General features: G+C 69.2%; 48 protein-coding genes and 1 pseudogene. 22 read left to right on the top strand and 27 right to left on the bottom strand.

The window, feature by feature from the left end:
* Window positions 1-7: 7 nt before the first annotated feature.
* The 4 genes from ABZ904_RS31030 to ABZ904_RS31015 form a co-directional block, all read right to left on the bottom strand.
* On the bottom strand, window positions 8-196 hold the full coding sequence (locus ABZ904_RS31030) for a hypothetical protein (RefSeq protein WP_361826965.1): 189 nt from the start codon (window positions 194-196) through the stop codon (window positions 8-10).
* Between the two features lie 259 nt (window positions 197-455).
* Window positions 456-839, bottom strand: coding sequence for a hypothetical protein (locus ABZ904_RS31025; RefSeq protein WP_359404149.1), 384 nt, complete (start codon window positions 837-839; stop codon window positions 456-458).
* A gap of 198 nt (window positions 840-1037) precedes the next feature.
* Window positions 1038-1562, bottom strand: coding sequence for a hypothetical protein (locus ABZ904_RS31020; RefSeq protein ID WP_361826962.1), 525 nt, complete (start codon window positions 1560-1562; stop codon window positions 1038-1040).
* 29 nt (window positions 1563-1591) lie between these two features.
* Window positions 1592-2428 (bottom strand): helix-turn-helix domain-containing protein, encoded by an 837-nt coding sequence (locus ABZ904_RS31015; protein WP_359404155.1) that lies wholly within the window; start codon window positions 2426-2428, stop codon window positions 1592-1594.
* A gap of 332 nt (window positions 2429-2760) precedes the next feature.
* Here ABZ904_RS31015 and ABZ904_RS31010 point away from each other — a divergent pair, with 332 nt between their 5' ends.
* The 3 genes from ABZ904_RS31010 (at window position 2761) to ABZ904_RS31000 (ending at window position 7817) form a co-directional block, all read left to right on the top strand.
* Entirely contained in the window at window positions 2761-4692 is a 1932-nt protein-coding gene (locus tag ABZ904_RS31010) for a putative Ig domain-containing protein (protein ID WP_361826959.1), read from the top strand.
* A gap of 108 nt (window positions 4693-4800) precedes the next feature.
* Entirely contained in the window at window positions 4801-5241 is a 441-nt protein-coding gene (locus ABZ904_RS31005) for a hypothetical protein (protein ID WP_361001774.1), read from the top strand.
* Between the two features lie 533 nt (window positions 5242-5774).
* A complete protein-coding gene (locus tag ABZ904_RS31000) occupies window positions 5775-7817 on the top strand; it encodes a SpoIIE family protein phosphatase (RefSeq protein WP_361001777.1) in 2043 nt (680 codons plus the stop codon).
* Between the two features lie 621 nt (window positions 7818-8438).
* Here the strand turns inward: ABZ904_RS31000 and ABZ904_RS30995 are convergent.
* The 4 genes from ABZ904_RS30995 to ABZ904_RS30980 form a co-directional block, all read right to left on the bottom strand.
* Window positions 8439-9605 (bottom strand): PP2C family protein-serine/threonine phosphatase, encoded by a 1167-nt coding sequence (locus ABZ904_RS30995; RefSeq protein WP_361001780.1) that lies wholly within the window; start codon window positions 9603-9605, stop codon window positions 8439-8441.
* Window positions 9606-9712: 107 nt separating this feature from the next.
* Window positions 9713-12115 (bottom strand): SpoIIE family protein phosphatase, encoded by a 2403-nt coding sequence (locus ABZ904_RS30990; protein WP_361001783.1) that lies wholly within the window; start codon window positions 12113-12115, stop codon window positions 9713-9715.
* Window positions 12112-14010 (bottom strand): SpoIIE family protein phosphatase, encoded by a 1899-nt coding sequence (locus ABZ904_RS30985; protein ID WP_361826955.1) that lies wholly within the window; start codon window positions 14008-14010, stop codon window positions 12112-12114. Before ABZ904_RS30985 ends, ABZ904_RS30990 begins: the two co-directional genes overlap by 4 nt.
* Complete coding sequence (locus tag ABZ904_RS30980; protein WP_361826952.1) at window positions 13944-14663, bottom strand: PAS domain-containing protein; 720 nt, start codon at window positions 14661-14663, stop codon at window positions 13944-13946. The genes ABZ904_RS30985 and ABZ904_RS30980 overlap by 67 nt, the downstream gene beginning before the upstream one ends.
* Window positions 14664-15035: 372 nt before the next feature.
* Between ABZ904_RS30980 and ABZ904_RS30975 the strand changes: the two genes are divergently transcribed.
* On the top strand, window positions 15036-15725 hold the full coding sequence (locus tag ABZ904_RS30975; RefSeq protein ID WP_359404184.1) for a TetR/AcrR family transcriptional regulator: 690 nt from the start codon (window positions 15036-15038) through the stop codon (window positions 15723-15725).
* Between the two features lie 52 nt (window positions 15726-15777).
* Here the strand turns inward: ABZ904_RS30975 and ABZ904_RS30970 are convergent, their stop codons facing one another.
* On the bottom strand, window positions 15778-16086 hold the full coding sequence (locus ABZ904_RS30970) for a hypothetical protein (protein WP_361001789.1): 309 nt from the start codon (window positions 16084-16086) through the stop codon (window positions 15778-15780).
* A 129-nt stretch (window positions 16087-16215) separates the two neighbouring features.
* Here ABZ904_RS30970 and ABZ904_RS30965 point away from each other — a divergent pair, with 129 nt between their 5' ends.
* Window positions 16216-16614, top strand: a complete 399-nt coding sequence (locus ABZ904_RS30965) for a hypothetical protein (RefSeq protein ID WP_359404190.1) — start codon at window positions 16216-16218, stop codon at window positions 16612-16614.
* Between the two features lie 376 nt (window positions 16615-16990).
* On the top strand, window positions 16991-17380 hold the full coding sequence (locus ABZ904_RS30960; protein WP_361001792.1) for an SsgA family sporulation/cell division regulator: 390 nt from the start codon (window positions 16991-16993) through the stop codon (window positions 17378-17380).
* Window positions 17381-17570: 190 nt separating this feature from the next.
* Here ABZ904_RS30960 and ABZ904_RS30955 read toward each other — a convergent pair whose 3' ends face one another.
* From ABZ904_RS30955 to ABZ904_RS30940, 4 genes are all read right to left on the bottom strand, one after another.
* Window positions 17571-17783, bottom strand: coding sequence for a hypothetical protein (locus ABZ904_RS30955; RefSeq protein ID WP_361826947.1), 213 nt, complete (start codon window positions 17781-17783; stop codon window positions 17571-17573).
* Between the two features lie 556 nt (window positions 17784-18339).
* Window positions 18340-18774, bottom strand: a complete 435-nt coding sequence (locus tag ABZ904_RS30950) for a DUF2267 domain-containing protein (protein WP_361001796.1) — start codon at window positions 18772-18774, stop codon at window positions 18340-18342.
* A gap of 68 nt (window positions 18775-18842) precedes the next feature.
* Window positions 18843-19238 (bottom strand): DUF2267 domain-containing protein, encoded by a 396-nt coding sequence (locus ABZ904_RS30945; RefSeq protein WP_359404205.1) that lies wholly within the window; start codon window positions 19236-19238, stop codon window positions 18843-18845.
* A gap of 105 nt (window positions 19239-19343) precedes the next feature.
* On the bottom strand, window positions 19344-19781 hold the full coding sequence (locus tag ABZ904_RS30940) for an Hsp20/alpha crystallin family protein (protein WP_359404208.1): 438 nt from the start codon (window positions 19779-19781) through the stop codon (window positions 19344-19346).
* A gap of 128 nt (window positions 19782-19909) precedes the next feature.
* Here ABZ904_RS30940 and ABZ904_RS30935 point away from each other — a divergent pair, with 128 nt between their 5' ends.
* Entirely contained in the window at window positions 19910-20569 is a 660-nt protein-coding gene (locus ABZ904_RS30935) for a type III effector protein (protein WP_361826943.1), read from the top strand.
* Window positions 20570-20699: 130 nt separating this feature from the next.
* Here ABZ904_RS30935 and ABZ904_RS30930 read toward each other — a convergent pair whose 3' ends face one another.
* Window positions 20700-20954 (bottom strand): ATP-binding protein, encoded by a 255-nt coding sequence (locus ABZ904_RS30930; protein ID WP_359404211.1) that lies wholly within the window; start codon window positions 20952-20954, stop codon window positions 20700-20702.
* 714 nt (window positions 20955-21668) lie between these two features.
* Here ABZ904_RS30930 and ABZ904_RS30925 point away from each other — a divergent pair.
* Window positions 21669-21998: a MerR family transcriptional regulator gene (locus tag ABZ904_RS30925; protein ID WP_359404214.1), complete on the top strand. Its 330-nt coding sequence runs from the start codon at window positions 21669-21671 to the stop codon at window positions 21996-21998.
* Between the two features lie 492 nt (window positions 21999-22490).
* Here the strand turns inward: ABZ904_RS30925 and ABZ904_RS30920 are convergent, their stop codons facing one another.
* From ABZ904_RS30920 to ABZ904_RS30910, 3 genes are all read right to left on the bottom strand, one after another.
* On the bottom strand, window positions 22491-22697 hold the full coding sequence (locus tag ABZ904_RS30920) for a hypothetical protein (protein WP_359404217.1): 207 nt from the start codon (window positions 22695-22697) through the stop codon (window positions 22491-22493).
* Window positions 22694-24340, bottom strand: a complete 1647-nt coding sequence (locus tag ABZ904_RS30915) for an FUSC family protein (RefSeq protein WP_361826938.1) — start codon at window positions 24338-24340, stop codon at window positions 22694-22696. Before ABZ904_RS30915 ends, ABZ904_RS30920 begins: the two co-directional genes overlap by 4 nt.
* Before the next feature lie 103 nt (window positions 24341-24443).
* Window positions 24444-25064, bottom strand: coding sequence for a TetR family transcriptional regulator (locus ABZ904_RS30910; protein WP_359404223.1), 621 nt, complete (start codon window positions 25062-25064; stop codon window positions 24444-24446).
* Between the two features lie 245 nt (window positions 25065-25309).
* Between ABZ904_RS30910 and ABZ904_RS30905 the strand changes: the two genes are divergently transcribed.
* Entirely contained in the window at window positions 25310-28531 is a 3222-nt protein-coding gene (locus ABZ904_RS30905; protein WP_361826935.1) for a cytochrome P450, read from the top strand.
* 135 nt (window positions 28532-28666) lie between these two features.
* Window positions 28667-29713 carry a zinc-binding dehydrogenase gene (locus ABZ904_RS30900; protein ID WP_361826932.1) on the top strand — a complete coding sequence of 349 codons (1047 nt, stop codon included), beginning with the start codon at window positions 28667-28669 and terminating at the stop codon, window positions 29711-29713.
* Between the two features lie 1127 nt (window positions 29714-30840).
* Here the strand turns inward: ABZ904_RS30900 and ABZ904_RS30895 are convergent.
* Window positions 30841-31476, bottom strand: coding sequence for a TetR/AcrR family transcriptional regulator (locus ABZ904_RS30895; protein WP_361826929.1), 636 nt, complete (start codon window positions 31474-31476; stop codon window positions 30841-30843).
* Window positions 31477-31613: 137 nt separating this feature from the next.
* Here ABZ904_RS30895 and ABZ904_RS30890 point away from each other — a divergent pair, with 137 nt between their 5' ends.
* The 8 genes from ABZ904_RS30890 (at window position 31614) to ABZ904_RS30855 (ending at window position 40353) form a co-directional block, all read left to right on the top strand.
* Entirely contained in the window at window positions 31614-32759 is a 1146-nt protein-coding gene (locus ABZ904_RS30890) for a VOC family protein (protein WP_361826926.1), read from the top strand.
* Window positions 32756-33694, top strand: a complete 939-nt coding sequence (locus ABZ904_RS30885; protein WP_361826923.1) for a fumarylacetoacetate hydrolase family protein — start codon at window positions 32756-32758, stop codon at window positions 33692-33694. Before ABZ904_RS30890 ends, ABZ904_RS30885 begins: the two co-directional genes overlap by 4 nt.
* A complete protein-coding gene (locus tag ABZ904_RS30880; RefSeq protein ID WP_361826920.1) occupies window positions 33691-35322 on the top strand; it encodes a bifunctional 3-(3-hydroxy-phenyl)propionate/3-hydroxycinnamic acid hydroxylase in 1632 nt (543 codons plus the stop codon). The genes ABZ904_RS30885 and ABZ904_RS30880 overlap by 4 nt, the downstream gene beginning before the upstream one ends.
* The gene (locus ABZ904_RS30875; RefSeq protein WP_361826917.1) at window positions 35319-37334 is read left to right on the top strand and encodes an acetoacetate--CoA ligase; all 2016 of its coding nucleotides are present in this window, start codon (window positions 35319-35321) and stop codon (window positions 37332-37334) included. The genes ABZ904_RS30880 and ABZ904_RS30875 overlap by 4 nt, the downstream gene beginning before the upstream one ends.
* A 147-nt stretch (window positions 37335-37481) precedes the next feature.
* Window positions 37482-38105, top strand: a complete 624-nt coding sequence (locus tag ABZ904_RS30870) for a malonic semialdehyde reductase (protein ID WP_361826914.1) — start codon at window positions 37482-37484, stop codon at window positions 38103-38105.
* Window positions 38106-38257: 152 nt separating this feature from the next.
* Complete coding sequence (locus ABZ904_RS30865) at window positions 38258-38779, top strand: hypothetical protein (protein WP_361826911.1); 522 nt, start codon at window positions 38258-38260, stop codon at window positions 38777-38779.
* Between the two features lie 292 nt (window positions 38780-39071).
* Window positions 39072-39671, top strand: a complete 600-nt coding sequence (locus tag ABZ904_RS30860) for a TetR/AcrR family transcriptional regulator (protein ID WP_361001844.1) — start codon at window positions 39072-39074, stop codon at window positions 39669-39671.
* Between the two features lie 178 nt (window positions 39672-39849).
* Window positions 39850-40353, top strand: a complete 504-nt coding sequence (locus ABZ904_RS30855; protein WP_361826908.1) for an ATP-binding protein — start codon at window positions 39850-39852, stop codon at window positions 40351-40353.
* Here ABZ904_RS30855 and ABZ904_RS30850 read toward each other — a convergent pair.
* From ABZ904_RS30850 to ABZ904_RS30825, 6 genes are all read right to left on the bottom strand, one after another.
* Window positions 40350-42011: a bifunctional 3-(3-hydroxy-phenyl)propionate/3-hydroxycinnamic acid hydroxylase gene (locus ABZ904_RS30850; RefSeq protein ID WP_361826905.1), complete on the bottom strand. Its 1662-nt coding sequence runs from the start codon at window positions 42009-42011 to the stop codon at window positions 40350-40352. The two genes, ABZ904_RS30855 and ABZ904_RS30850, sit on opposite strands and share 4 nt — an antisense overlap.
* Window positions 42008-43156 carry a VOC family protein gene (locus ABZ904_RS30845; protein WP_361826902.1) on the bottom strand — a complete coding sequence of 383 codons (1149 nt, stop codon included), beginning with the start codon at window positions 43154-43156 and terminating at the stop codon, window positions 42008-42010. Before ABZ904_RS30845 ends, ABZ904_RS30850 begins: the two co-directional genes overlap by 4 nt.
* Window positions 43157-43295: 139 nt before the next feature.
* Window positions 43296-45062: an FAD-dependent monooxygenase gene (locus tag ABZ904_RS30840; RefSeq protein WP_361004644.1), complete on the bottom strand. Its 1767-nt coding sequence runs from the start codon at window positions 45060-45062 to the stop codon at window positions 43296-43298.
* A 479-nt stretch (window positions 45063-45541) separates the two neighbouring features.
* On the bottom strand, window positions 45542-45892 hold the full coding sequence (locus ABZ904_RS30835; RefSeq protein ID WP_361004647.1) for a DoxX family protein: 351 nt from the start codon (window positions 45890-45892) through the stop codon (window positions 45542-45544).
* Between the two features lie 65 nt (window positions 45893-45957).
* On the bottom strand, window positions 45958-47880 hold the full coding sequence (locus ABZ904_RS30830; RefSeq protein WP_361004650.1) for an acyl-CoA synthetase: 1923 nt from the start codon (window positions 47878-47880) through the stop codon (window positions 45958-45960).
* A 93-nt stretch (window positions 47881-47973) separates the two neighbouring features.
* Window positions 47974-48927, bottom strand: a complete 954-nt coding sequence (locus tag ABZ904_RS30825) for a fumarylacetoacetate hydrolase family protein (RefSeq protein ID WP_361004652.1) — start codon at window positions 48925-48927, stop codon at window positions 47974-47976.
* A 156-nt stretch (window positions 48928-49083) separates the two neighbouring features.
* On the opposite strand from ABZ904_RS30825, the gene ABZ904_RS30820 reads away from it, so the two are divergent.
* The 3 genes and pseudogenes from ABZ904_RS30820 to ABZ904_RS30810 form a co-directional block, all read left to right on the top strand.
* The gene (locus ABZ904_RS30820; protein WP_361004655.1) at window positions 49084-49734 is read left to right on the top strand and encodes a TetR/AcrR family transcriptional regulator; all 651 of its coding nucleotides are present in this window, start codon (window positions 49084-49086) and stop codon (window positions 49732-49734) included.
* Between the two features lie 218 nt (window positions 49735-49952).
* Window positions 49953-51029 (top strand): amidohydrolase family protein, encoded by a 1077-nt coding sequence (locus ABZ904_RS30815; protein ID WP_361004658.1) that lies wholly within the window; start codon window positions 49953-49955, stop codon window positions 51027-51029.
* 207 nt (window positions 51030-51236) lie between these two features.
* Window positions 51237-51545 (top strand): annotated as a pseudogene (locus tag ABZ904_RS30810) (alpha/beta fold hydrolase); the annotation flags it as partial.
* Between the two features lie 101 nt (window positions 51546-51646).
* Here the strand turns inward: ABZ904_RS30810 and ABZ904_RS30805 are convergent.
* Window positions 51647-53701: a SpoIIE family protein phosphatase gene (locus ABZ904_RS30805; RefSeq protein ID WP_361826896.1), complete on the bottom strand. Its 2055-nt coding sequence runs from the start codon at window positions 53699-53701 to the stop codon at window positions 51647-51649.
* A 505-nt stretch (window positions 53702-54206) separates the two neighbouring features.
* The gene (locus ABZ904_RS30800; RefSeq protein ID WP_361826982.1) at window positions 54207-55439 is read right to left on the bottom strand and encodes a PP2C family protein-serine/threonine phosphatase; all 1233 of its coding nucleotides are present in this window, start codon (window positions 55437-55439) and stop codon (window positions 54207-54209) included.
* Between the two features lie 269 nt (window positions 55440-55708).
* Between ABZ904_RS30800 and ABZ904_RS30795 the strand changes: the two genes are divergently transcribed.
* Window positions 55709-56395: a GAF and ANTAR domain-containing protein gene (locus ABZ904_RS30795; protein WP_361004663.1), complete on the top strand. Its 687-nt coding sequence runs from the start codon at window positions 55709-55711 to the stop codon at window positions 56393-56395.
* Window positions 56396-56466: 71 nt separating this feature from the next.
* On the opposite strand, the gene ABZ904_RS30790 is transcribed toward ABZ904_RS30795, so the two are convergent.
* Complete coding sequence (locus ABZ904_RS30790) at window positions 56467-57027, bottom strand: hemerythrin domain-containing protein (RefSeq protein WP_361004666.1); 561 nt, start codon at window positions 57025-57027, stop codon at window positions 56467-56469.
* Window positions 57028-57671: the final 644 nt, after the last annotated feature.

Raw genomic sequence — 57671 nt, 5'->3', positions numbered from 1 at the left:
TGCCAGGTCAGGAGCGTGCCGGGGGTGACCGGGAAGACCGTGCGCCGAGGCGGCCGGGTATCTGCGCGGACAGCGTCGCGAACCAGAACAGGTCCGCGGGCTCGTAGCGGACCGGGCCTTTCAACTGCCGACGCAGCACCGCGTTCTCGTGCCGTAGCACGAGCAGCTCGGCGTCCTTGGAGGTGTGTCGCGGCACAGCAGCACCGCCGGTACGGACAGAAACTTCCGGGTCACCTTGTACACCAGCGAAACGATCACGCAGAGGTTGATGCCAGCCGACGCCGCATTGTCGCCCTCGCCTGCAGCGATGACTTTCCGAGGGTGGGGAGGAGGGCGGCCCCGCGCCCTCGGGGGAACCGCGATGCGAGGGCGCGGTCGGGTGCGGGGCCGCCCCGTCTCGACCCGCCGCACGCCAAGGGACAGGGGGAGGAAAGCGTGCGGGGGGAGTTGGCGGGCTACCGGCCGGTCTCGAGGTTCTGGTAGAGCAGCCGGCAAGCTCCTGCCAGGAGGTGGAGTCGTGCGGTGGGGTTGGTCAGTTCGCCGCCCTCTTCGGCCAGGTGCACCGATCTGGTGTGCCGGAGGGTGTTCGTCGGGACGTCACGGGCCCGCAGGGCGGTGGGTGTGTTGTCGCTCATGCGGGCCAGACGGACTTCCGCCACAGCGAGCAAGGAGGGCAGGTATCCGTTCAGTTCGACAGCAACGGTGTCTGCTGGGCTGGATGCGGGGTCTGTGATGGCGAGCTGTTCCGCCCGGTGTGCCGCGCTGATCACTTTGACGATGTCCGCCGGCTCGCCGGCGCCTGTGTCGTGCGGTACTGCTCGTGTCGCTGTGCTGGTCATTCGGTGCTACCTCCGCCTGAGCGGGCTGGGTCGGGTGCTTGCACTGGGATGCGGCATCGAGCGGTCGTTCCGTTGGGCGAGTGTTTGCATGTGCCGCCCAACGTCTCGACTCCACCCAACTCGGGACAGTCCGAGGTCTCTACCGACCCGGGGGCCGTTCAGGACACTCAAGGCTGTCCCGCAAATGATCTCTGTCGCTCAAGCTTCGGTGCCTGCGGACGTCAGGTCAGTCGCCTGCGCAGCCGAGACGGACCGGCGGTTCTCCCGACGCTCCTGTCGGGTGACCACCAGGATCCAGCCGGCGGCCATCAGGGTGCCTGCTGCGCCTGCCACCACGATTAGGCCTTCGGTGGGAATCATGTCGTCGCCGCTCGGATACCTCTGGTTGCACAGCCGTACCGTCTCTGGGTGCACGGTCGAGGCTTCGAGACACACGGTGGTACCCACCGTGGGGTCCGTCAGCTTGGCCCCTTGGCCCACTGGCAAGTCCTCGGTGGCGAACCGCTGACCTTCGACTTGGTAGGAGCCCCTGAACGTCGTCCCCCCTTTGACCGGCACCACCCGGTCGACGACACCGCGGACCCGCACGGGTGAGGCGTCGATACGGCGGGCGTCCGACATCTCGCCAGCCAGCGAACAGCCTCCCGCCAGTGCCACTCCCAGGGATCCCGCCGCAATCGCAAGTGGCACCCTCGTCCCACGCCCGAACGCACCCCACCGCATGCCGACAGTGTTACACGCGTACCCCCGCCCTAATTACGGGACTTCCCATAGACTCCGCGGGCAGTGTTCGTCGGATCGGCGCGGTCCCAGACGTTCTGGAAAGCCAGTTGCAGGCACTTGGCGAGCGCTGGGTGTTCGATGTAGAGCGCGGTGGTGGCGCCGGTGCCGGCAACCGGGTCCGGCATGTCGCAGAGCACGAGTGAAGCGTCGGCAATGATCAGCTTAAGCGGCAGCTCGGCGATGAATCGTGCCTCCTCCCCGGCTTCGCTGAAACACCGTACGTGCTCCAGTACTTCGGCGTCGTTGAGCGCGTCATGGGTGTAGATGGCTCGGGCCCGGCCGCCTGCCCTGCGCAGTCGGCGCACCGTCGCGATCCCCTCGGTGTTGGCGACTGGGGCAAGGAAGGGCCGTTGGGAGAAGCTCAGCAGTTCGCGTCCGGCCTGTTCCTGGATGTCGGCGAATCGTTCGGCGATGGCCTTGGGATCGCGCAGGACCTCGATGTAGTCGAGCGGGTCGGTCTTGGTGCGCCCGTCGGACCAGACGGGCAGCAGGGCGGTGACGAGTGCCGAAGACACTTGCTCGAGCCGTTCGAGGGATTCGCGTTGCAGCGCCATGAGCCGGGCGGTGGCAAGCTCGGGTGTGACCGCGGAGAACGTGGCCACCCGGCCCGGGCGGACGGTGGCGAGCCGGCGCCGCACCAGGGCGTCCAATACGTCGTAGACGCGCTGACGGGGCACATCCGCCTCACGCGCCACCTCAGCGGCGGTGTACGACTCGCGCCTGACCAGTGCGAGGTAGATCTGTGCCTCGTAGCGTGCCAGGCCCAGTGCTGTGAGGTCACTGACTGATCCGTCGTCCACGTCCATGGCATCACACGCTATAGCCGATCCGCTCCGTCTTCCTGGTGGGGGAGTGGGCGGCATCAACTCTGTCTGGATTTATCGCGGTTGGGGCTCTGTCGTATTGCTTAATGAGGCAAAGGCTTTGCCGTTGACTGATGGTCAGCGGGGGCGGGCGCTCAGTAGCATCGCGGGGCCACCACTGACCGGGGTGGCAGCTCACACCGAAGAACGTGCGCCACTTGAGGCCCTGGCGGCAGTTGACCGTGTCCTGTCGAAGCATTGGCTGATTTGTCATGGCCTTGACAGGAAGATGACTTCCCGTCGCAGGGCACCAACTCCCCAGGAAGGGCAGTCGCTTGCGATCACAGAACACGGGCCACGCGAGACCCAACCCGCTCCGGCTATTCACCCGCCGCGGGGCCGCCGCGCTGACGTCGGCCGCAGCCCTGATAGCCGGCGGCATGCTGGCCGTCGCACCCCAGGCGGTGGCCGCGCCGGCCGCGTCACAGGCTTCGAGCGGCTCCGTCGCCAACCCCTACAGCCCCGCGTACCAGCACCCGTACCGGCACGGCGCGCTGCCGACCCTCCAGCAGCATGCCAAGATGAAGGCATGGGCGGCCTCCCAGAAGTCCGCGAGCGTCGCGACCGGGCCTCAGACGCTGTCCTACGGCGGCGGCGTCGACGGTATCGGTGTCCAGAGCGGCCACTCGAAGGTCTACCTGGTCTTCTACGGCACCCAGTGGGGTACGCAGAGCACCAACGGCAGCGGGGACCTGACCTTCTCCGGCGACTCGGCGGGCGCCGCGCCCGTTGCTCAGGAGATGTTCAAGGACATCGGCACCGGTAACGAGCGCTGGTCGGCTGACCTGACCCAGTGGTGCGACGGTCCAAACGTGACGACCGGCGCGACCAGTTGCCCGGCGAACGCCAACTTCGTCCCCTACCAGAGTGGCGGCGTGCTGGCTGGCACCTGGTACGACAACTCGGGGGCGTCACCCAGTGCCGCCACCGGGCACCAGCTCGGCGTCGAGGCTGTGAAGGCAGCCAGTCACTTCGGCAACACCACGGCTGCGTCCAACCGCGACGCGTACTACGTGATCCTGTCGCCCCACGGCACCAACCCGGACAACTACCAGGGGCAGTACTGCGCATGGCACGACTGGAACGGTGACACCACGCTGACGGGCGGTGCGGTCACATCGACCGTCGGCGATGTCGCCTTCAGCAACCAGCCGTACAACATGGACTCGGGCGCGGGCTGCGGCGTCGGGTTCGTCAACACCCCCGGCACCCTCGACGGCTGGACCATGACACTCGGCCACGAGTGGCACGAGATGATGTCGGACCAGAACCCGGCCGGCGGCTGGACCAACCACACCGGCAGCTCGTACAACGGCCAGGAGAACTCCGACGAATGCGCCTGGATCGCTCCGGGCCAGACGGGCGGAGCGGCCAACGTCACGATGGGCACCGGCACCTTCGCCGAGCAGGCCAGCTGGTCCAACGACACCAACGCGTGTGCCATTTCGCACGCGATCGTCGGCGGCACCACGGGCAACACGGTCACAGTGAACAACCCCGGCAACCAGAGCGGCACCGTGGGCACCGCCGTGTCCCTGCAGATGACAGGCTCCGACTCCGACACGAGCCAGACACTCACCTACACGGCGACCGGACTGCCGGCGGGGCTCAGCATCTCCTCCAGCGGCAAGATCACCGGCACCCCAACCACGGCCGGCACCTCCTCCGTCACGGTCACCGCCAAGGACAGCACGAACGCCTCCGGCAGCACCTCGTTCACCTGGACCATCAGCACCACCGGCGGCGGCTGCTCCAGCCCGGGCCAAAAGCTCGGCAACCCCGGCTTCGAGACCGGCACCGCCGCGCCCTGGACGGCCAGCACCGGCGTGATCGACAACTCCGCCGGTGAGCCCGCCCACTCTGGCAGCTGGAAGGCCTGGATGGACGGTTACGGCAGCGCCCACACCGACGCCCTGTCCCAGTCGGTGACCATCCCATCCGGATGCAGCGCCACCTTCTCCTTCTACCTGCACATCGACACCGCCGAGACCACCACGACCACCGCCTACGACAAGCTGACCGTCCAGGTCGGCTCCACCACCCTGGCCACCTACTCCAACCTGAACGCGGCGAGTGGCTATGCACTCAAGTCCTTCAACCTGTCCAGCTACGCCGGTCAGACGGTGACCCTGAAGTTCACCGGCACCGAGGACTCCAGCCTCCAGACCAGCTTCGTGGTCGACGACACCGCCCTCAACGCCTCCTGACCCCACCAGGACTCCCTGGGCACAGCACGACACGTTCCGCCCCGGCAAGGAACCACTGCCGGGGCGGAACCGTCTCATCGGCACAAACTGCCTGGAAAGGTCCCGTTCATGGCGCTCCCGCGCACCAACTCTGCACTCCGCTTCGCCGCATGCCTGGCTCTCGCCGCCACCTCGGCCTGCGGCGCCGACGCCGCGCAGCCGGTCACGCCGACCACGCCAACGCCCACACACCTCCGGCTGGACGAGCGCGCGAACCACACCACCGTCTCCGTCACCGTGGGCACCTCGGTGGTGATCACACTGCACAGCACATACTGGTCCGACCTCACCAGCAGAACACCGGATGTCCTGGCCGCCGCCGACACCTCGCGGGTCACACCAGCCCACACCTGTGCCCCAGGCGCCGGCTGCGGCACTGTCGAACTCACCCTGCACGCCGTCCGGCCCGGCTCAGCAGACATCACAGCCCGCCGCATCAGTTGCGGCGAGGCCCGGCGCTGCGTCGGCGATGAGGGCCGATACAGCGTGACCGTGAAGATCCATGGATGAACCCTGTGGTTCAGGAACGTCTAGCGGGATCAATTTCACCCCCTGGCCGCGGTTGATCCGTGAGGGGAGCTGTCACCGTGGAAGACGGACGTGGATGGTCTTGCCCCGCCCGGGGCCCGGGGTGATGCAGGTCGTCCGGCTCCCACTCCTGCCGCATCCCGGCCTCCTCGTGATCATCATGACCTGACCACCGTGACCGAGCAACACGAGCAACAAAACGGGAAGATCGAAAACTCAGACAAGCACCCCTGATCTGCTACAGAGAGCTACTTGTCGGGTGGCGGCAGCTGTACGAGAACAGGACCGTGCTGGACGACCTGGCTCAGGGACGGCTCAGAAGACGTGGTGGCCCAGCTGCTCGCACAAGCCCGGAACGAGTGAGAGAAGGGCTCTGCACGCCGGTGCGGCGTAACGTCGTTTCTGTGGGCTTCACTGCGGACAGTCTTGTGTCCCGTGCCGCGCGTGAGGTCAGCCTGCGAGCAGGCGGGCTGATCCACGATGTGGAGCGATCCTTGCAGCGTGGAGTTCCTGAGGTGTGGGAAGACCCGGACATCGCCCGCATGACGGCACAGAACGTCACCGAGCACGTTCTCGCGGCCTTGGCCGTCCTGGCGGACGGCATCGAGCCGGGCCGGATCGACACGCCGACTGCCGACGCGGACCGCGCGGGTCGGCTTGCTCGCCGCGGGACGCCGCTGAGCGTGATGCTGCGGGCCTTTAGGCTCGGGCAGGGTGTCATCGTCGACCGGCTCCTCGAAGAGATGCCCCGGCTGACCGACGATGCCGAGTTGCTCAGCGCGGCGGCGCGCAAGCTGATCGTGACGATGACCGGTTACATCGACCGCATGTCGGAGCAGGGCGTGGCGGTCTACCAGGGGGAGCGGGACCGGCGACTGCAGTGGCGGCTGTCGATGGTGAACGAGGCGGGCATGCGCATCGGCACCACGCTGGACATCGCCCGCACCGCGCAAGAACTGGCGGACCTCGCCACCGAGCGTTTCGCCGACCTCGTCACCGTCGACCTGCTCGACGCCGTGCTGCACGGAAACGACACCCCGGAGGAGGGCCCTGTGACGCTCCGGCGGGTCGCCCAGCGGTCGGTGGTGGAGGGCGATCCGGCCTTGACGCTCCGGCCGCAGCAGCTCCACATCCCTGCGGAGGGTTCGCCACCGGCTCGCGCCCTGATCACCGGTCAGCCATCCCGGCACGTCAGCCCGGCAGCGCCCCGCGATGTCGCCGGAGGTGACCAACTGGCCCACTCGACGCTGGTGGTACCGTTGCGGGCACGGGACTCCACGCTGGGCGTCGCGCAGTTCAACCGGCACCGCAACCCCGACTTCTTCGACGACGAGGACCTGCTCCTCGCCCAGGAGATCGCCGCCAGGGCGGCGGTGGCCGTCGACAACGCCCGCCGCTACACGCACGCGCGTGCCACCGCCCTCACGCTGCAGCGCAGCCTGCTCCCGCAGCACACCGCGGAGCAGTCGGCTGTGGAGATTGCCTACCGCTACCTGCCTGCGGGGGGTCAGGCCGGCGTGGGCGGCGACTGGTACGACGTCATCCCGTTGTCCGGGGCTCGCGTCGCCCTGGTGGTGGGTGACGTGGTCGGACACGGCATCCATGCAGCCGCCACCATGGGGCGGCTGCGGACCGCCGTCCGCACGCTGGCCGACATCGACCTGCCGCCCGACGAACTCCTCACGCACCTGGACGACGTGGTCATCCGTCTGTCGGCCGAAGCCTCCGCGGACCCGACCGTCGAAGCGGCCGGGGACATCGGCGCCACCTGTCTGTACGCCGTCTACGACCCCGTTTCCCGCCAGTGCGCCCTCGCCCGCGCGGGGCACGTGTTGCCGGCCCTGGTGAGCCGGGACGGAACCGCCGACCTCCTCGACCTGCCCCCCGGACCGCCGCTGGGTCTGGGCGGCCTGCCTTTCGAGGCGGCGGAGTTCGACCTACCCGAAGGCAGCCTCCTTGCCCTGTACACCGATGGCTTGATCGAAGCCCGCGACCACGACATCGACGCGGGTGTCGCCCTGCTCCGCCAAGCCCTCGCCCAGCCTGCTCCCTCCCTCCAAGCCACGTGCGACACCGTGCTTGGAGCTTTGCTACCGGCTGATCGACCGCAGGACGATGTCGCCCTGCTCCTGGCCCGCACCCGCGCCCTTGGAGCTCGGCAAGTCGCCAGCTGGGACGTGGATGCCGACCCCGTCTCCGTGTCCCGGGTTCGATCGAACGTCGCCCAGCAGTTGAGCAGTTGGGGCCTGGAGGAGCTCGAGTTCACCACCGAACTGACGGTCAGCGAGCTGGTCACCAACGCCATACGCTACGGTCGCCCTCCCATACGGCTGCGCCTGATCCACGACCGTGCCCTTGTGTGCGAGGTCTCCGACACCAGTAGCACTACTCCTCACCTGCGCCGGGCCCGCACCTTCGACGAGGGAGGCCGGGGCCTGCTCCTGGTCGCCCACATCGCCGAGCGCTGGGGAACACGCCACGCCCGACAAGGCAAGACGGTGTGGGCCGAGCTGAGCGCGAAGGCGTCCGCCCGATTCCCGGCCTGGGACGTTCTGTAGTTCCACCATGGTCAAGAGCCCTGAAGGAACCGCAGACGCGCACAAGCGATCACGGAAGACGCGGTCGGAAGCAGCGCGCCGACGGGTGGCCGCGCACAGCCGGACATCGTGTCGGCCGCGAACTCTGATCGTGCTCAGCCGGGACACTCGATGAGCTGTTCGCACCAGATCGTCTTGCCATTCTGGCTGTGCGGCAGCCCCAGCGTGCGGCGAGTTGAGCGATGACGGACAGGCCGCGTCCTCCCTCGTCAGGGGTGCGGGCACGCCGCGGGTGGGGCTGGGTGCTGCCCCCGCACTGCGGCCCGGCCGGATTCATGATTGATCCCGTCGGCCGTGTGCCGAACCACACCATGCCGCACCGGGATTCGCACGCCTCGGGCGCGGCGGAGGATGACCGGCGGCCGGAGCACCGCCACGTCAGCACCACACCTGGTGAAGAGCACACCCCTACAACGTTCCGCCGGCAGGCGGGACCACAGCACACCAGCCGGGAACGGGCCCACCCCGTCCCCTCACCTCAGCACGCCGCCATCAGAGCCGCTCAACAGGAGAGACCCGGTGAAGCCCGACGCTTGACCGGCCCCGCCCTTTCAGGGATGACACTCCCCCCGCTCGTGTGATTCACCCGGGCTGACGTTCGATGGCGATCAAGGCGGCGTCGTCGTGGAGCCGCCCGCCGACGTGGTTGAGAAGGTCGCCGCGAACGTGGTCGAGGAGCGCTGCGGGATGGCGGTGGTTCTGAGGGGTGAGCCGTTTGGTGAGCGGGTAAAAGATGCCGTCGGCATTTCGGGCTTCGATGGCGCCGTCGGTGTAGAGGAGGAGGGTTTCTTTGGCACGTAGGTTGAAAGTGTCGAGCTGGTAGGTGGTTTGCGTCAATGCGCCCAGGCCCAGCGGGGGCGCGGGTTGGCTGGTTTCCAGGGTCACCACGTCGTTCGCGCGCAGGAGGACCGGCGGGGGGTGTCCGCAGGTGACGCTCCGCACGACGGGCTCGTCGTCGGGGATCTCGAGGATGGTGGCGGTGGCGAACACGTCTTCGCTCTGTCCGGGTTCCACTTCTTCGGCTGCGTTGCTGCGGACGCATGTATCCAGGTAGGCGGCGAGCTCCGGCAGGGTTGCCAGCCGGCGGGCGGCGTCGCGGAATGTTCCGATGATGTGGGCAGCGCCGCCGACAGCCGGCAGGCCCTTGCCGCGAACGTCGCCGATGATCAATCGTGTCCCCGTGGCCGTGCGCACGGCGGTGTACAGGTCTCCGCCGATGCATGCTTCCTCCGCGGCCGCCAGGTACACCGAGGCCAGGCGAAGGGGTCCGAGTCGGCGGGGGAGGGGAGGGAGTATGGCGCGTTGCGCGGTCTCGGCTACTGCGCGCACCTGGACCAGCTTTCGCTGCCTGCGTTCGGCCAGGTGTCGGCCGGTCGTGATGGCCACCGAGGTCGCAATCAGGGCAGCCACCTGTGGCGGGTTCACCGACTCGTGGACCAGGCAGATGGCCATCAGGGCCCCCATGGCCGTGATCGTGACCAGAGCGGTCGCCCGCGCGCTCGCGTACCAGGCGGTTATCGCAGGGATCGTGATCAGCAGGTCGCCCAGATGAACTGACTGCGGCACGTGAAAATCAATGAGCGTGATCGTCGCAATGAGCAGCAAGGCGACTTTCAGCACGGATTGTGATCGCGGCGGCTCACCCGGGTGGGCGAGTGACGCGAAGGATTTAGCTCCTTGCCGCACCCGGGGTAGCTCCTGCACGCGTCGTGGAATCCTCTGTGCAGGATCGCGGACCGTGAGCGTCATGTGTTACTCCGTAATTGTTCATCCGATTTGTCGATCATGGTCGGATGGTCGCCTGATGGGGTAATGGAAGGGCCCGCGCGGCTCTCTGCGCGGCATCTGACTGGGGGTCAATCGATGAGCTGTTCGGACCAGATCGTCTTGCCGTTCTGGCCGTGGCGGCAGCCCCAGCGTGCGGCGAGTTGAGCGATGATGAACAGGCCGCGCCCCCCTTCGTCGGTGGTGCGGGCCCGCTGCAGGCGGGGCTGGCTGCTGCTGGAGTCGGTGACTTCGCAGACCAGGACGTTGTGGCGGATCAGGCGCAGCTGCGACGGCGGACGACCGTATCGGATGGCGTTGGTCACCAGTTCGCTGACGATGAGTTCGGTGGCGAAGTGGAGTTCGTCCAGCCCCCACCGGGTGAGTTGGCGGGTGGCCCATTCTCGGGCCTTGGAGACGGCGGAAGGATCGGCCGGGATCTCCCACTGAGCGGTGTCCTCCGCCGGTATGGCGCGGGTGCGGGCCAGCAGTAGGGTTGCGTCGTCACGCGGCGCTTCCTCCACCAGGCCGGTGAGGAGGGCCCGGCCGGTTTCGTCCAGGGCGCGATCCGGGCGGCAGGATGCGGCGAGGCCGTCCGTCAACTGCCGCAGGCCTTGGTCGATGTCGCGGTCGCCCGGTTCGATCAGGCCGTCGGTGTAGAGGGCGAGGATGCTGCCCGGCTCGAGGTCGATCGTGGTGGTCTCGTAGGGCATGCCGCTGACGGACAGGGGGGGCCCGGGGGAGATCTGGATGGTTTCGGCGGTTCCGTCGGGCCGGACCAGGACCGGGGGAGGGTGCCCGGCACTGGCCATGGCACAGTGGCGGGTGACGGGGTCGTAGACCGCGTACAGGCAGGTGGCGCCGATGGTGTCGTGGTCGCTGGGTGGGGCTTCGGCTGCGAGGCGCTGGACCAGGTCTGCGATCCGGGTGAGCAACTCGTCCGGCTCCAGTTCGAGGTCGGCGAGGGTCTGGATGGCGGCGCGCAGGCGGCCCATGGTGGCACTGGCCGGCATGCCGTGGCCGACCACGTCTCCGGCGACCAGGGCCAGCCGGAGTGAGGGCAGGGCAATGGCGTCGTACCAGTCGCCGCTGATGTCTGCCCCGCCGCCTGCGGGCAGGTAGACGCCGGCGGTCTCGGCTGCCGGAGTGTCGGTGGTGGCAGGGGGAAGGAGGCGCTGCTGCAGCGCCACGGCCGCCTTGTGCTCGCGTGTGTAGCGGCGGGCGTTGTCGATGGCGAGCGCGGCCCGTGAGGCGATCTGTGTCATGAGATCCGTCTCGTCCTCGGTGAACGGGTCCGATTGGCGGGTGCGCCAGACCACGATGTTTCCGAGGGTGAGGCCGCGGGCGTACAGCGGCGCCACCATCACCGCATGGGCGTCATTCGGGAGAACGGACTCGGCCGGTTGTGGGCCGCCCATCAGGGCGATGAAGTCGTCACGGCTATAGACGACGGTCTTGCCGTGTTGGGAGCTGCGTAGGAGGGGGTGGTCGGACAGTGGGGGGACGGGGGCGCCGCGCTTGCTGCCGGCCGGCCACGCGGCGGTGGTCGGCGCCAGGGCCGCGGTGCACAGACGGAGATCTCCGCCGCCCAGCTGCTTGGGTGGTTCGTCGCCGTCGGGCACGGACTGCGCAAGGACGACTGCGGCGAGATCTCCGAACGCGGGTGCGAGTACGTCCGCAAGGTCTTGTGCGGTGCGCACGACATCCAGGGACGCTCCTACCTGCTCGGCCACCTCGCGGGCGAGATCCAGATTGCGGCGGGCGCGCTGCGCGTCGGTGCTGTCGATGTACAGGGCCGCGACCCCTGTGGGGCGTCCCCTTTCGTCCTCCAGACGGAAGGCGGACACAGACAGTGCGTGCTGCTGCGCGGGCTGGTTCCGCCAGCGCACGTGCTGGTTTCTGCGGACCACCGGGGCGCCCGTCTCCAGGACCTGCCGCAGCACTGCCTCGAGGTTCTGGGCGTCCTCGGTGCACAGCACGTCGCACAGCCGGGTGCCGGGCTGCACGGGATGGCCGTCGAAAGTGCCCGGCATGGCGTTGGTCTGCACGGTGGCGAGATTTCTGTCGTGCAGAGCGATGGTGATCCGGTTCTGTGCGGACAGTGCGCGCAGGAGCGCTGCGCCCTGCTCGTGCTGCTCGTGGTCGACGTGGTGGGTCGGGACCGCGAGAAGGAGGAACTCGGCCGAGCCCTCCACTTCGATGGTTCGGAAAGCGACGTCGATGAGGTGGCCGCACTGGTGCCGCAGCCGTGCCCGGCCGGATGCCGGCATCTGCGGGGCATTGCGCAGATCGTCGGGGAGCTCGGCCACCAGTTCCAGTACAGGGTGGCCGCAGACCTCCTCGGCGGTAACCCCCGTCAGGTCCTGTGCCGCCCTGCTCCACCGCACTACCGCGCCTTGGTGGTCGAGCACGGCGGCTGCCACGCCGTCGAAGGTGTGAGCCCTGCCGGTGCCACCGGAATCGACCGTTGCGGCATTGTTTGCGTAAGCGTTCATTTTTTACACGTCCCTCCGAGCGCCTGCGGCGACGTTGGCGGCGCCTTCAGGTCGGTGCTCACGAAGCAGTCGTCGCCGGGTCGGTGCGCATCAGGCAACGGCCGTGCGGTCAGGTCTTGTTCGGCCCAGACGACCTTGCCGGCCGTCGCGGGGCGGGAGCCCCACCTGCGGGACAGCTGAGCGACGAGGAAAAGACCGCGGCCGTTCTCGTCGAGGATTCGGGGATGGCGGGGGCGCGGGTGGCTGGTGTTGCCATCGAAGACCTCGCACGTCAACACCTGGTGCTGGATGAGCCGTAGGCGGTTGGGTTCCTGGCCGTGGCGGATGGCGTTGGTGACCAGTTCACTGACGATCAGCTCCACGTTGGTCGCCAGGTGCTCTAGCCCCCATGCGCTGAGCTGGCGGGCAGCCGCCTGTCTGGCGGTACGGGCCGCGGCCGGCTCGCTGGGCAGCTCCCACGAGGCGACCTGGGCCGGCTCGAGTGCGCGGGTCCGCGCAAGGAGCAAGGTGACATCGTCGACCGGTGCCTGCGTCGGCAGGGGCTGGATCACCCGCGAGCACAGGTCCTCCAGGGGTGCACCGGGCTGTGCCAGGGCGGTGCCCAGGCGGTGCAGGCCGACGTCGATGTCCTCGTCGCGGGACTCGACCAGACCGTCGGTGTAGAGCGCGAGCAGGCTTTTTTCGGGCAGTTGCAGTTCCACGGACTCGAAGGGGACCAGTCCGAGGCCGAGGCCGAGGGGAGCTCCGGCCGGCAGGTCGGGGAAGACGACGCGTCCCTGCGGGTCGATGATGGCGGGCGGGGGGTGCCCGGCCCGCGCCATCGTGCATCGCCGGGTGACCGGGTCATAGACGGCATACAGGCAGGTGGCGCCCACCACAGCCGGGACCTGGTCCGGATTGTCGGCGTCTTCCTCGCTCATCCGCCGGACCGTGTCATCAAGGTGCGCCAGCAGTTCATGGGGAGGCAGGTCCATGTCCGCGAGCGTGCGGACGGCGGTGCGCAGCCGGCCCATCGCTGCCGCGGCGTTGATGCCGTGTCCGACGACATCGCCGACGACGAGGGCAACCCGGGCGCCGGACAGCTCGATCACGTCGAACCAGTCACCCCCCACGCCGTAATCCATATCGGCCGGCACATAGCGCGAGGCCACCTCGACGGCGGCACCGCCCTGCACCCGGTGGGGGAGCAGGTCGCGTTGCAGGGTGAGGGCCGCGGTGCGCTCACGCGCGTACTGCAGGGCGTTGTCCAGGCAGAGCGCGGCCCGGGTGACCAGCTCCTCGGCGAGGAGCTGGTCGTCCTCCTGGAACGGCTTTTGTTCCTCGGAGCGGCCGAACAGCGCCAGTCCCAGCACGCAGCGCCGCGCACGGATGGGCACGACCATGAGTGAGTGGATTCCGCTGTCGCGCACCTTCTGTGCCCGCACCGGGTCGTGGTCGACCCACGGGCCGGCATGGGTGTCCAGCACCGGTTCCAGGTGAGACCGGCCCGTGCGCAGAACGGCGGCGAACGACGAGTTGGGGTGGGGGTGGACCACCTCTTCACGCACCCACGGCAATGCCGGGACGTCCGGGTCGATGGTGGCCAGACCGGCACGGCGCAGCAGCGGTAGGCGGCCGCTCGTGGTACCGATCCGTGCAGAGAGCTCCACGCCGAAGGAGACCGACTCCACCAGATCGACGAGGGCGTGGTCGGCCAGCAGGGGCACAGCGAGCTCGGCCAGTTCCTGCCCGGTCTGCATGACGTCGAGGGTGCTGCCGATGCGCGTGCTGGCTTCGCTGAGGATGGCCAGGCGCTCACGCGCCCGCCGGTTGCCGCTGACATCCACGCTCAAAGAGCACACGCCCAGGGGCGTGCCGTCCGCGTCCTGGAGGCAGAAGAACGAGGCCGAGAACACGCGCTCCCGGCGCCGATCGGCCGGCGGCCACGCCCGGCACTCGTGGACCATGGTATGCCGCTCTCCAATACCTGCCGCATCACCACCTCCAGCGCCTCGGCCTCAAAACCGGGCAGCGAATCCTTCAAGCGGCGCCCGAACCGTCGGTCACGAGGAATTCCGTCGTGGCTCTCCGCGGCGTCGTTCACCCATGTGCAGCGCAGCTGCAGGTCACGAACGACGATGCCGATCGGTGCGTGGGAGAGCAGCGACTCGCGTACCGATCCGTCCGTCGCTCCCGAGGAGAGCGCGCCTATGTCGGCCCCGGACACCAGCCACCGGGTGGCGGCGCCCTGTCCCCACAGCAGCGAGACCCGCAGCGTCATCGTGAGCGTGCGGCCGTCGCGGTGGCGGACCGCCACGGTGCCGGACCAGCCACCCTGGGCACGGCACTGCTCGAAGGCCGCCGCTGCGCTCAAGGCGTCCTCACGGCGCGGCAGCACCTGGAGGGCGGACCGGCCCACCATCTCCCTGGCCGAGTGCCCGACAAGCCGCTGAGCGGCCTGCGTCCACGCCACCACCGTCCCCTCGGCATCGATCATCGCTATCGCTGCGTCGGGTATCTCGCTGGAGCTCACAGGCTCGGCGAGCGGCATGTGGTCCGTGTTCGTCATCGAGGTTGATCCCATCGGTGCGGAGGTGACAAAGCGTCGGCCTGGAGGCGCGGCGGACGACCTGAAGCCGTGGTGGAACGGTGAGGCACGCGATCTCGTCGCTGGGCTGAGCGGTCCACCGTTGTGCCATAGGTCGGACTTGGAATACTTTGTCCATTTCTGATGAAATCATCAGATACGACCCACTTCCTCGTCAAGCCCCCAGAGCTGATCAAATCATCAGATATGACCACGGAGGTTGCCCTCGCCTGGCCGGGAGTGCCTTGGTAATCGCGGGGCCCGGATGCGGCAGGGTTCGGGGTGGACGGTCGGAGGCTTCTAGTGTCATGATGGATTCATCAGAACTGGTGCTCTTGTCAGGGGGTGCCGCCGATGGCGGTCTCACCCAGGAACCGATTCGAACGCCGTCGGGCCGAGACCCGGCAGGCACTCATCCGCGCCGCGCGGACGATTCTGGCCGAGTCTGGCGACACCAGCGCCAGCATTCGCACCATCGCCGAGCGTGCGGACGTGGGCTTCGGCTCCTTCTACAACCACTTCACGGGCAAGCCGGATCTGTTCGATGCGGCCGTGGCCGATGCGCTGGAGGAGTACGCGCAAGCCATCGACAAGCGCCTGCACGGCATCAGTGATCCCGCCGAGCGCCTTGCTGGGGGCGTGCGGCTCGGCGCGCGCCTGGCTGAGTCGCACCCGGAGATCATGCGCATCCTGTGCCACAGCGGGCTTGGCCGCATATGCGCCGGCTACGGACTGACTCCGCGCGCGAAGCGCGACGTGGAGCAGGGCATGGCCACGGGCCGCTTCAGAGTGGTCGACCCGGTCGTCGCGCTGACCGTGCTGAACGGCAGCCTGCTGGCGCTCCTGGAGCTGTGGCTCCACCGGCCCGAGGCCGTCAGCGACCACGCGGCAGGCAAGATGGCCGAGCTGCTTCTGCACATGCTCGGCCTCTCCCCGGAGGAGGCCCGTGACCTCGCCCGGCGCCCCCTTCCTGCCGCCGCGTCAACTACGGGGCGAGCTTGCGAGCAGGGCCCCACCGGCTGCGAGGCGGCCTCCCGCGTCTGAGTCGTTCAGCCGGCGGGCGGGACGGCTGGGACGCGTGACTCGCGCCCCGCAGTCAGTCCCTCCTGTGTGAGGCGCAGGGCGGACCCGGCTCGCCCGCGAAGGCGGAGAGTATGCCGCCGCTCGGACTGCCACCGGGCTGCCCGGCGAGGTCCACCAAGTGCCAGCCCGCCTCGCCCCGCGCCTGATCGCCCGCCCTGTCCCTCTCGGTGGAGACCTCCTCAGGCCTTATGCCGGCGGCTGTGACCAGGGCATCGGACCAGGCTCGAAACGGCGGCTCGTCCTTGCGCGGCACGCCGAGCAGGCGGCAGATCATCGTGGCCCAGACCTTCTTCGGTGGGATGCCCTCGACATTTCCATACACCGTATGGTACTACTGGGAGAGAGCTTTCATACGGCGTATGGAAAAGCTTTGCTCAGCCAGTTCCAGGCGCATCACATCGCCTGCACAGCGGCCGATGGTGCAGACCGCACCGATCCGGAAGGAAAGACCATGAAGAAGCTCACGAAGCACATCTCTGCCACTGCTTGCTCCGTGCTGGTCGCGAGTGTTGCCGTTCTCGGTGCGGGGGGCGCTGCTTCGGCCGCGACTCCTGTGACCACGCACGCCCAGCGTCCGGCTGTCAGCGCCAAGGCCACCGACTACCGCTGGGACCACGGTGTCGGGTACCTGCTCGAGGAGGGCTACACCTGGGACCGCATCCGCGGCTGGCACCACGACGACAGCGCCATCGACTCGGCCTGGCACGGCCGCGACGGTCACTCCCACCGCTGGGACGACAAGGAATGCGACTGGAAGTCCGACAGGTCCCACCACCGGTACGACTGGAACCGCTACGAGCACGAGGGCCGGAACTGGCACCACCACGACCGCAACCACGGTGACTGGTGAGCCCGGCGCCGCTTGCACCCATGGGCCCAGGCCGCACGCATCGCCGTGACGCCCGCCGGGCAGGGAGGCGACCGCCAGCACGGACCAGCGGTCCCTGCCCGCCGCCCAGGCAACCGGCCCGGTGAGGGCCTGTCCCCTCACACCTGCCTGCGGACATCCACCGCATGCCGCAGGCTCACATCGCCCCACCGCTGCGACGCCACGAACCTTGCAGTCCGCAGATGCCGACCAGCGCCCGGACCCTGCTGTAACGCCTCTCTTCGATGCCTCCCCACTGCCGGCCCAGCGCGGTCCGGCACCGTGGCACAGCCGAGGCAGAGGCGCCTTGGAGTGAAAGCCAATGAAGTCTTTGAGGACCCTGGTACAGGGGGTGGCCGTGCAGCTCATCATCGAGCGCAACTACTCGCTGTGCATGCGCATGCGTCTGCGGTACGAGCCCAGTGATCCCTATGCCGTCCATGCCGCCTTTTTCACCGCCGACAGCGACGACGAGCCGGTTGAATGGGTCCTGGGGCGTGACCTTCTGACCGATGGCCTGAAGGGGTGTGCAGGCCAAGGAGACGTCCGGATCTGGTCAGCTGTCGGCCGTGGTGACCACGCGATGTACATCGCCCTCACGTCTTTCGCGGGCACCGCCTTGCTCGAAGTTCCAAAGCGGGATGTCAAGACCTTCCTGCAGCACACACAGGCTCTGGTGCCACGGGGCACCGAATCCAGGCGCATCGAGTGGGACACCGAACTGGCGAACCTGCTCACGGAAGGCTGAGAAGGTTCCTACAACTACCGGGCGAATGGATGTACTTATCCCGGCGGCCGTGTGCGGCTCGCGTCGTGAGGGATCCGTTGCACGTCCCTTCGTACGCCATCACCGCGACCGCTGACATCCATGCTTAGAAAGACAAGGAACGAGCGTCTCTGGTCCGAAAATGACGTCTGGCTGACTCCGGCCGTGAGGGTCACGCCGCTTCGATTGGTGCGAAGCGGACGGTGAGTCCGAGGGCGTTGGCCTGCCGGGTGATGCGTCGCAGGGCTCGTTCGGGGTTGTGCTTGGTGTAGTAGTCGCCGCCGAGATCGTGGAAGCCGGTGTTCTGGGTGAGCATGTGCCACACCGCGGTGAGGATGGAGTGCTCCAAGGCGACCAGGGCTTTCTTCTTTCCCAGGCGGGGCATCAGCCGAGCGGGCACCGAGGTAGGTGCGATCCCGGGTGCGGGATGCGGCCATGGTCGCGGTGCCCGGGGCTGCGCCGAGCCAGCGGTTGCCGTGTCTTCTGCGCCCGGACTGACGCGGTGTCCGGCATCCCACAAGCTCAGCCTGCTGCTGGTGACGAGCAGGTCGAGGCGGAGTCGTGTGGTGTGAGCGGCCAGCGCGGCCAGTAGGGTCCAGCTCTCCAGGACGGCGCCGCCGGGCGGTCCGGGCAGCGGCATCAGGTGGTCACACAGCCAGGCATCGTCGAGTTCGGGCAGTTCGTCGGTCTCCTGCCCAGACGCGCAGGATCTCGTCGTAGGCCAGGTGCATGGGTGTCGTCTTGACGCCGAAGCGGAGCGTGCGTTGGGGTGCATCGATTGGCATAACCATCACCAGCGAGTCTCGGGATCGAGCAGGGCCAGGTTCTCCTTGGCCTCGATCGGCTCCATCAGGTGCTCGTCGATGAAGTTCGCCTTTCACCCGTCTGTGCGACACGTGTTGTGGTGGGCGCGCTTTGGCGCCCGGGAGGGCACGGCCCGCCTATGAGGCTGGGGTGAGGTCGGCGCGGCCGAACAACAGCGCGTAGCCGGAGGGGAGTTGGTGCAGGATGCGGGTGAGGAGGTCGGGGCCGGCCAGGGCCGCGACGGCGCAGAGGACGGATCCGGTGTCCCAGCGGGTGGTGCCCAGGGTGGCGTCGCTGCGGGTGGCGAGGTCTTTGACGAAGGCCCAGCCGGTCAGGGGCTGGGTGTCGGGGATCTGTGCGGTGAGGATGCGTGCGGCTTCGAAGGGGAGGCGGGAGGCCAGTTCGACGCGTTCGTCGCCCGTCATCTGGCGTCCGAGTCCCGCGAGGACCAGGCGAACGGCTTCCTCGGCCTTCTCCCGGGTGGGGTAGGCGCCTTCGTAGCGGACCTTCTCCAGCAGCTGCTCGTACGTCATCACGGGCGTGTGCTGGAAGGGTGCATGCCGGTCGGTCATCACTGCGGTGGTTGCCTTTCTCGCCGAAGGTCGTGGTGCCGGTGTGCGGGCACCTGGCATTTGGGTGGTCAGGCGGCCTGGGGGTGGCCGAAGAGCAGGTCGTAGCCCGCGGGGAGTTGGAGCAGGATCTGCCCCAGTAGGTCGTCGCCGGCCGCGTCGGCGACCGTGCTGAGGACGGCGCTGACGTCCCAGGCCGCGGTCTGCTCGGTGGCCCCCTCGATCCAGGCGGCCGTCGCCCGCACGAACCTCTCCGGTGGCAGGGGTTCGGCGCTCTGCAGTGGGTTGAGGAGGATCAGGGCGAAGCCTTCCGGCAGGCGCGCCGCCAGCTGGGCGCGTACCTCACCGACCAGGTGTGCGCCGAGCAGGGCGAGCACCACGCGGGCCGCGCGTTCTGTCTCCTGCAGGCTGTTGTACTCGCCGCGTTCCTTCACCTGTTCCAGGAATGCTTCCCGTCGCAGGGTCACGTCGATCGCCACCCTTCTTCGAGTCCGTCCCGTGGGGACGGAGGACGGGGTGAGGGGGAGATCAGATGCCCGTCCTCCGCCGCCGACCGGCCCGCATCGCCCGGCTCAGCCGGAGATCTCCTTGCGGTCGGATCCCGAGCCGATGGAGATCTTGCGGGGCTTGGCGCGCTCGGCGATCGGGATGCGCAGGGTGAGTACCCCGGCGTCGTAGTCGGCCTTGATCTGCTCGGTGTCCAGCGTGTCCGCGAGCACGATCTGGCGGGAGAAGACGCCCAGCGGCCGCTCGGAGAGTTCCATCTGCACGTCGTCGCCCTTGGCCACGGGCCGGCGCTCGGCCTTGACGGTCAGCATGTTGCGTTCGACGTCGATGTCGATCGCGTCCGCGCTGACACCGGGGAGGTCGAAGGCCACCACGTACTCGTGACCCTCGCGGTAGGCGTCCATCGCCATCGCGGACGGCCGCGACCAGGTGCCCGGGCCCGGGCCCATCAGCTGCTGAGCCAGCCGGTCGAGCTCACGGAAAGGGTCGGTGCGCATCAACATGGTGAAACACCTCCAGAAGGTTCGGGCAGTTGCTGCCAATGCGCCTCACTGAAACCGTTGTAACATGTCATCCAATGGATGACAAACAAGAGCGTCGTCCGAAGGGCGACAGCACTTGGGAGGTGCCCGTGACAGCAGCCGACCAGCCAGCCCCTTTCGGAACCGGCGCTCAAAACCCGGCATCGTTTCTCGCCGCCGCGGCCGCCCTTCACGCCATAGACGACGCCCTGCGCGCCGCCCAGCACGAGGCCCCCGGCTCCCCCGATGTCCCCGACGCCGGCCCTGAGCAGGCCCTGGCCTCCCTGCTGCTGCTGCGGCAGGTGCGCGAGCAGCTCGCCGGCTGGGAAACCGGCCTGATCGAAACCGCCCGCCACGCAGGCGCAAGCTGGGCCGACCTCGCCCACCCCCTCGGCGTCGCCAGCCGCCAAGCCGCCGAACGCCGCTACCTGCGGGGCCGGCCCGGCCCCACCGGAAGCACCGGCGAACAACGCGTCCAGGCCACCCGTGAACGCCGCGCCGCGCAACGTACCGCCGCCACCTGGGCCCGCCGCAACGCCGCCGACCTGCGCCGCATCGCCGGCCAGATCACCGCCCTCACCGACCTCCCCGAAGCGGCCCGTCTCCCGCTCGGGCAGCTCCACGCGGCCCTCGCCCACGACGACCCCGCAACCCTCATTCACCCCCTGAACGCCGCCCGCCCACACCTGACCGCCACCCATCCCGGCCTCGCCGCCCAACTCGACGCCCTTACGAACTCCGCCCCGGCCACAGGCGCCGCCGACGACTAACCCGATACGCAACTCCAGACACCAGTCGGACCTCACGCGGTAGGCCCCGGCCGGTTGGCCAAGGGCGGCCCCACCGCTGCTCAAGATCAATTCCACCCCGACCGCGGTTGATCATCCGCGAGGGGAGCTGTCACCGTGGGAGGCGGACGTGGATCGTCTTGCCCCGCCCGGGGCCCGGGCTGATGGCCACCTCGCTGGTGAGGCGGCGGACCATGGGCCATCCGAACCCGCCGGCGCCACCGTTGAGATCGGGGGCACGCTCACGCGGGAGTGCAGGGTTGAGGTCGCTGACGGCGACGTGCACCGCGTCGGCGGTGGCGACGAGTTGGAGGGTGTAGCGGCCGCCGCCGTGACGCAGGGCGTTGGTGGCGAGCTCGGAGACCACGAGAGCGAGGGTCCGCCGTCTGGGGAGCCGCACCATCCAGGCCCTCGACGAAGGAGCGGGTGATGTCACGGGCGCGAGCGAGGCCGGCGGGACTGTCGCCCTCCACAACGACAGGGGCCCAGTCGGCCTCCGTGCGCATCGTCTCCATGTCGGTCATGTGCTGTCACCCCGCCTGGATCGGTTGTGCCGCCCGGCTCAGCGTGTGCCCGCCGAGCCGGAAGCCAACCCGGGACAGCACTCTTTCGGGTGTATCTGCGGCAGAAGTCCACCCATCGACCCTGAAGGAAACCTGTTGTGGCAACAGTAGACATTGGTTCGTGGCGGAGTTACTGTCTTGTTCGTACCCAGGAAGTCGCAGAGGGCACGGCAGACACGAACTGCCGCGCGAGCAGCTCAAGCAGGACGCGACCCCACTGGGGGGCCGCGAGCAGTACCCGCGATATCCGGCAGTACAAGTGAGTAACGGAAGGTAAGGAGCGAGACGCCATCAGGATCGCCCGGGCGCGGAAGCAGTCCGCCCGGGTACGCAGACCCCGGATTGGAAGGTGGTCCCCGGTCACGCATATCCGCGATCCCCGCAGCCCCGCCCTCCCAGGCGGAACCTGCGGACACAGAAGACCGGCACGGTGTGCCGGTAGATGGTGTTGAAAGCTCGGGGCCCGGGTGCCAGCACAGCGCCCGGGCCCCCCGATGCGTCCCCGGAAGAAGAGGTCTATGCCCCCTGCCCCTCCCCGCCCCGCCGACAACCTCGAGGACGACGACTACCCCGCCTACACCATGGGCCGGGCCGCCGAAATGCTCGGCACCACCCCCGCCTTCCTCCGCGCCCTGGGAGAACACCGCCTGATCACCCCCCTGCGCTCCGAAGGCGGCCACCGCCGCTACTCCCGCTACCAGCTGCGCATCGCCTCTCGCGCCCGCGAACTCGTCGACCAGGGCACCCCCATCGAAGCCGCCTGCCGCATCATCGTCCTCGAAGACCAACTCGAAGAAGCCCAGCGCATCAACGAGCAACTGCGCACACAAGGCTGCGAGTCCCCATAGACCTCAGCTGACAGGACTGCCCGAGTCGGACACCGACAGGCATTGAAGAGGGAAGAGTCTCGATCATCGTGGACCACCAGAGTCGGCGGTGGACCTTTCTGCCCAACCACGCACGGATGCTGATGGTGATCGCCCGGAATCCCACTGCCCGGTTGTACGAGCTCGCTGCCACTTGTCAGATCGCCCAGCGCACGGCCCAGAGCATCGTGGTAGATCTCGCAGAGGCCGACTATCTGCAAAAGGACCGGGTCGGCCAACGCAACCAGTACACCGTCAGCCTCGATGGGCCGTTCCGGCAGCCGCGCGTCCAGCACCGTCCCCCGCGCAGACCTGGCGTGGGCGCGGGCTGCGCGGTGTGCCGGGGATGGCGAACGGTCGTCACCGACGACTGGCGGCACGAGCTGTGCCCGGCCTGCCAGACCGGCGAGCCCCCGCGGAATCCGTCACGAAACTGCCCGGACCCGCGCCCGGAAGCAGCGAGGGCACACCGCCCTAGGAGGTCCGGGGCCCCGCGGCGCGGCGGAGCTGGCCTTCGCCGGCGCCGGCGGCTGTACCCGGGTCGTTACGGCAGCGCGCCACCACCGCGGCCACCAGCCGCTCACGCGAAAGCTCCACCGGGCACAGCTCGACGCGCAGCCACTCCGCCAGCGACGCCTGGTCCTCCTCGGGCGACTCGCGGAACATACGCCCGATGTTCATTGACGTTGATCCGTGGAAAGTGACGTCGCCAGTAGGGTCAGCATCTGGCGGCTCTCGTGCTCGGCGGCAGCGATGCGCTCTTGGGGCAGGGTCCGTTGCCGCCACTCGCCGGAGGCTACCTCGGCGGCTTCGTGCAACTGGGCCAAGGCGCTTGCCAGGCGGCAGCGGGCATGGACGAGATCGGCGAGGTCGGGGGCGGATGGTTGGGCCGTCAACCGGGCGGCGGCCGCATGGGATGCGTCCACCGCCGCCAGGGCGCTCTCGGCGCGGTCCACGGCTCGGCGGTCAGTGATCGCGATGGCAACGAGCAGCCCGAGCGCGCAGCCCGTGAGGGTGTCGAGGGCTCGATCCGTCAGCAACTCGCCGGCCGGCTGCGCATGCCCGAACTGGGGCATCAGCAAAGACATCTGGACGATGCAGATCTGGCCGAGCCAGTAGCCGCGGCTGATCGTCGCCTCGGTGGCGACCTGGAAGAACAGGACAGCCAGGACGAGGGCGAGTGATCCGGTGCGGCTGATCGGCAGCAGGGCGGCGAACAATGCGAGGCCGACGACGTTGCCGAAGACCCGGTTGAGGGCGCGTCGCCAGGTGAGGGCCAGGTTGGGCTGGAAGATCGAGGCGGCAGCAACCACGGCCCAGTAGGGGCGGCCGACGCCCAATGCCATGGACGCCCAGCCGGCCAGGGCGCAGCCGACCGCGACCCGGGTGCTGAGGAGCAGCAGGTGCGAACCGGGTCGGAGGGCGCTGGGCAGGCGGACGTGACACCGATTCAGCGGCCCGCCGCGGCACGGTCTGCTCCAGTCCGCGCTCAATGCGGTGCTGGCTTCGGTGACCTGATTGTCTTCCAGGCGGGGCGAAAGGAGATTCGGTAGCGGCGTGGTTTTGCGCAGGAGTCTCGCCCAGCGGGCGAGTTCCCGGGGGTCGGTGCTGCCGGTTTCGGCGCGGGTCAGCAGCAGGGCCAGGGTCTGGCGCTCGGGGGAGTAGGTGTGTACCAGCGACATCGTGCGCCAGGCTTCGGTTGCTGTCGCGGCCGCGGTTCGGCAGGCGGAGGCGTGGGCGGGGTCGTCGTTTGGAGTGCGAGCGAGCGGCGCGGCAGCGTTCAGGGCCCTGGCCACCGCCAGACGCTGCGGTTCCTGGGACCGGACGAGGCCGGGGGCCATGCACACCATCCAGGCGAGCAACCCTGTGGCAAGGGTGGGCGCGAGGTGGCCGGGGATGTCGGTGAAGTGCTGCGGAAGGAAGGCGCAGCCGGCGGCGACGAACGTGAAGACGACGTTGCCCGGCGGCCCGATCCGGGTGGCGTCGTACACAACCTTGTGGGCAGCAGCAAGGAGGGCTGCCACAGCGACCCGGACCGCGGTGCTGTGGGTGGCGGCCGCAGTTGCCAGCCCCACCCCGTTGCTTACGACCATACCGAGCACCACGCAGGCCAGGGCGCGGGCGCGGGCAGCGTAGGGCAGGCTGTGCCCGTAGAGCGCGCACGTGGATCCGCCGACGGTGTACACCATCAGGTCGACGCGTCCCACGGCCGCCAGCACCAGACTTGGCACGGCCATCGCGAGCAGGACACTGAGCGCTGTCTTGGGCCACAGATCGGTCGCCCGGCCCAGCCGCAGCACACCGCGCATCTGCAGCGGCCGCATCGAGACGGCCTTTCCGGATGTGATGGATGCCTCCTCATGCGCCGCAGTTCAAGCCGGCCGGACTGCGGGACTGCCTCAGCCGCAACGCCTCAGGACTGCGGACTCAATGGTCGGCGCGCTGGCCGTCCCGATCGGCGGTGAGCCGGCTTTCCAGGCCCGAGATGATCGTGTCCAGCACCAGGCGGAACATGCGGTCCTCATCAGGGCCTGCACCCGCGGTCCCATTTTTGCCGGCAGCGGGAGCGGTGGGCGTGAGGTTCGACCACCGGTGGAGCGCGCCGTTGAGTTCGGCGGTGAGGACGCCGATGACGACGGCGCACATGACAGCGGCGGTCTGCGGGACCTCTGAGTGCGGCACCCCTGCGGAGTCCAGTATCGCGGTGAGCGCAGCCCAGAAGGGGTCTTCGGGCTGGATGAAGTCCGGCTGGCTGAACGAGTAGGCCATCAGCTTGGGGTGACGGTGCGCCAGTGTCCGGAAATCCGTGGCGAGCAGGCGGATGCGCTCCTGCCAGGGGGAGTCCTGAAGCGTCACGGTGCGGAACTGGGCGCCGACCATCCTTGCCACGCCGCGCAGCAGGGCGTCCTTGTTCGGCACGTGGTGGTACAGCGACATCGGGTTCGCGTCCAGCACGGTCGCGAGTTTGCGCATGGTGAGCGCCTCGACCCCGTCCGCGTCGATGAGCTGCAGGGCGGCGGCATAGATCCCCGCCTCGGTGAGAGGCACGTCTCTCTTCCTGGTTCCCCGCGGGGGACGCTTCGGCTTTTCCATACCGCGTACGGTATCAGTCTTATACGCCGTACGGAAACGACTTTCCATGCAGGTGGCTGGACGGGTGCTCGCGCGACCGGGGTGCGCTCGACTTTCCATACGACGTATGTTACTACTTCCATACGGCGTATGTTTCTGTGGTGCACCGCGGCATCGACCGGCGCCCTTGCCCATCCCCTCTCCGCACAAAGGAGAAAGCCATGACCACCCACTCCGCGAACGACCTTCGCCCCATACGGTCCCCGCGTGGGGTTCCCCTCCTCGGCAACACGCCGCAGATCCCCGACACCAACCCGGTGGAGTACTTCAACGAGTTGTCCAAGCGGTTCCCCGAGGGCATCTACGGCATGGACATCGCCGGCATCGAGCAGGTCTTCGTCTACGACCCGGACCTGGTGGCCGAGGTCTGCGACGAGACGCGGTTCTTCAAGCAGATCGAGAAGACGCCGCTCAGCCACGTGCGGGACTACACGGGTGCGGGCCTGTTCACGGCCCACCAGCACGAAGAGGAATGGGCCATGGCCCACCGGATCCTCCTGCCGGCCTTCAGCCAGCGGGCCATGAAGACCTACTTCGGTCAGATGCTGGAGATCGCCCAGAACCTGGTCGGCAAGTGGGAGAGCCGGGAGGGCCAGCCGGTCGCCATTACCGACGACTACACCCGGCTCACTCTGGACACCATCGCTCTGTCCGGTTTCGGCTACCGCTTCCAGTCCTTCGACAAGGAGGAGCTGCACCCCTTCCTCAACGCGCTGCTGGAGGCGCTGATCGAGTCGATGCGGCGCTCCCAGGAGCTGCCGATGATGACCAAGCTCCGTAAGACGGACGACAGGAAGTACCGCGAGAACATCCAGCTGATGCAGGACTTGGTCGAGAGTGTGATCAAGGAGCGCCGTGAGGGGAAGGGCACCGGCGAGGAAGACCTGCTCGGCCTGATGCTGGAGTCCACCGACCCGGAGACCGGCAGGCTGCTGGGGGACGACAACGTCCGCGACCAGGTGGTGACTTTCCTGATCGCCGGTCACGAGACCACCAGTGGTCTGTTGTCGTTCGCCACGTACTCGCTGATGCGTAACCCGCATGTCCTGGCGCAGGCGTACGCCGAGGTCGACCGCCTCATGCCCGGTGACACGGTCCCGGACTACGACACGATCATGCAGCTCGACGTGATCCCGCGGATCTTGGAGGAGACCCTGCGCCTGTGGGCTCCCATCCCGCTGATCGCAAAGGCGCCCATCGACGACACCGTCATCGGCGACCGGTACGAGCTGAAGAAGGGAACCAGGGCCAACATCCTCATGGGCGCCCTGCACTCCCACTCCAAGGCGTGGGAGCGGCCGGAGGAGTTCGACATCGACCGGTGGCTGCCGGAGAACCGCGCCGAGCAGCACCCGCACGCCTACAAGCCGTTCGGCAACGGGGTGCGTGCCTGCATCGGTCGCCAGTTCGCACTGACCGAGGCCCGTCTGGCGCTGGCGCTGGTGCTGCAGAAGTTCAGGTTCTCCGACACCACCGACTACAAGATGGACGTCCGTGAGGCGCTGACGCGCAAGCCCGGCGACTTCCAGCTGGTCGTCCGCAAACGTCAGGAGCACCAGCGGACCGTCTTTGGCGCCGCCGACCTGCAGACCGACGTCACGCAGGCGCAGACAGCGGTCAGCGGTGTCGGGGTGAACCTGACCGTCGCCTACGGCTCCAGCCTGGGCTCGTGCGAGGACCTGGCGCGCACCATCGCCGACCGCAGCGAGCGTTCCGGATTCGGCACCACGCTGATGAGCCTGGACGAGCTGGGCGACAACCTGCCCACCGAGGGCCTGCTGGTCGTCGTCGCCGCCAGCTACAACGGCAAGGCACCCGACAACGCCCAGCGCTTCGACGACCTGATCGCGACCGGGCTGAGCGAGGGCTCACTGGCAAACGTGCGGTTCGCACTGCTGGGCGCCGGCAACACCCAGTGGGTGGCGACCTACCAGGCCTTCCCCAAGCGGATCGAGGCCGCCCTGCTGGCCGCCGGAGCCACCCCCGTCATCGAGCGCGGCATCGCGGACGCCGCCGGCGACTTCGACGGCATGGCCACCCGCTGGATGGACACCCTGTGGGCCACCCTGGCCGAGGAGTACGCCGCCGACACCTCCGACGACGGCGCGCCGCGCTACCAGGTGCAGCTGCTGACCGAGGCGGACGTGCGCCCCGCCATCGTCTCCGAGCAGGCCTACCCCCTGACCGTGGTCGCCAACGAGGAACTCGTGGCCGACGCGACCGGACTGTGGGACTTCCAGATCGAGCCGCCGCGCCCGTCCGCGAAGTCCATCACCATCGAGCTGCCCGAGGGCGTCACCTACGAGACCGGCAACCACCTCGCCGTCTTCGCGAAGAACGAGCCGTCCCTGGTCAACCGCGCGCTGGCGCGGCTCGCCGTCGACCGCGACCAGGTCCTCCGGCTCGACCAGCCCGGCGGCGGCCGCACGCACCTGCCGGTGGGCACGCCCGTCACCGCCGGCCTGCTGTTCACCGAGTTCCTGGAGCTGCAGGACGTGGCCACCCGCACCCAAGTGCGCATCCTGGCCGAGCACACCCAGTGCCCGTGGACCCGGCCGCAGCTGCAGGCCTACACCGCCGACACCGAGGAAGCCGAAGAGCGCTACCAGAAGGAGATCCTCGGCAAGCGCGTCTCGGTGCTGGGCCTCCTGGAGCGCTTCCCCGCCGTCGAACTGCCGCTGGCTGTCTTCCTGGAGATGACGGGCCCGATCCGTCCCCGCTTCTACTCCATCTCCTCCGCCCCGCTGGCCAACCCGCGCCATGTGCGCCTGACCGTCGGCCTGCTGGAGGGCCCCGCCCTGTCCGGCGACGGCCAGTACCGCGGCGTGTGCTCCTCCTACATCGCACGCGTTGAGCCCGGAGACGTCGTCTACGGCTACGTGCGCGTGCCCTCCCCGACCTTCGCCCCGCCGGCCGACCCCAGCACCCCGCTGATCCTCATCGGCCCCGGCACCGGCATCGCGCCGCTGCGCGGCTTCCTGGAGGAGCGGGCCTGGCAGCAGGCGAACGGCACCCAGGTCGGCCTGTCGCAGGTGTTCGTCGGCTGCCGCCACCCCGAGCACGACTACTTCTACCGCCAGGAGATGCAGGACTGGGAGCAGGCCGGGATCGCCCAGGTCCACACCGCCTTCTCCGTGGTGACCGGCCACCCCGCCCGGTTCGTGCAGAACGCCATCGCAGGCGCCGCCGACACGGTGTGGCAGGCCATCGAAGACGGCGCGTACATCTACGTCTGCGGCGACGGCCGCCGCATGGCGCCCGCTGTGCGCGAAGCCCTCGCGGCCATCTACCGCCAGCACACCGGCAGCGACGACGAGGCCGCCCAGCAGTGGCTCGCCCAGCTCGAGGCCGACGAGCGCTACCAGCAGGACGTCTTCGCCTGACCCCCGGACGCCGGGAGGCGGGCGGCGCAGTCCTGCCACCCCGCACGCCTCCCGGCCACCACAAGCCAGCCAGACACCACACGGCACCCATCGGCCCGAACCGCCCGGAGTGCCGCTCACAGAAAGCAGATCCCCATGGACACCATGCTCGCCGGACGCTTCCACCTGGACAGCAAGAAGTTCCTTGTGGAGGAGGTCCCCGTCCCCGTGCCCGGTCCGGGCGAGGTCCTCATCGAGGTGAAGGCCGCAGGCGTCTGCCTGTCCGACGTCCACCTGATCGACGGCTCTCTCGTCCCGCTGTTCGCCACCTCCGATGTGGTCACCGTCGGCCACGAGGTCTCCGGTGTGATCCACACGCTCGGCCCCGACCTCAAGCGCGGTCTGACCGTCGGCACCCGCGTCACCTTGGAGGCCGGCAAGACCTGCGGCCAGTGCGCCGGCTGCGTGCGCCGCCGCCCCTGCACCCAGATGCTCACCGCCGGCATCGACTACGACGGCGGCTGGGCCCAGTACACCCTCGCCCGCGAGGACACCGTCATCCCCATCCCCGACAGCCTCCCCTTCGACCAGGCCGCGATCATCCCCGACGCGGTCTCCACCCCCTACGCCGCCGTCGTCGCCACCGCAGGCGTTCGTCCCGCCCAGTCCGTCGGCGTGTGGGGCGTGGGCGGAGTGGGCGCGCACAACGTGCGCCTCGCCCGCCTGGTCGGCGCCGCGCCGATCATCGCCGTCGACCCGCTGTCCAGCGCCCGGGAACGCGCTCTGGCCTTCGGCGCGGACTTCGCTCTGGATCCGGCCGCCCCCGACTTTGCCGACCAGGTACGCGCTGCCACCAGCGGACGCGGCCTGGACTTCGCCTTCGACTGCGCCGGCGTGCCCGCCGTCCGCGAGCAGGCCGCCTCCGTGCTCGGCCTGGGCGGCTCCCTCATCCTGGTCGGCATCACGCCCAAGCCGCTCACCATCACCGAAGGCCTGACCTTCAACTACCTGTGCAAGCAGGTGCGCGGTCACTACGGCGGCTTCCCCGAGTCCGTCACCGAGCTGGTGCAGCTGGCGTCCAACGGCCGTCTCGACCTGGCCCCCTCCATCACCGACCACATCCCGCTCGCCGAGGCCGCCGACGCCATCCACCGGCTCGAGAACAAGATCGGCGACCCGATCCGCCTCATCCTCGTCCCCTGATACCTGAACAGAAAGTTCACCAAGACCACCTCGGGCAGGGGTGAGTGGGCGCCGTGCTGCAGGGAGCACCGGCGCCCACAGTCTGTCGCTTCCCTGCCCGTGAACCGCACTCAAGGACATAGCGAAGACCCGCTCCCGCCGTGCCGTGTGGTGATCCCGTGGAAGGCGTGGCGTTTCCGACCTGTTGTCAGCCCCTTCGATCGACGGCGCCCCGGAGCCCGTGGTACGAGGGTCGGGCATCGTGAGGCATCGCAGGCGGCTGGGGAGGGGATACGGTGCGCTCTCGTCGACTCATCGTGCGGGCTGGAGTAATCGCCCTGCTGCTCGCGGCCGTCATCGCCGCTGTCGCCATGCCAGGAGTGGGGAAGTGGGTCGTGGCAGCGGTCCTCGCCGGGCTCGCCTCCGCTCTCAGCGGGCTCGTGAGCCGCGGCGCCGACAAAGCGATCACCGGTGGCCGTCATGCACTGCTGGCCCCGACACCGTCAGCCCCTTTGACCGTGCGCGCTGCACAGACCGGCATCTTGAGCGGGCACATCGGCCCACAGCCCCAAAGCCCGACAACGCGCCCGGACTCCCGCAACTGGGTAGCTCTGTCAGGCGCAACGGTGAGCCTGTTTGTCGAGGCCACCGCCGATCGCGCCGTGATCCTCCGTGAGTTACGCGTGCGAGTGGAATCACGGTCTGCTCCCCCCGACATTGGCTCGATCGGTGAACCACCGAGGCCGGCACCCATGGCACCGCAGAGGGTGCGCACGTTCGAGGTGAACCTCAGCGACCCGACGCCCCTGCCGAGACCGGCCGCCGGCGTACCTGATTTCCCGTACACGGTTTCGCATCTTGACCCCGAGCGCTTCATCGTCCACTCGAAGCTCAGTACGCCAGAAGACGTCACATGGCGTGTCGAGGTGCACTGGCTGTGCAACGGGCAGTCGGGAGTCCTGCTTGCCGACCTGGCAGGAGAGCCCTTCCGGCTCGTGGGCCCCCACGCTCGTCGTGCCCCACGCTGAGCGCCGCACGGCGACGCGGCTCGCGTCCCGAGACACCCGGGTCTTCCGTCTCCTGTGGCCCAGGCATCGAGGGTCTCGTGGCACGGCGTAGGTGGGCCAGCCTGCTGGCCCGACTCGGAGTCAGCTGAGGCCGGGCAAGGGGCGCCGGGTGACCTCACGGGCGTCGTCCGGGGGGACGCCAAGCATGCGCAGGACCATTTCGGCCAGGTCGGAGGCGGTCTCGTCGCCGTCGAGGTCGGGGCGAGACAGCCTCAGCGCCACGAGGGACAGCAGGGTGCCGCCCAGGGCGGACAGGGCCGTGGTCGGGTCGGCGCTGGAGAAGCGGCCTGAGGCGATGCCGCGCTCCAGATCGCGCAGGGCCCGCGGAGAAAGACCTCGGTCGGAGTGAATGTAGGCCAGACCGCGATCACGCAGGATGCGCATGAGTTCAGGGTGAGAGTCGGCCATCCGGGCGGCGAGCCGGAAGCCGGTTGCGACGAGCTCGGCCGGGTCGTCGATCCCTTGTACGCGCTCGTCGATGACCTGGCCGAACTCCTCCAAGGCGTCCGTCACCGCGGCGTCGAACAGCTCCGTCTTCGACGCGAAGTGGTTGTAGAAGGAGCCGAAACCCACGTCCGCGCGCTCGGCGATCACCTGGATGCTGGCGCTGGTGTCCCCGGTCTCCGCGAGGATCTGCCGGGCCGCACGCACGAGCGCCTGGCGGGTCTCGGCACGGCGCCGCTCGAAGCGGTTCTTGGGCGGGGCTGACGTCGGCATACAGCGAGTGTAACAACCGTCGCGATGGGTCTTCCATTACTGATGAGATCATCAATTATTTGGCCTCGCTCTATTGACGATGAGGATCGACAAAGTTGATGATTTCCTCATTACAGCAGTGTTGCTTGGAGGGCATCATGTTTCGAACCCCCGTTGACAGGGCCGCTCCCCAGACGCCCCACCAAGATCTCCACAGCGAGCAGGGCGCCTTGCGCGGCGAGCATCCCGGACGGGCCCGGAATCCCGTGATCAAGGTGGCGGATCTGGCCTGGCTGGAGTTCGAGAAGCCGGATCTGGACCGGGCCGAGGTGTTCGCCCGTGACTTCGGGTTCGCGATCGCCGCCCGCACCGAGCAGGAGCTGTGGCTGCGCGGTACGTTCGCGGGCTCACCGTGCATGGTCATCCGGCGCGGGCGCGCGTCCCGCTTCATCGGGCCGGCCTTCCGCGCCGCCGAGCGCGGCGACCTGGACCGGCTGGCCCGCGCCGCCGGCAATACCGTCCGGGACATCGACGTCCCCGGTGGCGGGCAATCGGTCGCCCTGCTCGATCCCTCGGGCTTCCCGGTCCGGGTCGTGTACTGCGCCGAACAGCTGCCGGCTCTGTCCGAGCAGCAGCCGCTGATCCTCAATGTCGGCACCGAGCACCGCCGCACGAACGCCACCCAGCGACCGCCCCGCGAGCCCTCGCGCATCCAGCGGCTCGGTCACGTGGTGCTGGAGACACGCGTGTTCCTGCGGGCCCTGGACTGGTACCTGGACACCCTCGGGCTGATCGCGTCCGACTTCCTGTTCCTGGACGGGCAGCGCGGGCGCGGGCCGACCATGGCGTTCATCCGCTGCGACCAGGGCAGCACGGCCGTGGATCACCACACACTGGCCATGCACCTGGGGCCCGGCACCGGCTACGTCCACTCCGCCTACCAGGTCACCGACCTCGACGCGATCGCCGCCGGCGGTGAATACCTGGCCGAGCGCGGCTACCAGCGCAGCTGGGGGATCGGCCGGCACATCCAGGGCAGTCAGCTGTTCGACTACTGGCGCGACCCCGACCGCTTCATGCTGGAGCACTTCGCCGACGGCGACCTGTTCTCCTGCGACCTCGAGCCCGGCTGGGCGCCGATGTCGGCGAGCGGCCTGGCCCAGTGGGGCCCGCCGGTCACCCGGGACTTCCTGGGCACGAACCCGCCCCCCGCCAAGCTCCGCGAGGTCATGTCGGCCCTGCGCGGCGACAACGAACTCGACCCCGCACGCCTGCTGGGCCTGATGAAAGCGATGAACTCATGAGCACCAACGTTCTGCGCACCACCGACGGCTGGTGGGTCGTCCGGGACGAGCGCGCCGTCCGTATCGAGTCCAAGGCGGTCACCACCGCCGAACTGCTCGCCGACCGGGCCGCTGTCCGTGACGCCGCCGCCTCGGCCGAGAGCGGCACGCCCGTCGCCGACCTGGTGGTCCTGCCTCCGGTCACCACCCCCTGCCGGGTCGTCGCCCAGATGGTCAACTACCGCAGTCACGCCCGCGATTCGGGCTTCACCGGCGAGATCCCGCCCACCTTCTTCCGTAAGGCGTCCGGCTCGGTCAGCGGCCCGCACGACACGATCGTGCGCCCCGCGCACGTGAAGTTCCTCGACTACGAGGTGGAACTCGGCCTCGTCATGGGCGCCCCCCTGCCGGTGGGCACGGTCGTCGAGGAGCGGGACCTGCCGCACTACGTCGCCGGGCTCGTCCTGACCAACGACGTCAGCGCTCGCGACGTCCAGCTGACCAAGACCCAGTTCTACGAGAGCAAGTCCTACCCGACCTTCACCCCGACCGGGCCCTACCTCGTCCTGCTGGAGCCCGAGGACTTCGCCCATCTGCTCAACCTGCGGCTGCGGCTGTCGGTCAACGGCGAGCCGCGCCAGGACCGCACGCTCGCCGACATGATCGTACGGCCGGCCCAAGCGCTCACCCTGCTCGCCTGCTTCCAGACTCTCGATGCGGGCGACCTGCTGCTTACCGGCACGCCCGGGGGCACCGCCCTCAAGGCCCCGCCCAAGCCGGTCGAGAAGATCGCCGCGCTGCTGCCGCCCGCATTGAAATGGAAGGCCTTCTTCAACGGCCAGGCCAAGAACCCCCATTACCTGCGCAACGGTGACCTCATCACCGCCACGATCGCCACCCCGGACGGGCGGATCGACCTTGGCGAGCAGCGGACCGCTGTGACGGACGCCCCATGAGCGCCGCATCCAGGAGACCGGTGGTGATTATCGGTGCGGGACCTGTGGGAGTCACGGCCGCGCTCCTGCTCGCCCGGCACGGCGTGCGCAGCCTCGTCCTGGAACGCCACCAGGACATCTACCCCCTGCCACGCGCCGTCGCCATGGACGACGAAATCCGCCGGATCCTGCAAAGCGCCGGCATCCACGAGGAGTTCGCCGCCCGCGCCCGCCCGGCCCGCGGGCTGCGGCTGCTGGACGCCCGGCACCGCCTGATCGGCGAACTCCCGCGGTCCCCGCACGGACACCACGGCTTCCCCCAGACCAGCATGTTCGACCAGCCCGAGCTGGAACGCCTCCTGCGCGACGCCCTGGCGCGCCGCCCGGAATGCGAGCTGCAGGGCGGGGTGGAAGTCGTGTCCGTCACCCAGGACACCGACGGAACAACCGGTTCGACGGGTCCGGTCCGGGTCACCTTCCGCCGCGACGGCAGCGACGAGGAGGAGCACGTGTGGGCCGATGCCGTTCTCGGCTGCGACGGTGCGGGCAGCCTCACCCGCGACGCCATCGGCGCCGTATGGGAGGACCTGCACTTCGAGGAGAGCTGGAGGGTCATCGACGTGCGCACCAGCCGCCGGGTGCGCACCTGGGAAGGCGTCGAGCAGATCTGCTGCCCGACCCGGCCGGCCACCTTCATGCGGGTCGGCGAAGACCGCTACCGCTGGGAGTTCAGGCTGCCCGAGGACGAGCGCCTGGACGGCCCGGACGGGCTGGAGCGCCTGCGCGACCTGGTCGCCCCCTGGGTGGACCTGCCGCGTAACGCGTCGGGCGACGACTTCGAGGTGATCCGGCAGGCGCAGTACACCTTCCGCGCCCGCCTCGCCGACCGGTGGCGCAGGGGTCGCATCTTCCTGCTCGGCGACGCAGCCCACCTCACCCCGCCCTTCATCGGGCAGGGCCTGTGCGCCGGCCTGCGCGACGCCCACAACCTGACCTGGAAACTCGCCCAGGTCCTTCAACAGGGCGCAGACGAAGAGCTGCTGGACACCTACGAGCGCGAACGCAAACCGCACGCACGCCACGTGATCCGCCTCGCGGTCGCCGTCGGCTGGGCCATGACCGGCGGACAGGACCGTGCCGCGGCGCTCCGCCGGGCCCTCGTGGGCGCAGCCTGCCGCATCCCCGGCGTGACCGCGACGGTCAGCCGCGACCTCAGCCCCGCCCTGACCGTGGGCCCCCTGGTGCGATGCCGCCCCCGGCTGATCGGCCGCGTACTGGCCGGCACCTTCTGCCCCCAGCCCTGGGTGATCGTCGACGGCAGGCGGGTGCGCCTCGATGACGTCCTGGGGGACTCCTTCACCGTCCTGACCACCGTGCCGCCCACCCCGCAGGTGACGGCCGTGGCCGCGGCACTGGGCGCACCAGTGATCCGCGTCGAGGACCTGAGGGACGAAGGCACCGTGGCCGCCTGGCTGGCACGCGGCCGGGCGGACGCCGTCCTGCTGCGCCCCGACCGCGTTGTGATGGACACCGTCCCCGCCGGCGCCGGCGACTTCACGGGCACCGCCGCCTGGGCACCGCTGCTGCGCACGGCCCATCGTCCCGCCCATGCCCGGCCCGTCCCCTCGCCCAGGAGCACCACACCATGACCGCCCCGCACCCCGCGCCGTATCCGGAGCCCTTCCTGGCCCCCGACCCGAACGCGGCCGCCCACAGCCGCATCGCGGACTTCGCCCGCTGGGCGGCCCGGCATGGCGCCGAAGGGATCCAGGACCCCACCGACTACGAGGCCCTGCACCGCTGGTCCGTCACCGACCTGGAAGGGTTCTGGGCCGCGGTGTGGGAGTACTTCGCCATCGATGCGACAACTGGATACGAACGGGTACTGGCCCAGGACACCATGCCCGGAGCCCGCTGGTTTCCCGGCGCCACCCTCAACTACGCCCACCACGCGTTGCGCAACCTGCACCCGGACGCCCCCGCGATCACCGCGCTGGACGAGACCGGCGCCTCCTACGAGATCACGGGCCGGCAGCTGCGCGCCCGGGTCGCCTCCGTCGCGGCCACCCTGCGCGACCTGGGCGTAGGAATGGGCGACCGGGTGGTGGGCTACCTGCCCAACACCCCCCACGCCGTCATCGCCTTCCTCGCCACCGTCAGCCTGGGCGCGGTGTGGTCGGTGTGCGGCCAGGACTACGCCCCGAAGGCCGCCGCCGACCGCTTCGCCCAGCTCGAACCGACGGTGCTCATCACCGCGGACGGCTACCTCTTCAACGGCACCACTCACGACCGCCGCGCCTCCTCGCTCGAACTGGCCCGAGCCCTGCCCACACTGAAGGCCACGGTGCTCGCGGATCACCTGGGCCTCGCATGGCCCGAGGGCGGGCACTCGGCGCTGACGGTTCCCTGGGGGGACGCGGCCACCCGCACCGAGGACCTCACCATCGCCCCGGTGCCGTTCGACCACCCTCTGTGGGTCGTCTTCTCCTCCGGCACCACCGGCCTGCCCAAGGGCATCGTCCACGGGCACGGCGGGGTCCTGCTCGAGCACCTCAAAATCCTCGGGCTGCACTGCGATCTGGGCGTCGGGGACCGCCTGATGTGGTACACCACCACCCACTGGATGATGTGGAACCTGGTCGTCTCCACCCTGCTGACCGGCGCCGCCACCTGCACTTATGACGGCAGCCCGGCGCCGATCGGGCGTCCGGACATCCTGTGGGAGCTGGCGGCACGCCACAAGGTCACCGTCTTCGGCACCAGCCCCCAGTACCTGCTGGCCATGGCCAAGCTGGGCATCGAACCCACCGCCCACGACCTGTCGGCCATCCGTGTCATCGGCTGCACCGGTTCCACCTTGCCCGCCTCCGCCTATCCCTGGGTCCGTGACCATGTGGGTGCCGGCGTCCAGCTGGCCTCGACCAGCGGCGGCACCGACGTCGTCTCCGGCTTCGCCGGCAGCGCCCCCACCACCCCCGTCTGGGCGGGAGAGCTGTCCGTTCCCAACCTCGGCGTGGCACTGGCGGCGTACGACAACGCGGGACGGCCGGTCTTGGATCAGGTCGGCGAACTGGTCGTCACCCGCCCCATGCCGTCCATGCCCCTGTACTTCTGGAACGACCCCGACGGCAGCCGCTACCGCGACGCCTACTTCGCCTCCTACCCGGGCGTGTGGCGGCACGGCGACTGGATCACCCTCACCTCCCACGGCTCGGTGATCGTCCACGGCCGCTCCGATGCCACCCTCAACCGCAACGGTGTGCGCCTGGGCAGTGCCGACATCCACGACATCGTCGAACGCCTCCCCGAGATCACCGAGGCCCTCGTCATCGGTGCGGAGGAACCCGACGGCGGCTACTGGATGCCCTTGTTCGTCGTCCCCGCACCCGGCGTCACCCTGGACGACGCCCTGCGCGACCGGATCCGCGAAGCGATCCGCACCGGCGCCTCACCCCGCCATGTCCCCGACGAGATCGTCGCCGTGCCGGCCATCCCGCACACGAAGACCGGCAAGAAGCTCGAGGTTCCCGTCAAACGCCTGCTTCAGGGCGCCCCCGCCGGGCAGGTCCTCAACCCCGCGGCACTCGACAACCCCGAACTCATCGACGTCTTCGCCAGGTTGGGCGCCGAACGGAGCAAGCGGTCAACGCACCACACATGACCTCCGGCAAGGGGCCCACAAGCCCAGGCGACAGCACCGGGATTCTGTGCCCCGCCCGGCTCCGCAAACCCTGTTCCCCGAGTGGTGCCGAGACGGAGATCCCGCCCCGGCACCACACCATCCGCACATCCAAGTAAGAGAGAAACCGTGAGCAAGACCGACCGCGAACCGCAGGCCCTCGATGTCCTGGACGACGCCGGGCGAAAGCTGCTGTTCACCGAGGCCCGCACCGCGAACGCCTTCGCCGCAAAGGCCGTCTACGACGACGAACTCGCCATGATCTGGGAACTCGCCCGCTGGTCGCCGAGCGCTGCCAACAGTCAGCCTCTGCGCGTGCTCTTCGTGCGCACCCGCGAGGGCAAGGAGCGACTGGTTCGGCATCTCGACGAGGGCAACAGGGCCAAGACGCTCAGTGCGCCGGCCGTGGCGGTCCTGGCGTACGACGTCGACTTCCACGAGCAGATGCCGACCGTCTTCCCGGCCCGCGGCGACATGCTGCGAGCGGCGTTCGCCCACCAGGTCGAGACGCGCGAGAACCTCGCGGCCTACAGCTCGGCACTGCAGACCGGGGTCTTCCTGCTCGCGGTACGTGCGGCGGGACTCGCGGCCGGTCCCATGGCGGGCTTCGACAAAGCCGGCGTGGACGAGGAGTTCTTCGCCGGTACCAGCTGGTGTTCGCATCTGGTGGTCAACATCGGTCACCCCGGTGCCGACCCGTGGTTCCCGCGGCTGCCCCGCGTGCCCATCGAGGACGCCGTCGCCTGGGCCTGACGGCGCTTCCAGCCGTTCGGCCGTGGCCCGCTTCACCACGGCAGGAGAAGCCACGACGGGCTGACGGCAGACAGCCCGTCACCGCACGACCGTGCTTTGAAGATCAGTAACAGCAAGAAGGAAGGCGGGATGCCCCTCCCGCCGTGGTAGCCATGCAAGCTGGAAACATCGCCACCTGGGTCGGCATCGTGATCACCATGGTGATCTCTCTCGTCACGCGCCGCGACGCGCAGAGGCAAGCGGAAATTGCCGAGGAAGCAAACATCGCCGGTCAGGCACAGGTCGAGGCGGCCGAGCGCAGAGCAATCGCTGTGGAGGAGGGCCTGTCCAAGGCTCTGAAGTTGCTCGCGCAGGCGCAGAACGCCACGACGCCTCCGCAACCGCTCGCGACGCCTGAGTTGTCGGGCCGTCCCGCGGTGGGATGGGACCTGCAGCGCCGGGGGAAGCACGCCTACTTGCTGCGCAACGGGGGTGCGGAGACGGCCACCGGAGTGCATCTGGACCGCAACCGGACGACGGCGATCGTGCGCAACGTGCCAGAGAACGCAACGGTACGGCCCGGCGAGTCGGTGCAGTTCCTGATGGTTCCCACATTCGGACACCCACTCCCAGGCGAGGTCTGGGTGACATGGGACGGACAGGCGGAACCCGTGGCTGTCCCGCTGCCCCGCTGAGACCTCCCGCCCGCAGCGGCGCTTGCGTCAAGGCCGTTTACCCGCAGCGCTGGTAGGCCTGGGCAAGGCCTACGGCGTCTGCCATGCGCGAGGGCTAGAGGAGTAAAACACTCGGGCTGTGTGCCAGCCCCTCCTCAACATGGTCGGTATAGAAACTGCGCACACGAGTCACAGAAGCTGCGACCGAGTGGTCGAGACCAACCCCTCGAAACGCATCAGTTTCGGCGGGCAACGCCACCTTGTCGGATTGGATGCGAAGCAGTTTCGCAGGGGCGAGAGACGGAGTACGGAAGTGACCGCGGACTCAAGCGCACCGGCGCGCCGTACTCGACTGACGCCCGAACGGGAACAGGAGCTGTACGGCGCAGTGATCGACCTGCTGTGCGAGGTAGGGTACGACGCCCTGACGATGGACGCGGTCGCCGTCCGCACCCGCTGCAGCAAAGCGACCCTCTACCGCCGATGGAGGAGCAAGCAGAAGCTGGTCGCGACCGCGCTCAAGCGCACGAAGGAAGTCCACGTCGAGAACATCGACACCGGTTCGCTCACCGGCGACCTGCACGAGCTCGCCGATCGCATCGGCGACGGCTCGGCCGTGGATGTACCGCTGATCCGGGGTTTGGCCCATGCCTCCGCCATTAATCCCGACCTCGCGGAGACCATGCGCCAGCACATGATTGAGCCCGAGCTCACCGGAGTGCGGCAGCTGCTGGGGCGAGCCGCCAGCCGCGAGGAGATAGAAGCTGCCGTGCCTGCAGCCAACCTCCTGCTGCACATGATGCTCGGCGCCGTGGTCACCCGATGTCTGCTGGAGGACGTGGAGGTAGATGCCGCCTTCATACACCGCTACATCGACGCAGTGGTGCTGTCGGCGCTCGGCATCAGTCGCTAGCCAACCGCTGACGTGCTGCGGGGGTGACAACTGCTACGTGGTTCATCAGTGAATTGTGCGTGCTGGAAGCGTGAAGAACTCCCATCATTGCAGGTCACAACGCACTTCTTCATTTTCCCAAGCGTCATCCACAGGCATCGGTCGGTGGATGGGGATTCTGGCCCGTCCCGGTTCCTCCGTGCAGGCAATCTGCGACGCGGCGATCTACTCCGAACTGGCTGGACGACCGGACGAGGACGTGGTGTTGCTGATCGCCCTGTCCCGTGTCCTGGGCGAGGGGCAGGTGGCGTCCTGGACGTTCCCCCGTGATCCGGCGATCGTGGCCACGGCCCGTACCCTGGCCGAGCGGCAGTCGGCCAGTTGGAGTCTGTCCGAGCTGGCGCTCACCACCGAGCTGGTGGTCAGCGAGCTGGTCACCAACGCCATCCGCTACGCGGGCGGCACCGTCCAACTGCGCCTCATCCGCGACCGGGCCCTGATCTGCGAGGTGACCGACCGAAACCCCGCCGCCCCGCACCTGCGCCACCCGCGCACCACGGACGAGGGCGGACGCGGGCTGCTGCTCGTCGCCCAGCTGACCGACCGCTGGGGCACCCGCCACACCGGGGACGGCAAGGCCATCTGGGCCGAGCAGCCACTATCCGACGGGCCGAGCACGCCCACGCCGCACCCGGACGGCTAATTAGCGGTGATGACGCCCCCTGCTGCCCGGCCGCGGCTGCACAGCATGGGAGCCCAGGCCGTTACGGCCGCCGCGAGGTCGTCTCCGCACGTCCTGCTGAGGCGGGGCCGGGCCGCGGTGGCGAGGACGACCCGGTCGGGACGGAGCAGGACAGCGCCTGCGGTGCCCATCCAGTGGACCAGCGCGGTGGTGCCCGGATCGGCACCAAGGTCGGCGCCGCCTGTGCCGGGCTCCGGTCGCCGGGGGTCGTGCAGGTGGATGACGCGGACGTCCAGCGCCCGCACCAGCGCGTGCAGGGCTGGGCTGAGCGGTGCGGCGGTCAGGAGCGCGAAGTCTTCGCCGAGCAGGTCGTCCAGCGGGCGTTGGCTGCCGTCGCTGCCGGGGATCAGGGGCTGGGGACACAGGGTCCCGGGACGCGGGTGGCCGAGGCGGCGGCGGGAGCTGACCAGGGGGCCCGGCCTCAGCGGCGGGCTGACGGCGGACAGCACGAGACCGGAGGCACCTGGCAGGCGGGCGATGGCGGGCAGGACGGCATTGCGGGCCAGTGCGGTGCCCGTTCCACCCCCGGTCATGAGGACGCCGATATTTACGGCGGTGCGGATCAGCTGCCGCGCGTGGCGGCGGCGTTCGACCTGGTAGGTGTTCAGCAGAACCTCGTTCGCCCGTCCGGTGAGGACACGGGCGAGCTTCCAGGCGAGGTTGTGGGCGTCACGCAGACCCGAGCCCATGCCCTGGCCGATGAAGGGCGGCGTGAGGTGGGCGGCGTCACCGAGCAGGAAGATGCGGCCCTTGCGCCAGCGGTCGGCGACCTGGGCACGGAAGGTGTAGGAGGCGGTGCGCAGGACGTGCAGTTCGTCCTCGGAGATGCCCGGCGTCCAGGGGGCGATCAGCTCGAGCAGACGCTTGCGGTCGGTGAGCTCCTGCGGCTGCTCGCCCGCGCGCAGGCGGAACTCCCAGCGGTAGCGGTCCTCGCCCACCCGCATGTAGGTGGCCGCCCGCTGCGGGTCGCATATCTGGTGGACGCCGTCCCAGGCAGGCAGCGGCCGGCGGCAGCGGATGTCGACGACCAGCCACTGATGGGCGGTGGCGAGGTCCTGCATCCGGGAGCCGATGGAGGCGCGGACCAGGCTGTTGGCGCCGTCGCATCCCAGGACCGCGTCGGCCAGGAGCGTGTGGGAGACACCGGTGTCCTCGTCCCGGAAGGACACCTTCACCGGAGCGCCGCTGTGCGGGGGCGCAGTCACGGCGGTGACCTCGATGCCTCCGCGCAGCGTCACCCGCGGGTGGTTTGTGAGGTTGTCCCGGAGCAGCTGCTCGAGTTCGGGCTGGTCGAACATGTTGGCCTGGGGAAAGCCGTGCCGGCCGCACGGGTTGTCGCGCAGGAACTCGGCCAGCACCCGATGGGAGCCGTCCAGCAGCCGCATACCGCGGGCGGGGCGGGTGATCTCACTGAACGTCTCATGGATGCCCACGGCTTGGAGGATGCGGTGCACCTCGTCGTCCAGGTGGACGGCGCGCGGCAGCGGATACGGGGCGCGGTGGCGCTCCAAGACCAGGGTGGGCACGCCGTGGCGGGCGAGGAGGGTGGCGGCGGTCAGCCCGGTGGGCCCGGCACCGATCACCGCGACGGGCACGTGCTCGGGGGCGGTGGCGGTCACGAGTTCAGCGCCTTCATCAGCCCCAGCAGACGGGTGCGGTCGATTTCGTTGTCCTCGCGCAGCGCGGAGATCGCCTGGAAGAGCATGCCGGGCGAGGGGGAGGTGCCGAGGAAGTCCCGGCTGGCAGGCGGGCCCCACTGGGCCAGACCGGAGGCGGACATGGCGGCCCAGCCAGGTTCCAGCGTGTTGTCGAAGAGGTCGCCGTCGGTGAAGTGCTCCAGCATGAAGCGGTCCGGGTCGCGCCAGTAGTCGAAGATCTGGCTGCCCTGGATGTGCCGGCCGATGCCCCAGGAGTGGCGGTAGCCGCGCTCGCGCAGGTACTCACCGCCGGCCGCCAGCGCGTCAAGGTCAGCGACCTGGTAGGCCGAGTGGACGTAGCCGTTGTCCGGGCCCAGGTGCATGGCCAGGGTGTGGTGGTCGGCCGGTTCGCTGCCGCGGTCGCAGCGGATGAAGGCCATGGTGGGGCCGCGGTCGCGCTGCCCGTCCAGGTAGAGGAAGTCGCTGACGATCAGGCCCAGGTGCTGCAGGTACCAGTCCAAGGCGCGGTGAAAGACGCGAGTGGAAAGCACGAGGTGGCCCAGGCGCTCCGCTTGAGCGGGCTTGCGGGGCGGACGCTGGGTGGCGTTGACCCGGGCGGCGGCGGTGGCGCCGGTGTTGAAGACCAGGGGCTGCTGCACAGGGCGTGCGGGTTGCTCGGCGACGCCGTGTACGACGCGGACCGGGATGCCGGAGGGGTCGAGCAGGTCCACGACGCGGCCGCCGCCGTGCTCGGTGAGGGGTCGGACCTCGTGTCCGGTGGCGCGGGCCAGGCGGTCGAGGTCGGCGGCGTCGGCGGCCTGGAAGACGGGTCCGACGAACCGGGAGGCAGGGCCGCGGCGGATCACCAGGCAGTGGGTGCCGGCCAGGGCACCGCGCAGGTAGAGGGTGTCGTCGGTACGGGCGGCGGTGGTGAAGCCGAAGTCGTGGGCGAAGGTCTCGGCGCGGTCCAGGTCGGGCTTGGTGAACTCGAGCCATGCCAGGTCGACCACCTTGATGACGGGTTGGGCCGCGCGGCCGGGGTGTTCCCCGCGCAGAGCGCCCTGTTCGCTGTGCAGGCCCTGGTGGGCGTCGGCCGTGGAGACGGGGGTGGGTTCGGGGTCGTTCATGGCGGATTCCCTTCCGGCGGCTCCCGCGACCGGTTGCAGTGGTGGCGGGTGCGGGCTGGGTGGCGGTGGGGATGCCCGGCTCGTCTGGTGCGACAGCGGTCGGCGGGCCGGGCGGGGGCGGCGGGTGAGTGAGGGGCCCCTACCGTGCGAACACGGTGTTCAGCGCGGTGGTGAGTTCGGCGAGCGGGTCGGTGGCCTCGTCCTGGGCGCGCCAGCCGATGAAGCGGTCAGGGCGCACCAGGACGGCGCCTCGCGGGGTGTGCCCGCGTGCGGCGGTCCAGGTAGAGCGCAGGTCGCGGTAGTCGCCGTCGAGGTGGCCGACACGGATCGCGTCCAGCGGCAGCCCGCTCTGTGCGGCGACCTTCTCGGCGGCCTCGCACCAGGCCTGGCCGTCCTCCCCGGCGATCAGCAGGAAGCGGCCGGGGCGGACCAGGCGGGCCAGGGCCAGGCGATTGCCGTCGAGATCTTCCAGCCAGGCGTGGGGCAGCGGGTGTCCGGGGCGGGCGGCGGGCTTGTAGAGGCGGATGGGGTCGGGGTTCTCGGGGGCGGGAGTGCCGTCGGGGACGATCGCCGCGGAGTCGTAGGTGTAGCCGAACTCGATGCCCAGTTCGTTGAACTCCATGGACTGGGCGGCCACGGTGGCCAGGAAGGTGCGGCGGAAGTCGGTGTCGGCGGGGTCCTCGCTCCACAGGCGGCGGGCCTGCCGCCAGTTCTCCTTCTCGTCGGCCTGCGGCCCGCCGCCGAAGAGGGTGTTGATCGCAATGTGGTTCATGGCGTTCTCCAGCGAGCGCTGGACGTTGGCGGCGTCCGACGGGCGCCGCTCGGCCTCGTAGGTGTCCAGCAGGGTGTCGCCGGCCTGGCCGTTCAGGACGGCGGCGACCTTCCAGGTGAGGTTTTGGACGTCGTGTATGGCCGAGGTCAGCCCGAGGCCGCCGGTGGGCGGGTGTCGGTGGGCGGCGTCGCCAGCGATCAGGACGCGGCCGGAGCGGTAGCGGTCGGCGACCACGCCCTCCAGGGACCAGCGGGAGATCATGTGGACCGTTATCTGCTGCTCGGTCAGCCCCAGCGCGCTGCGCAGGTCGGCCAGCACGGACTCGTCGTCCAGCGCGCGGTCGTCTTCGGGCCCGTAGTTGAGGTGGAAGACCCACTCCTCGGACGCGGGTCCCCAGTGGTCGGGGCCCATGGGCACGAGAACGCCGGGGATGCCCAGCTTGGGCAACCACAGCCAACGGATCAGCACATCGGGGTCGGCCGCCACCTGGGAGAGGTCGGCGGAGAGGTGGAAGGAGACCACGCGGGCGAGGTTGCGCACGCCCTCCTGCACGATGCCTACAGCGGGACCGACGGTGCGGCCGCCGTCGCAGCCCAACAGGTAACGGGCCCGCACCCGGTAGCTCTCGCCGGTGTCGCGGTCGGTGACGGTAGCGGTGACGCCCTCGTTGTCCTGGGCGAGTTCGGTCAGCTCGTGGTGGAATCGAACCCGGCCAGGCGCGAGTTCCTCGGCACGGGCGCGCAGGACCGGCTCCAGACGGATCTGGGGCAGGTTGGCCTGCCGCTCGGGGCTGGCCGCGAGCCACTCCGGGGAGTGGCCGCCTGCACCCCAGGCCTCCATCTTGGCGACCTGGCGGCCCCAGTCCTCGCCCTCGCCGGCCAGGCCGACGTACCAGGCGGTGTGGGACATCTGCTCGGCCGGGGCGGAGGCGGCGTAGATGGTGTCGGCCACGTCGACGTCGCGCATGACCTCCATGGCACGTTGGTTCAGGACGTGGGCCTTGGGCAGGACCGAGGTGCTGGGCCAGGCGGTGACCAGCAGGGATTCGATGCCGATGCGGCTGAGGAGCATGGAGGCGGTGAGTCCCGCACCTCCTCCGCCGACGATGAGGACGGGGACGTCGATGTCGTTCATGGCTACTCCGTGGGGTGTCGCGGCTCACGGCCAGTGGGTGGGGACGGCTCAGGAGAGGCAGGGGAACAGCGCGAGGGCGTTTGCCCGGTCGATGGCGCGGTGGCCGACAGTGTCGAGGCCGGGTGGCGGTCGTACTTGCTGGTGAAGTGAGCGACGGCGAGTCCAGTGCGAAGGGCCGGTCGGTTCCGAAGAGCGCCCGGTCGGGGTGGGTGAAGGCCGGCAGGCGGGGCAGCGCGGAGGCTTTGCCAGACGCAGCGGTGTCCAATCAGAAGCCGCGCAGGTCCTCGAGGATGCCTCGAAGCCTCGGCCGACTGGTCTCGGCGTTCAAGGCGGCGATGATGCGGTCGGCGGCGTACTGAGGCGAGAGGCGGCAGATGCTGGCGGACGTCGATGCGGCTCATGGTGATGCTCCTTGGGTCCCAGGCTGCGGCTGGGCGGTCACAACGACACGTCGGCGTCGGCCACGGGTGTGCGGTCGGCTAGCCGCCGACCAGAAGGACGAGATGGGCTGCGGCCAGGGCGCCCATGACGGCGGCCGGCAGGCAGCGGGCGGCCGGGTCGCCGCTGCGCAGGTGTACGACGACGGCTCCGGCCATGAGCAGGATCAGGCCTGCTGAGGCGGCGGCGCCGAGCGCGGTGATCCGCAGGCCGGCCAGCAGCCCGGCCGCTGCCGCCGCCTCCAGAGCGCCCAGCAGGCGGTAGTGGCTGGTGGTCATGCCGACGTGGGCTGCGGCCTGGCGCATCGCGGGCACTGCCGCGAGCTTGGCCGACCCCAGCAGGAGGAAGATCCCGGCCAGGACGACGGCCAGGGCGATGGTGGTGGTCCTCATGGAGGTCCTCTCTGTGCGGAAGGGATGGCTCGCTGCCATCCGGAAGCGGGTCGCTGGGGCCCAGGTCAGGTGACGTGCTGGGTGGCGTACTGCCAGTGCAGGACGTACCGGTCAAGGGCTGCGGTGACCCTGCGCCGTACCGCCTCGTCGACGGGGGCGGGCAGCACGACGCGGACACCGCCGTCGTGCGGCCGGCACACGATCCGTTCCGGGTCGCAGTCCGCGCCGTGGGCGGCCAGTTCGGCGTGGACCGCGCGGCGGGTGGCGTCCAGGCGCAGCCCGAGCTTGTAGGGCTTGCCGACGGCGGTGAGCGGGATGGCGTCGATCACGAGCACTTCTCGCGGGGCGGCGGCGCGCTCGGGGACCCGTTCGGTGGCCCAGGTGAGCAGCTCGGCGGGGTCCACGCGGGCGCCGGGGGTGAGGGTGACGTAGGCGACGGGCACCTCGCCGGCGTGCGGGTCGGGACGGCCGACCGCCGCGGCGGCGGTGACCTCGGGGTGGGCGAGGAGGGCGTCCTCGATTCCGGCGGGGTCGATGTTGTGGCCCCCACGGATGATCAGGTCCTTGGCGCGGCCGGCGAGACAGATGAAGCCGTCGGCGTCGATGCGGGCCAGGTCGCCGGTCTCCAGCCAGCCGTCGCAGATCTTCCCAGCGGTCTGCAGGCACGGCCCGTGGGCGGTGTGCTCGGTGACGTAGCCGACGAAGACCACGGGGCCGCTGACGGCGAGCACCCCGGTGGTGCCTGGCGGCAGGTCGTGCCACTGGCCGGTGTCCGGGTCGATTCGCACGGTCTTGACCTGCTGGTAGGGCAGGCGCCGACCGACGGTCCCGGGTCGGGTGTGACCGGGCAGGCCCAGGGCGGAGGCGCAGGTCGCCTCGGTCAGCCCGTAGCCCTCGCACAGCGGGATGCCGGTGTGTTCCTCGAAGGACTCCCGTACGGCGGGCGGTAGCGGGGAGGCGCCGACGGCGGCGAACCGCATGCTGGAGATGTCCGCGTCGACGGGGACGCGTGCGAGGACGGAGTACACGGTGGGTACGCCGGACATGGCGGCGATGCGGTAGTGCTCCACCAGCTTCCAGAACACCCCGTACAGCTTGGGATCGCGGTAGCCCAACGGCCCGGCCCACACCACCCGCTGGCCGCGCAGCAGCGGGCCGAGCAGGGTGACGATCAGGGCGTTGACGTGGAACAACGGCAGCGCCGCGAACATCACCGAGTCCGTGTCCAGCGGGATGCTCGCAGCCACCATCCAAGCATCGACGACCTCGTTGGCGTGCGTGTGCGCGGCGAGCTTGGGCGTCCCGGTGGTGCCACCCGTGTGGAAGTAGGCCGCCAGATCGTCGGCGGCCGGGGGCTTGATGTCCACCAGCTTCTCGGCCGGGTGCGCCGCGGCCAGCTCCGTGAGGTAGCCCACGCGTACGCCCTCGACCGGTTCCAGGGCCGGGGCGGGGCCGTCGGCCGCGGTGGGGGCCAGGGCCAGCAGGGCGTCCAGGCGCAGAGCGGAGGCGACCTGCCGTGCTGTGGCCCACACTTGCGCATCCAGCTGCGGACCGGCGGCGATGAGCACTCTTGCCCCGCCGCGTCGCAGCAACTGCTCGACGTGTTCGGGCGCCAGGCCCGGGTTGACCGGGGCGGCGATACCGGCGGCTTGCGCGGCCAGAAGCGCGGGGGGCAGTTCTGCGGTGTTCGGCGAGAGCAGGGCCACGGCGTCGCGGCGGGTGACGCCGAGAGAGCGCAGCAGGTTGGCGGTGCGATGCACCTGGTCGCGCAGCTGCGCGAAGGTCGCGGTGGCGGGGCGCAGGAAGTGTGCGGCACCGGGCAGGACTGTCAGGGCCGGGCGGTCGGGCCACAGGCGGGCGGCGCGGAGCAGGGTGTCGTAGGTGGTGGCGGGCAGGCTGCGCTCGTGCAGCGGGACGGCCTCGATGGCAGGCAGGTCCGCGGGACTGTCGTAGGTGGGCCACAGCAGGTCGGTGGGTGTGAGTGTCACCGGTGCGCCTTTGCAGGGTGAGGGATGGGGTGAGCGGCCGGCCCGGTACGGGGAACCGGGCCGGCCGGTCCTGGGCGGGGATCCCGGGAGTCGTCAGCGGGCGCGCACCACCGTGCGCTGCTCGCCGAGATCGAGGACGCCGTCGTCGGTCGCGATGCGGGCCGTGACGACGTCGCCGTCCTTGAGGTAGTCGGGGTTCTTCTGCTGGCGGGCGAAGAACTTCTGCCAGCGCTTGTGCGGGGGCAGCAGGGCGGCAAGCGTGGCCAGGAGCTTGCCCGGGGACTTGAGGGCGGTGCCGCCGGGAGTTCCGGTGAGCAGGACGTCACCGGGCTTCAGGGTCTGGAAGCGGGCCAGCAGGCTGAGTGCGCGCGCGGGCCGGACGATCATGTCGGTGGTGGTGTGGTCCTGTCGGGTGATCCCATTGACCTTCAACGTGAGCCGCAGGTCTGGCAGTCGGGCCAGGTCGTCGGCGTCGACCAGAAGCAGGCGGGGGCCGAGCGGGGTGAAGGTGGGGTACGACTTGGACTCGTAGAACTGGGTCTTGGGCAGCTGTACGTCGCGGGCGCTGACGTCGTCGGCGACGACCAGCGCGGCGACATACTCCGGCAGGGCGGAGTCGGTGACCTCGGTGCCGACCGGCAGGTCCGCGCCCATCACGAGGCCGAGTTCGACCTCGTAGTCCAGGAACCGCACGTGCTGTGGACACACGATGTCCTGGTAGGGACCGTTGACGGACCCGGAAGCCTTGCGGAAGAAGGCGGGCGGGACGGTGTCCGGGTCGAATCCGGAGTCCACTGCGTGAGAGCGGTAGTTGACCATCTGCGCCACTACTCGGCAGGGGGTGGTGACGGGCGACAGCAGCTCCCCTTCTCCAGCGGAAACCCCAGCGTCTGGGTCGGCCGCGGCGCGGGCGGCCGCCTCCCACACGGCGGAGCGGTCGGCGAGCAGGCCGGCAGTGGTGTCTGCATCGGTGACGACGCGGTGCAGCCATCCTGTGCCGCTCTCCACCCACCAGCCGTCTGAGGTGCGGACGACCTGGATACTCATCGGCTCTCCCGAGTCCTGGACAGCGTCGACCGAACTGCTTCCGCGAGCAACCTTCGGTCACTAGTGATGAAAGAATCAGTCCAGATGGAGAACTCGTCAAGAGGTGTTTCAATCACTGATGAATAAATCATCATGACCAATGGGTAGGGTGTGGGGATGACTATCGACGGACAGGGCAGGGCCAACGGCCAGGTGCCCAACCGCCTGGATCGGCGCAAGGCACGCACCCGGGCCACGCTGGTCGCCGCCGCGCAGAGGCTTCTCGCCGAGCAGGGGCGGGCCGACGTGAGCATCCAGGAGATCACCGAGGCGGCGGATGTCGGCTTTGGCTCCTTCTACAACCACTTCACCAGCAAGGACGAGCTGTTCGACGCCGCCGTCGCTCTCACCTTGGAAGAACACGGCGCCCTTCTGGACTCCGTCGTAGGAGATCTGAAGGACCCGGCGGAGGTATTCGCCGCGAGCGTCCGCCTGACCGGCCGACTGCAGCGCACCCACCCGCAGATGGCCAGGATCTTCGTGCGTACGGGCATGCCCTACCTGACTTCCGAGGGCGGCCTGGCCCCGCAGGCGATGCGGGACCTGCAGGCTGCCGCCGACAGCGGGCGGCTGGACATCGACGACCCCCATACCGCCGTCGCCATGACCGGCGGCGCCCTGCTCGGAGTGCTGCACCTCCTGGAGACCCGCCCTGACCTCGATGCCGAGCGCGTCACCGATCAACTGGCCGCCCGCCTACTGCGCATGTTCGGCCTGACGCGCACCGAAGCACAGGAGATCGCCTCCCGGCCCCTGCCCACGACCTGAACTGGAAGTCCCCGTCAAACGTCTCCTCCAGGGCCTTCCAGCCGATCAGATAGTCAATCTTGCAGCGGTAGATGCCCAGTGCGGCGACCGCCAGCTCAATGCGGCACTCCACACCGTGGCGATCACGCAGATCCGCATGCCGGAGGGGAAGGTGGCATCCTTGGCCGTTTCGAAAGATTCTCAACAACCCGCATGGGAGCCGAGATGAAGGCCGTTTCATGAACGCAGTGCCACACCGGATCGATGTCCACCAGCACATCCTCCCGCCCTTCTACCGAGACGCCCTCGCCGCGGCAGGCATCGCCGACGCGGGCGGCCGCGCCCTGCCCAAGTGGACACCTGACGCCGCCCTGGAGCTGATGGACCTCCTCGGTACGGCAACGGCCGTCGTCTCCGTCTCCACCCCCGGCACCGGGTTCCTCGACAAGCCGTCCGAGGCCGCCGGCCTCGCCCGGCGGCTCAACGACTACGCAGCCGCTCTCGCTGTCGACCACCCTGGCCGCTTCGGGCACTTCGCCACCCTGCCGATGCCCGATACCGCCGCCGCGACGGCCGAGGCCGCCCGCGCCCTGGACGAACTCGCTGCGGACGGCGTCGTGCTGCTGGCCAACAACCACGGCAGCTACCTCGGCAGCGCCGGGCAGGACGACCTGTGGCCGTGCCTCGACGAGCGCGGCACCGTGGTCTTCGTCCACCCCGCCGAACTACCCGCACCGCCCGTCGACGGCACCCCCCGTCCGCCGCCGACTTTCTGCTCGACACCACCCGCGCCGCCTACCTGCTCGTCCGCAACGGCATCGTGCGCCGCTACCCCGGAATCCGGTTCATCCTCAGCCACGTCGGCGGCTTCGTCCCCTACGCCTCCCACCGCATGGCCGCCGCCATCGCCGGCGAGACCGGCCGCAGCATCCTGGACGTCCTGGACGACTTCCGCCTTCTACTTCGACACCGCCCTGTCCTCCAGCCCCGCAGCCCTGCCCACCCTCCTCGCCTTCGCCCGCCCCGGGCACGTCCTCTTCGGCAGCGACTGGCCCTTCGCTCCCACCGCCGCCGCCCAGTACTTCGCGAACGGCCTCGACACCACCACCCTCAACCCCTCCGCCCTCACCGCCATCAACCGGACCACCGCCACGGCTCTCTTCCCGCGCCTGGCAACGACACCAGCCCCCAGGCCCCAACCGGCCGCCGTGCGCCTCTGCCACACCGTCCACCGGACCGCCGCCCGCATGGTCTTCAAACTCGTCCAGCCGGGCACGAACGAAGGCCGACGGCAAGACCTTGGAAGCAGCAAGTAGCGAGCCGTCCATCACCGACACACCCCGGTTTCCAGCCCAGTGGTCGGACCCCGGGCAGTACCACTCGGGGCGCCACAACCCAGACCACCAGCGCGCCAGGAGCATCACGACCGCGGCACGGACCGGCCGCCGCTCGTCCTGCTCATACCCGGCACCGGATCCGTCAAGGAAGAGTTCCCGTAGTGGGAAGAGGACTTCCTCAGCCGCAGGATGGCCACCCTCTCCATGGATGGCCCAGGTCAGGGTGAGGTCGGCTTCGAGCTGGGCATCCGGCACGACTACGAGCAAGCTGTGTCCGCGCTGCTCGACGCCTTGGACGACCGCGACGCCCTCGACCTCCCGCGGATCGCGGCCGCCGGCGTGAGCCTCGGCGGCTATCACGCCCTCCGCTCTGCCGCTTTCGACCCGCGCGTCACGACGGTGCTGGCCAACTGCGGCCCGTGGAGCCTGGAGGAGGAGCGGGAGCGGGTGCCGCCCCTATACCGCGCGAAATACGCCTGGAGGGCGGCCTGGTAGGCGATGGCGAGCTTGTCCGTTCGCATGGCCAAACCGCGCCACTGGTCGGGTAGTCGGGTCGCGTTGCCGTGACCCGGCCCCCTCACGCGCTGATCGCGTGGTCAGAGAGTCTGCTCGGACCAGACGGTCTTGCCGTCGGCGGAGTAGCGGACGCCCCAGTGTTGTGCGAGTTGGGCGATGATGAACAGGCCGCGCCCGCCTTCGTCGATGGTCTTCGCGTGGCGCAACCGTGGTGCGGTGGGATTGCTGTCGTGGACCTCGCAGGTGAGGGTGCGGTCCTTGATGAGCTGCAACCGCAGGGGCGGGGTGCCGTAGCGGACGGCGTTGGTGACCAGTTCGCTGACGATCATTTCGGTGGTGTAGGCGGTTTCCTCGTCCACTTCCCACAGGGTGAGCTGGTGTTGGGCGTGGGTGCGCGCCGTGGCGACGGCTTTGGGGTGGTGGTCGAGATGCCACGCGGCGACCTGGTCGGCGGGGAACGGGTGGGTGCGGGCGAGGAGGAGGACGACGTCGCCGTGGCGGGTGTCGTTCCGCAGCCGGTAGAGCACGTCGTCGCATAGATCCTGCAGTGGCCGGTCGGGGTGGGCCAGTACCTGTCGGAGGGTGTCCGGGGATCGGGAGGTGTGCAGGAGGGGTGCGGTGTAGAGGGCGAGGATGCTGCCGTCGGCGACGGAGATCGTGGTGGCGGCGAAGGGGGGTCCCTCGGCGGTGCCCAGGGGGGGTCCGCTGGGCAGGTCGAGGATCTCGGTTTTCCCGTCGGGATGGGCGATGACGGGTGGGGGGTGGCCGGCCAGGGCGATGGTGCAGGTCTGGGCGAGCGGGTCGTAGACCGCGTACACGCAGCTTCCCGTGGCCGGCATGGGGTCGCCGGGCGGCAGAGCTGCGTATTCCTGGGCCAGGCTTATGGCGGTGTCGTTGAGGCGTGCGAGGAGCTCGTCGGGCTCCAGGTCGAGTGCGGCAAGGGAGTGGGTGGCGGTCCGCATCTGTCCCAGGGTGGTGGCCGCGTCGATGCCTTGGCCTGCGACGTCGCCGACCACCAGTGCGGTGCGGGCGCCGGACAGGGTGAAGGTGTCGAACCCGCCGCCCCCGCCCGCCTCGGAGGGCACGTGCATGTGCGCCGTTTCCACCGTGGTCCCCGTCGCAGGGCGGGGAGGCAGCGCGTGGCGCTGGATCGTCAGGGCGATGGTGTGTTCGCGGGTGTAGCGGCGGGCGTTGTCGATGCACAGCGCGGTGTGAGCGGCCACTACGAGGGCGAAGGTGACATCGTCCGTGTCGTAGGCGTCCGCATCGTCGGTGCGGTACAGGCTCAGCAGCCCCAGCACGGTTCCGCGCAGCGTCAGGGGTGCGGTGATCATGCTGTGGGCGCCGGATGAGCGGATCGCCTGGCCGCGCTGTGGGACGGTGGCCAGCCAGGGCGTGTCGGGGCCCAGGGCGACGAGGCGGGGCTTGAGGTCGGCCAGCGTCTGGGCGTAGGGCGTCGGGAAGGGCAGGGCGCGCACGTCACCCACCGGATGTGCGTGGAGCTGCTCGTCGCCACCGCTGTATGCGAAGGCGGTACGGCGCAGCGGCACCTCCCGTGCCAGAGGGCTCGGCGGAGGTTCCTCGCCTCGTATCACTGCGTCCACCACTTCCACCACGGCGACGTCGGCGAAGCCCGGCACCACTGCCTGCACCAGTTCCTCGCAGGTGGCCACCACGTCGAGGGTCTGTCCCACGTGCTCGCGCACCGAGCTGAAGACGCGCAGGCGGGCGGCCACCTTCTCGCGTTCCGTGACATCGAGCATCTCCGCCAGTACGCCCAAGATCCTCCCCTGCGGGCTTTCCAGTCGAGAGGCCGAGACGGAGAACAGGTACTCCGGCCCCGGCGCGCCCTTCGGACGCACCCCCACCAGTTGCCCCTGCGCGGGAGCGCCGCTCTCCAGCACGCCGTGCAGCATCGCCTCCACCTCACCGGGTGCGGAAAGGTCGTATATGTCGGTGAGGCGTCGGCCCGTGACCTGTTCGGAGGGCGCTTCGTGCGGAACCGGCCTGGTGAGGTTGATCCGCAGGATCCGCAGATCCGCGTCCAAGATCAGCAGGCCTGTGGGGGACTGGTGGAACAGAGTTTCCAGTACTGCAGCGTCCGCAACGGGCGAGATGGCTTCGTTGTGCGCCACGGCAATCCACCTCCACTACCAGCCTGCTCCTCGCTCCCGTGCGCTGCTTCTCGCCTCGCGAGACGGGTTGGATGTCCGGGGTCGGTCTGGGTGGCCGGCCTGCTCGGCTTGGGTCTGAGAAGCCGTTGTCTTTCAAATTCGTCTTCGGCTCGGTGCGGGCGTTGCGCCAGCGGACGTAGGCGGCGATGGCTGCGTTCTGCTCGTCGTGGCTGCGATGATCGGTGCCGTTGAGCAAGGCCGCGAACTCGGCCTCGATCCAGTTCACGGAGTGTCGGGGCGGCGGGGTGCGGGCGCGTCGGAGCCATGGCCTTGGCCCGCCGGATCTGCTCTCTGAGATCACCGAGCATCTCGGAGGAACAGCCCCGGTGCAGCACCGGGAAGAGGTTGTTCTCCTCGTCCTCGATGTGAGCGGCTACCTTTTCCATGAGCTGTTGCGGTGCCTGCAGCGAGGACTGGACCTTGAGCGAACTTGAGCACGTCTTCGGCCACGACGGATGGCCGGCGTTTACATCCCGGATGTCAGCGTAGCCACCCCTGCGGGGTGCCATTCGAAGAGCAGGACGGTGGCATCGTCTGTGAGGCGATGCTGCTGGTGGTCGAGGATGGCGTGCACGAGACGGCGCAAGACTTCGAAGGCAGGTTCTCCGGCGGCGGTAGCGCGCAGGATGAAGTTGACGAATCGCTCTTCCCCGAAAGCCTCGCCGTCTGAGGACCGGGCTTCGGTCACGCCGTCTGTGTAGCACAGGACACGGTCTCCGGGTTCCAGTTGCGTGGAGTGGATGTGCCGGGGGATGTCCGGATGGGCGGGTCCCAAGCCGAGGGGTAGTTCGGGAGGGCTGTCGAAGACGCCGGGGATGACGTCGTGGCGGCGTAGGAGGATGGGTGGGGGATGACCGCAGTTGGCCCAGTCGAGTTGTCCAGTGGTGCGCTGCAGGTGCATGAACACGCCGGTCGCGTAGCGGTCGGGAAATGCCTCGTGGACAGTGGTGTCCATCGTGCTAATGATGGAGGGGAGTTCCCCCTTGCTGCGGCGGGCGTTGCGGCAGGCCGCCAGGGCCACGGAAGAGGTCAGTCCCGCGTAGAGGTCATGGCCCATGGCGTCAATGACGGCGGCATGCAGGGCGTCGCCCATCAGGGCATGGTCGAAGGCGTCGCCTCCCAGGTTGTATGCCGGTTCCAGGATGGCGCTGGAAGTGACGTAGGGCGTGCCGATGGACTTGGGCGGCAGAAAGGCCCAGACCATCTCTGCGGCCAACGCCATGGGCTGCTGGCGCTGTAGGTTGGCGTAGCTGTCGCTGTGGGTGCCCTTGCTGATCAGGACGAAGGCGATGAGGGAAGCCAGCGCCCTGCAACGATTCAAGATGGCGGCGTCGAGGCTGGGGACCTGAACACCCAGGACACCGATCCGTTCAACGCCGTCTACCACGGGCAGCCACAGGGTCAGCGCGCGTGCGTCGCCCTCGGCGATACGCACCGAAACGGTCCGGTACGCCCAGCCCGCCAAGCTGGAATCGATCGGCAGGCGCTGAGCGGAAATGCCCTGGCTGCCGGGAAGAGCGATCAGGTATTCCTGCCGTAGGTCGGCGCAATAGGCAGTCAGGCCGGTGATTCCCAGCGCCGAGTAGTGCCGCCGCAACAGCTCAGGTAGATCCTCGGGGGCCAGCTCGTGAAAGGCCTGCACCAACTCAAGCATGATCGTGTCGGCACTGGGGCCCGTGAGGTCGCTCACAGTTACCATCCTGCTGCGCTGTGCCACCCGACTTGCTCTCGTCTCCACCGTAGAAGGCTCAGGCCGGTCCCGCCCGGTGTAGCTCTCCGGATTCCGTGGTCTCGCCATGGCTTCCGCGTCAGCGCGCTTTCAGGACGGTCCCGCCATCCGAGTGGCCCACCCACCGCTCCGGCTCGCTTGCCAGGCGGTAGAGGTCAGGTGAAGGCAGATGATGGATGCGCGTGCAGCGGGCAGGCGTGAGCAGTGGGCATGCCAGTTTTGGTGAGACGGAGGACGGAATGGACTGGCCTACGTTCGCGCAGCAGATGGCCTCCATGGCGCGAGACCTGCTCGCCCAGAAGACGGTCAACGACACTCTGGAGCGGGTAACCCACTCGGCCACCCAACTGGTAGAAGGTTGTGACGCGGCCGGCATCCTCATCCTGCAGGGCAAGCGGGTACAGACCCTGGCTCCCACGGACAGGCTCGTCCGCGACAGCGACCAACTCCAGGAGCATCTCGGCGAAGGCCCCTGCTTCGACGCCGCCCATAGCCAGGAAGGCGAACGGGTTTTCCGCATCGCTGACCTCACCGAGAATCATCAACGCTGGCCCTCTTACGCCCCCAAGGCCCATGAACTGGGCGGGGGCAGCATGATGGGGTTCCTGCTCTACACCGAGGACGAGGACCTTGGTGCGCTCAATCTCTACTCCCGCCGACCGGGAGCGTTCACCGAGGCCAGCGAGATGGCCGGCTGGTTGCTGGCCTCGCACGCCGCGGTCGCCTTCTCCAGCGCTCGGACCGATGCCCAGATGCACCAGGCCGTCGCCACCCGCCACGCCATCGGGGAGGCTATGGGCATCCTCATGGGAGGACACCACCTCACCGAAGAGCAAGCCTTCGACGTGTTGCGCCGCTACTCCCAGGAAAACAACATCAAACTCCGCGAGGTTGCCCGCCGTGTCTGCGAGCAGGGCAGCCTGTGAAGTCGTTCAGGTGACCTAGCCTTCGGTGATGTATCGGCCGCTTGCGGTCGGCGGGGGTGCGGGGTGGCCTGTCAGGATTTACCGCGGCCAGTGACGAAGTCACGGGCCCGGTCGACCAGGCCGGCGCCCGGGGCGAGGAGCTTGTTCGCGGGCGGAGTGTCGGGGGCGGCGGGGTGCGGGCGCGTCGGAGCCATGGCCTTTGCCCGCCGGATCTTCTCCCCGAGATCGCCGAGCATCTCGGAGGAACAGGCCTGGCGCAGCAGAGGGAAGAGGTTGTTCTCCTCGTCCTCGACGTGGTCGGCCACCTCCCCCATGAGCTGCTGCAGCAGCGGGCTCATGTGGGGGTCGTCGGCGTTCGTCTTCTCCAACTCCTTGAGGAGATTCTCCACACGACTGTGATCGGCGATCTCCTTGTCCGCGATCCGGTCGCCGTCCTCGACGTGCTCGCGCACCGCCGGGTACAGGTACTGCTCCTCGGCGACCGAGTGTCGCACCAGCTCGATGGTGACCTCGTCCACAACATCACGCAGCTCCTGACCCTGGCCGGTCATGGATTGGATCCGGGCGAAGATCTCTTCGACCTCCCGGTGGTCGGCCATCAATTCCTCGATCACATTTCCGCCGTGCCCCATCGCGCATCAGCCTCTCGCTCGTCCTTGTCAGGGCCGGTGCGTCCCGCCCCGCAGACACTGATCCCCACACCGGGCGAATTCTGTGGGGCCCAGTCCCTTCGTCTCACTCGAACAGATCAACCGGGCCCTCGCCTGTACCTACCACAGCTCCACCTTGGATCTGGTCCGCGCAGCCCGCGCCGAACTCGTCGGATGGGTGAACCATCCCGAAACCGCCGCCGACGTAGCCCGTGGGCGGTCCGGCCGAGTGACGGCCGTGTGCGGGGGCTGCTGCTTCGGGAACTCATCGTCGTGAAGGACTGTCGGGTGCCTCAGATGTCCAGCCACAGCAACCGAGCAGCGACGCAGTAACAAGGGAGGCGACACACCGCAGCCCAGCGCAGAATGAAAAGGGGCAGGAGACAAGCGCGGACGGACGGCGCAACGAACGGCATCGTGTCGCCGAACCAACGGTCCGAGCATCCGCGAGGCCGGACCGAGCGACCGCTGCCGCATCGAGACGTGGTAGGTCACCCCCGGGCCTAGCCTCCCCGTTTCGCTTCGAGTGGTTGAGCTGACTCTATGAGGGCCGGGCCCCCCTTCCTGCACAGCCCGGTGGATTCTGGTTCCGGGTCCCATACGTGCTCGGAAAGGAGGCCCTCAAT

This window comes from Streptomyces sp. NPDC046900 (genome assembly GCF_040644975.1).
In the GTDB taxonomy this organism is placed as follows: Bacteria; Actinomycetota; Actinomycetes; order Streptomycetales; family Streptomycetaceae; genus Streptomyces.
Note: the sequence above shows the minus strand (reverse complement) of the source record. Positions and strands in the feature narration are given on the sequence as shown.

Bases quoted from the DNA above. Each gene is read 5' to 3' on its own strand.
- ABZ904_RS31025 (WP_359404149.1), bottom strand. From the start codon at position 839: ATGACCAGCACAGCGACACGAGCAGTACCGCACGACACAGGCGCCGGC.
- ABZ904_RS31020 (WP_361826962.1), bottom strand. From the start codon at position 1,562: ATGCGGTGGGGTGCGTTCGGGCGTGGGACGAGGGTGCCACTTGCGATT.
- ABZ904_RS31015 (WP_359404155.1), bottom strand. From the start codon at position 2,428: ATGGACGTGGACGACGGATCAGTCAGTGACCTCACAGCACTGGGCCTG.
- ABZ904_RS31005 (WP_361001774.1), top strand. From the start codon at position 4,801: ATGGCGCTCCCGCGCACCAACTCTGCACTCCGCTTCGCCGCATGCCTG.
- ABZ904_RS30995 (WP_361001780.1), bottom strand. From the start codon at position 9,605: ATGACGCTCACGGTCCGCGATCCTGCACAGAGGATTCCACGACGCGTG.
- ABZ904_RS30990 (WP_361001783.1), bottom strand. From the start codon at position 12,115: ATGAACGCTTACGCAAACAATGCCGCAACGGTCGATTCCGGTGGCACC.
- ABZ904_RS30980 (WP_361826952.1), bottom strand. From the start codon at position 14,663: ATGACGAACACGGACCACATGCCGCTCGCCGAGCCTGTGAGCTCCAGC.
- ABZ904_RS30975 (WP_359404184.1), top strand. From the start codon at position 15,036: ATGGCGGTCTCACCCAGGAACCGATTCGAACGCCGTCGGGCCGAGACC.
- ABZ904_RS30965 (WP_359404190.1), top strand. From the start codon at position 16,216: ATGAAGAAGCTCACGAAGCACATCTCTGCCACTGCTTGCTCCGTGCTG.
- ABZ904_RS30955 (WP_361826947.1), bottom strand. From the start codon at position 17,783: ATGCCCCGCCTGGGAAAGAAGAAAGCCCTGGTCGCCTTGGAGCACTCC.
- ABZ904_RS30950 (WP_361001796.1), bottom strand. From the start codon at position 18,774: ATGACCGACCGGCATGCACCCTTCCAGCACACGCCCGTGATGACGTAC.
- ABZ904_RS30940 (WP_359404208.1), bottom strand. From the start codon at position 19,781: ATGTTGATGCGCACCGACCCTTTCCGTGAGCTCGACCGGCTGGCTCAG.
- ABZ904_RS30925 (WP_359404214.1), top strand. From the start codon at position 21,669: ATGCCCCCTGCCCCTCCCCGCCCCGCCGACAACCTCGAGGACGACGAC.
- ABZ904_RS30920 (WP_359404217.1), bottom strand. From the start codon at position 22,697: ATGAACATCGGGCGTATGTTCCGCGAGTCGCCCGAGGAGGACCAGGCG.
- ABZ904_RS30915 (WP_361826938.1), bottom strand. From the start codon at position 24,340: ATGCGGCCGCTGCAGATGCGCGGTGTGCTGCGGCTGGGCCGGGCGACC.
- ABZ904_RS30905 (WP_361826935.1), top strand. From the start codon at position 25,310: ATGACCACCCACTCCGCGAACGACCTTCGCCCCATACGGTCCCCGCGT.
- ABZ904_RS30900 (WP_361826932.1), top strand. From the start codon at position 28,667: ATGGACACCATGCTCGCCGGACGCTTCCACCTGGACAGCAAGAAGTTC.
- ABZ904_RS30895 (WP_361826929.1), bottom strand. From the start codon at position 31,476: ATGCCGACGTCAGCCCCGCCCAAGAACCGCTTCGAGCGGCGCCGTGCC.
- ABZ904_RS30890 (WP_361826926.1), top strand. From the start codon at position 31,614: ATGTTTCGAACCCCCGTTGACAGGGCCGCTCCCCAGACGCCCCACCAA.
- ABZ904_RS30885 (WP_361826923.1), top strand. From the start codon at position 32,756: ATGAGCACCAACGTTCTGCGCACCACCGACGGCTGGTGGGTCGTCCGG.
- ABZ904_RS30880 (WP_361826920.1), top strand. From the start codon at position 33,691: ATGAGCGCCGCATCCAGGAGACCGGTGGTGATTATCGGTGCGGGACCT.
- ABZ904_RS30875 (WP_361826917.1), top strand. From the start codon at position 35,319: ATGACCGCCCCGCACCCCGCGCCGTATCCGGAGCCCTTCCTGGCCCCC.
- ABZ904_RS30865 (WP_361826911.1), top strand. From the start codon at position 38,258: ATGCAAGCTGGAAACATCGCCACCTGGGTCGGCATCGTGATCACCATG.
- ABZ904_RS30845 (WP_361826902.1), bottom strand. From the start codon at position 43,156: ATGAACGACCCCGAACCCACCCCCGTCTCCACGGCCGACGCCCACCAG.
- ABZ904_RS30840 (WP_361004644.1), bottom strand. From the start codon at position 45,062: ATGAACGACATCGACGTCCCCGTCCTCATCGTCGGCGGAGGAGGTGCG.
- ABZ904_RS30835 (WP_361004647.1), bottom strand. From the start codon at position 45,892: ATGAGGACCACCACCATCGCCCTGGCCGTCGTCCTGGCCGGGATCTTC.
- ABZ904_RS30825 (WP_361004652.1), bottom strand. From the start codon at position 48,927: ATGAGTATCCAGGTCGTCCGCACCTCAGACGGCTGGTGGGTGGAGAGC.
- ABZ904_RS30820 (WP_361004655.1), top strand. From the start codon at position 49,084: ATGACTATCGACGGACAGGGCAGGGCCAACGGCCAGGTGCCCAACCGC.
- ABZ904_RS30815 (WP_361004658.1), top strand. From the start codon at position 49,953: ATGAACGCAGTGCCACACCGGATCGATGTCCACCAGCACATCCTCCCG.
- ABZ904_RS30800 (WP_361826982.1), bottom strand. From the start codon at position 55,439: ATGGTAACTGTGAGCGACCTCACGGGCCCCAGTGCCGACACGATCATG.
- ABZ904_RS30795 (WP_361004663.1), top strand. From the start codon at position 55,709: ATGGACTGGCCTACGTTCGCGCAGCAGATGGCCTCCATGGCGCGAGAC.
- ABZ904_RS30790 (WP_361004666.1), bottom strand. From the start codon at position 57,027: ATGGGGCACGGCGGAAATGTGATCGAGGAATTGATGGCCGACCACCGG.